The organism is Haemophilus sp. HMSC71H05, from assembly GCF_001838635.1.
Lineage (GTDB): Bacteria > Pseudomonadota > Gammaproteobacteria > Enterobacterales > Pasteurellaceae > Haemophilus_D > Haemophilus_D parainfluenzae_R.
In genome coordinates this window covers 122,425-180,095 of record NZ_KV838038.1, presented here as the reverse complement: position 1 = coordinate 180,095, position 57,671 = coordinate 122,425, and the positions used below count along the sequence as shown (strand labels likewise).

The 57,671-nt window shown below is 39.8% G+C and carries 55 protein-coding genes (1 of these 55 running past the window's edge); 23 read left to right on the top strand and 32 right to left on the bottom strand.

Going from position 1 to position 57,671, the window contains the following annotated elements:
* From HMPREF3279_RS09715 to HMPREF3279_RS09705, 3 genes are all read right to left on the bottom strand, one after another.
* Positions 1-422: the 5' end (the start) of a RodZ domain-containing protein gene (locus HMPREF3279_RS09715; protein ID WP_070869051.1), read on the bottom strand. It extends 610 nt beyond the left edge of the window; 422 of the gene's 1,032 nt are visible here — the first part of the coding sequence; the start codon lies at positions 420-422; the stop codon falls past the left edge of the window.
* A gap of 75 nt (positions 423-497) precedes the next feature.
* Positions 498-1,040, bottom strand: a complete 543-nt coding sequence (gene pilW, locus HMPREF3279_RS09710; RefSeq protein WP_070869012.1) for a type IV pilus biogenesis/stability protein PilW — start codon at positions 1,038-1,040, stop codon at positions 498-500.
* Between the two features lie 69 nt (positions 1,041-1,109).
* Positions 1,110-2,258, bottom strand: a complete 1,149-nt coding sequence (locus HMPREF3279_RS09705; protein ID WP_070869011.1) for a dual-specificity RNA methyltransferase RlmN — start codon at positions 2,256-2,258, stop codon at positions 1,110-1,112.
* Positions 2,259-2,560: 302 nt separating this feature from the next.
* On the opposite strand from HMPREF3279_RS09705, the gene HMPREF3279_RS09700 reads away from it, so the two are divergent.
* The 5 genes from HMPREF3279_RS09700 (at position 2,561) to HMPREF3279_RS09680 (ending at position 7,049) form a co-directional block, all read left to right on the top strand.
* Entirely contained in the window at positions 2,561-3,436 is an 876-nt protein-coding gene (locus tag HMPREF3279_RS09700; RefSeq protein ID WP_070776048.1) for a D-alanyl-D-alanine carboxypeptidase family protein, read from the top strand.
* Between the two features lie 154 nt (positions 3,437-3,590).
* Entirely contained in the window at positions 3,591-4,472 is an 882-nt protein-coding gene (locus HMPREF3279_RS09695; RefSeq protein WP_049364985.1) for a metal ABC transporter substrate-binding protein, read from the top strand.
* Positions 4,472-5,368: a manganese/iron ABC transporter ATP-binding protein gene (locus HMPREF3279_RS09690; protein ID WP_070869010.1), complete on the top strand. Its 897-nt coding sequence runs from the start codon at positions 4,472-4,474 to the stop codon at positions 5,366-5,368. The genes HMPREF3279_RS09695 and HMPREF3279_RS09690 overlap by 1 nt, the downstream gene beginning before the upstream one ends.
* Before the next feature lie 3 nt (positions 5,369-5,371).
* Complete coding sequence (locus tag HMPREF3279_RS09685) at positions 5,372-6,223, top strand: metal ABC transporter permease (protein WP_049367070.1); 852 nt, start codon at positions 5,372-5,374, stop codon at positions 6,221-6,223.
* The gene (locus HMPREF3279_RS09680) at positions 6,216-7,049 is read left to right on the top strand and encodes a metal ABC transporter permease (protein ID WP_070869009.1); all 834 of its coding nucleotides are present in this window, start codon (positions 6,216-6,218) and stop codon (positions 7,047-7,049) included. Before HMPREF3279_RS09685 ends, HMPREF3279_RS09680 begins: the two co-directional genes overlap by 8 nt.
* 21 nt (positions 7,050-7,070) lie before the next feature.
* Here the strand turns inward: HMPREF3279_RS09680 and HMPREF3279_RS09675 are convergent, their stop codons facing one another.
* The 12 genes from HMPREF3279_RS09675 to rpmH all read right to left on the bottom strand — a co-directional run bounded on the left by HMPREF3279_RS09675 (position 7,071) and on the right by rpmH (position 17,096).
* The gene (locus HMPREF3279_RS09675; protein WP_070869008.1) at positions 7,071-7,694 is read right to left on the bottom strand and encodes a HEAT repeat domain-containing protein; all 624 of its coding nucleotides are present in this window, start codon (positions 7,692-7,694) and stop codon (positions 7,071-7,073) included.
* A 26-nt stretch (positions 7,695-7,720) separates the two neighbouring features.
* Positions 7,721-8,893: a 23S rRNA (uracil(747)-C(5))-methyltransferase RlmC gene (gene rlmC, locus HMPREF3279_RS09670; protein WP_070869007.1), complete on the bottom strand. Its 1,173-nt coding sequence runs from the start codon at positions 8,891-8,893 to the stop codon at positions 7,721-7,723.
* Positions 8,890-9,933 carry a beta-N-acetylhexosaminidase gene (gene nagZ, locus HMPREF3279_RS09665; RefSeq protein ID WP_070869006.1) on the bottom strand — a complete coding sequence of 348 codons (1,044 nt, stop codon included), beginning with the start codon at positions 9,931-9,933 and terminating at the stop codon, positions 8,890-8,892. Before nagZ ends, rlmC begins: the two co-directional genes overlap by 4 nt.
* A gap of 4 nt (positions 9,934-9,937) precedes the next feature.
* Entirely contained in the window at positions 9,938-10,285 is a 348-nt protein-coding gene (locus HMPREF3279_RS09660) for a putative periplasmic lipoprotein (RefSeq protein ID WP_049363082.1), read from the bottom strand.
* The gene (gene hinT, locus HMPREF3279_RS09655) at positions 10,285-10,635 is read right to left on the bottom strand and encodes a purine nucleoside phosphoramidase (RefSeq protein ID WP_070869005.1); all 351 of its coding nucleotides are present in this window, start codon (positions 10,633-10,635) and stop codon (positions 10,285-10,287) included. Before hinT ends, HMPREF3279_RS09660 begins: the two co-directional genes overlap by 1 nt.
* 100 nt (positions 10,636-10,735) lie before the next feature.
* On the bottom strand, positions 10,736-12,613 hold the full coding sequence (gene ppiD, locus HMPREF3279_RS09650) for a peptidylprolyl isomerase (protein WP_070869004.1): 1,878 nt from the start codon (positions 12,611-12,613) through the stop codon (positions 10,736-10,738).
* A gap of 67 nt (positions 12,614-12,680) precedes the next feature.
* Complete coding sequence (locus HMPREF3279_RS09645; protein WP_070869003.1) at positions 12,681-13,238, bottom strand: manganese efflux pump MntP; 558 nt, start codon at positions 13,236-13,238, stop codon at positions 12,681-12,683.
* Positions 13,239-13,248: 10 nt separating this feature from the next.
* Complete coding sequence (mnmE, locus tag HMPREF3279_RS09640) at positions 13,249-14,607, bottom strand: tRNA uridine-5-carboxymethylaminomethyl(34) synthesis GTPase MnmE (protein ID WP_070869002.1); 1,359 nt, start codon at positions 14,605-14,607, stop codon at positions 13,249-13,251.
* 127 nt (positions 14,608-14,734) lie between these two features.
* Positions 14,735-16,363 carry a membrane protein insertase YidC gene (gene yidC, locus HMPREF3279_RS09635; protein ID WP_049367077.1) on the bottom strand — a complete coding sequence of 543 codons (1,629 nt, stop codon included), beginning with the start codon at positions 16,361-16,363 and terminating at the stop codon, positions 14,735-14,737.
* Positions 16,363-16,626 (bottom strand): membrane protein insertion efficiency factor YidD, encoded by a 264-nt coding sequence (gene yidD / locus HMPREF3279_RS09630; protein WP_005695569.1) that lies wholly within the window; start codon positions 16,624-16,626, stop codon positions 16,363-16,365. The genes yidC and yidD overlap by 1 nt, the downstream gene beginning before the upstream one ends.
* Positions 16,581-16,949: a ribonuclease P protein component gene (gene rnpA, locus HMPREF3279_RS09625; protein ID WP_049369437.1), complete on the bottom strand. Its 369-nt coding sequence runs from the start codon at positions 16,947-16,949 to the stop codon at positions 16,581-16,583. Before rnpA ends, yidD begins: the two co-directional genes overlap by 46 nt.
* 12 nt (positions 16,950-16,961) lie before the next feature.
* Entirely contained in the window at positions 16,962-17,096 is a 135-nt protein-coding gene (rpmH, locus tag HMPREF3279_RS09620; protein WP_005539760.1) for a 50S ribosomal protein L34, read from the bottom strand.
* A 318-nt stretch (positions 17,097-17,414) separates the two neighbouring features.
* On the opposite strand from rpmH, the gene dnaA reads away from it, so the two are divergent.
* From dnaA to recF, 3 genes are read left to right on the top strand one after another with little or no spacing between them, the layout of a single operon-like run.
* Positions 17,415-18,782: a chromosomal replication initiator protein DnaA gene (gene dnaA / locus HMPREF3279_RS09615; protein WP_070869001.1), complete on the top strand. Its 1,368-nt coding sequence runs from the start codon at positions 17,415-17,417 to the stop codon at positions 18,780-18,782.
* Positions 18,783-18,792: 10 nt separating this feature from the next.
* Entirely contained in the window at positions 18,793-19,893 is a 1,101-nt protein-coding gene (dnaN, locus tag HMPREF3279_RS09610; RefSeq protein ID WP_014064018.1) for a DNA polymerase III subunit beta, read from the top strand.
* Positions 19,894-19,898: 5 nt separating this feature from the next.
* Positions 19,899-20,981 (top strand): DNA replication/repair protein RecF, encoded by a 1,083-nt coding sequence (gene recF, locus HMPREF3279_RS09605; RefSeq protein WP_070869000.1) that lies wholly within the window; start codon positions 19,899-19,901, stop codon positions 20,979-20,981.
* A 63-nt stretch (positions 20,982-21,044) separates the two neighbouring features.
* Here recF and nagA read toward each other — a convergent pair whose 3' ends face one another.
* The 6 genes from nagA to HMPREF3279_RS09575 form a co-directional block, all read right to left on the bottom strand.
* Entirely contained in the window at positions 21,045-22,190 is a 1,146-nt protein-coding gene (nagA, locus tag HMPREF3279_RS09600; protein ID WP_070868999.1) for an N-acetylglucosamine-6-phosphate deacetylase, read from the bottom strand.
* A gap of 36 nt (positions 22,191-22,226) precedes the next feature.
* Positions 22,227-23,030 (bottom strand): glucosamine-6-phosphate deaminase, encoded by an 804-nt coding sequence (gene nagB / locus HMPREF3279_RS09595; RefSeq protein WP_014064021.1) that lies wholly within the window; start codon positions 23,028-23,030, stop codon positions 22,227-22,229.
* 88 nt (positions 23,031-23,118) lie between these two features.
* Entirely contained in the window at positions 23,119-23,997 is an 879-nt protein-coding gene (gene nanA, locus HMPREF3279_RS09590; protein ID WP_005695560.1) for an N-acetylneuraminate lyase, read from the bottom strand.
* A gap of 9 nt (positions 23,998-24,006) precedes the next feature.
* Positions 24,007-24,873 carry a MurR/RpiR family transcriptional regulator gene (locus HMPREF3279_RS09585; RefSeq protein ID WP_070868998.1) on the bottom strand — a complete coding sequence of 289 codons (867 nt, stop codon included), beginning with the start codon at positions 24,871-24,873 and terminating at the stop codon, positions 24,007-24,009.
* Positions 24,866-25,804 carry an N-acetylmannosamine kinase gene (locus HMPREF3279_RS09580; RefSeq protein WP_070868997.1) on the bottom strand — a complete coding sequence of 313 codons (939 nt, stop codon included), beginning with the start codon at positions 25,802-25,804 and terminating at the stop codon, positions 24,866-24,868. The genes HMPREF3279_RS09585 and HMPREF3279_RS09580 overlap by 8 nt, the downstream gene beginning before the upstream one ends.
* A gap of 11 nt (positions 25,805-25,815) precedes the next feature.
* Positions 25,816-26,505: an N-acetylmannosamine-6-phosphate 2-epimerase gene (locus tag HMPREF3279_RS09575; protein ID WP_070868996.1), complete on the bottom strand. Its 690-nt coding sequence runs from the start codon at positions 26,503-26,505 to the stop codon at positions 25,816-25,818.
* Between the two features lie 217 nt (positions 26,506-26,722).
* Here HMPREF3279_RS09575 and nagE point away from each other — a divergent pair, with 217 nt between their 5' ends.
* Entirely contained in the window at positions 26,723-28,189 is a 1,467-nt protein-coding gene (gene nagE / locus HMPREF3279_RS09570; RefSeq protein ID WP_070868995.1) for an N-acetylglucosamine-specific PTS transporter subunit IIBC, read from the top strand.
* A gap of 510 nt (positions 28,190-28,699) precedes the next feature.
* On the opposite strand, the gene crp is transcribed toward nagE, so the two are convergent.
* The 5 genes from crp to coaBC form a co-directional block, all read right to left on the bottom strand.
* Positions 28,700-29,368: a cAMP-activated global transcriptional regulator CRP gene (crp, locus tag HMPREF3279_RS09565; protein WP_049364966.1), complete on the bottom strand. Its 669-nt coding sequence runs from the start codon at positions 29,366-29,368 to the stop codon at positions 28,700-28,702.
* A gap of 16 nt (positions 29,369-29,384) precedes the next feature.
* Positions 29,385-29,603, bottom strand: a complete 219-nt coding sequence (locus tag HMPREF3279_RS09560) for a YheU family protein (RefSeq protein WP_005695554.1) — start codon at positions 29,601-29,603, stop codon at positions 29,385-29,387.
* A gap of 21 nt (positions 29,604-29,624) precedes the next feature.
* Positions 29,625-30,278, bottom strand: a complete 654-nt coding sequence (slmA, locus tag HMPREF3279_RS09555) for a nucleoid occlusion factor SlmA (RefSeq protein WP_070868994.1) — start codon at positions 30,276-30,278, stop codon at positions 29,625-29,627.
* 3 nt (positions 30,279-30,281) lie between these two features.
* Entirely contained in the window at positions 30,282-30,737 is a 456-nt protein-coding gene (gene dut, locus HMPREF3279_RS09550; protein WP_005698440.1) for a dUTP diphosphatase, read from the bottom strand.
* A gap of 73 nt (positions 30,738-30,810) precedes the next feature.
* Positions 30,811-32,013, bottom strand: a complete 1,203-nt coding sequence (gene coaBC / locus HMPREF3279_RS09545; RefSeq protein WP_070868993.1) for a bifunctional phosphopantothenoylcysteine decarboxylase/phosphopantothenate--cysteine ligase CoaBC — start codon at positions 32,011-32,013, stop codon at positions 30,811-30,813.
* Positions 32,014-32,214: 201 nt separating this feature from the next.
* Here coaBC and radC point away from each other — a divergent pair, with 201 nt between their 5' ends.
* From radC to mutM, 4 genes are all read left to right on the top strand, one after another.
* Entirely contained in the window at positions 32,215-32,880 is a 666-nt protein-coding gene (radC, locus tag HMPREF3279_RS09540; RefSeq protein WP_070869050.1) for a RadC family protein, read from the top strand.
* Positions 32,881-33,098: 218 nt separating this feature from the next.
* Positions 33,099-33,335 (top strand): 50S ribosomal protein L28, encoded by a 237-nt coding sequence (rpmB, locus tag HMPREF3279_RS09535; protein ID WP_005599762.1) that lies wholly within the window; start codon positions 33,099-33,101, stop codon positions 33,333-33,335.
* Positions 33,336-33,346: 11 nt separating this feature from the next.
* Positions 33,347-33,517: a 50S ribosomal protein L33 gene (gene rpmG / locus HMPREF3279_RS09530; RefSeq protein WP_005613503.1), complete on the top strand. Its 171-nt coding sequence runs from the start codon at positions 33,347-33,349 to the stop codon at positions 33,515-33,517.
* A gap of 73 nt (positions 33,518-33,590) precedes the next feature.
* A complete protein-coding gene (gene mutM, locus HMPREF3279_RS09525) occupies positions 33,591-34,406 on the top strand; it encodes a DNA-formamidopyrimidine glycosylase (RefSeq protein ID WP_070868992.1) in 816 nt (271 codons plus the stop codon).
* A gap of 20 nt (positions 34,407-34,426) precedes the next feature.
* Here the strand turns inward: mutM and HMPREF3279_RS09520 are convergent, their stop codons facing one another.
* Both HMPREF3279_RS09520 and HMPREF3279_RS10060 read right to left on the bottom strand, forming a co-directional pair.
* Positions 34,427-35,146, bottom strand: coding sequence for a DUF554 domain-containing protein (locus HMPREF3279_RS09520; RefSeq protein WP_070868991.1), 720 nt, complete (start codon positions 35,144-35,146; stop codon positions 34,427-34,429).
* 113 nt (positions 35,147-35,259) lie between these two features.
* Positions 35,260-40,527 carry a YadA-like family protein gene (locus HMPREF3279_RS10060; RefSeq protein WP_083327193.1) on the bottom strand — a complete coding sequence of 1,756 codons (5,268 nt, stop codon included), beginning with the start codon at positions 40,525-40,527 and terminating at the stop codon, positions 35,260-35,262.
* 507 nt (positions 40,528-41,034) lie between these two features.
* On the opposite strand from HMPREF3279_RS10060, the gene nrfA reads away from it, so the two are divergent.
* The 9 genes from nrfA to HMPREF3279_RS09470 all read left to right on the top strand — a co-directional run bounded on the left by nrfA (position 41,035) and on the right by HMPREF3279_RS09470 (position 50,977).
* Complete coding sequence (gene nrfA / locus HMPREF3279_RS09510) at positions 41,035-42,558, top strand: ammonia-forming nitrite reductase cytochrome c552 subunit (RefSeq protein ID WP_180365036.1); 1,524 nt, start codon at positions 41,035-41,037, stop codon at positions 42,556-42,558.
* A 72-nt stretch (positions 42,559-42,630) separates the two neighbouring features.
* Positions 42,631-43,296, top strand: coding sequence for a cytochrome c nitrite reductase pentaheme subunit (gene nrfB / locus HMPREF3279_RS09505; RefSeq protein ID WP_049384503.1), 666 nt, complete (start codon positions 42,631-42,633; stop codon positions 43,294-43,296).
* On the top strand, positions 43,296-43,973 hold the full coding sequence (nrfC, locus tag HMPREF3279_RS09500; RefSeq protein ID WP_070868990.1) for a cytochrome c nitrite reductase Fe-S protein: 678 nt from the start codon (positions 43,296-43,298) through the stop codon (positions 43,971-43,973). The genes nrfB and nrfC overlap by 1 nt, the downstream gene beginning before the upstream one ends.
* Complete coding sequence (gene nrfD / locus HMPREF3279_RS09495) at positions 43,970-44,935, top strand: cytochrome c nitrite reductase subunit NrfD (RefSeq protein ID WP_070868989.1); 966 nt, start codon at positions 43,970-43,972, stop codon at positions 44,933-44,935. Before nrfC ends, nrfD begins: the two co-directional genes overlap by 4 nt.
* A gap of 147 nt (positions 44,936-45,082) precedes the next feature.
* The gene (nrfE, locus tag HMPREF3279_RS09490) at positions 45,083-46,987 is read left to right on the top strand and encodes a heme lyase NrfEFG subunit NrfE (protein ID WP_070868988.1); all 1,905 of its coding nucleotides are present in this window, start codon (positions 45,083-45,085) and stop codon (positions 46,985-46,987) included.
* Positions 46,980-47,510: a DsbE family thiol:disulfide interchange protein gene (locus tag HMPREF3279_RS09485; RefSeq protein WP_049363042.1), complete on the top strand. Its 531-nt coding sequence runs from the start codon at positions 46,980-46,982 to the stop codon at positions 47,508-47,510. The genes nrfE and HMPREF3279_RS09485 overlap by 8 nt, the downstream gene beginning before the upstream one ends.
* A 1-nt stretch (position 47,511) precedes the next feature.
* On the top strand, positions 47,512-48,567 hold the full coding sequence (gene nrfF / locus HMPREF3279_RS09480) for a heme lyase NrfEFG subunit NrfF (RefSeq protein WP_070868987.1): 1,056 nt from the start codon (positions 47,512-47,514) through the stop codon (positions 48,565-48,567).
* A gap of 3 nt (positions 48,568-48,570) precedes the next feature.
* A complete protein-coding gene (locus HMPREF3279_RS09475) occupies positions 48,571-49,773 on the top strand; it encodes a BaiN/RdsA family NAD(P)/FAD-dependent oxidoreductase (protein ID WP_070868986.1) in 1,203 nt (400 codons plus the stop codon).
* 109 nt (positions 49,774-49,882) lie between these two features.
* Complete coding sequence (locus HMPREF3279_RS09470; protein WP_070868985.1) at positions 49,883-50,977, top strand: 5-methyltetrahydropteroyltriglutamate--homocysteine S-methyltransferase; 1,095 nt, start codon at positions 49,883-49,885, stop codon at positions 50,975-50,977.
* A 141-nt stretch (positions 50,978-51,118) separates the two neighbouring features.
* Here the strand turns inward: HMPREF3279_RS09470 and HMPREF3279_RS09465 are convergent, their stop codons facing one another.
* From HMPREF3279_RS09465 to HMPREF3279_RS09450, 4 genes are read right to left on the bottom strand one after another with little or no spacing between them, the layout of a single operon-like run.
* Positions 51,119-52,435 carry an MFS transporter gene (locus tag HMPREF3279_RS09465; RefSeq protein ID WP_049363035.1) on the bottom strand — a complete coding sequence of 439 codons (1,317 nt, stop codon included), beginning with the start codon at positions 52,433-52,435 and terminating at the stop codon, positions 51,119-51,121.
* Between the two features lie 53 nt (positions 52,436-52,488).
* Complete coding sequence (gene menH, locus HMPREF3279_RS09460) at positions 52,489-53,232, bottom strand: 2-succinyl-6-hydroxy-2,4-cyclohexadiene-1-carboxylate synthase (RefSeq protein WP_070868984.1); 744 nt, start codon at positions 53,230-53,232, stop codon at positions 52,489-52,491.
* A 45-nt stretch (positions 53,233-53,277) separates the two neighbouring features.
* Positions 53,278-54,984 carry a 2-succinyl-5-enolpyruvyl-6-hydroxy-3-cyclohexene-1-carboxylic-acid synthase gene (gene menD / locus HMPREF3279_RS09455; protein WP_070868983.1) on the bottom strand — a complete coding sequence of 569 codons (1,707 nt, stop codon included), beginning with the start codon at positions 54,982-54,984 and terminating at the stop codon, positions 53,278-53,280.
* A 5-nt stretch (positions 54,985-54,989) separates the two neighbouring features.
* Positions 54,990-56,270: an isochorismate synthase gene (locus HMPREF3279_RS09450; protein WP_053086265.1), complete on the bottom strand. Its 1,281-nt coding sequence runs from the start codon at positions 56,268-56,270 to the stop codon at positions 54,990-54,992.
* A gap of 154 nt (positions 56,271-56,424) precedes the next feature.
* On the opposite strand from HMPREF3279_RS09450, the gene HMPREF3279_RS09445 reads away from it, so the two are divergent.
* On the top strand, positions 56,425-57,639 hold the full coding sequence (locus HMPREF3279_RS09445) for a pyridoxal phosphate-dependent aminotransferase (protein ID WP_049369481.1): 1,215 nt from the start codon (positions 56,425-56,427) through the stop codon (positions 57,637-57,639).
* Positions 57,640-57,671 lie beyond the last annotated feature (32 nt).

Sequence of the window (57,671 nt, the reverse complement as noted above, 5' to 3'; positions counted from 1 at the left end):
TCGTTTGATTTTTGATAATTTTGCCACCACCATAAGCCAGTCATTCCCACAGCAGCGAGTAAAATAATAGTTGTGAGTGTGCCTACCCAACGGCTGTGAGATGAATATTGGTTAACTGAAAGAGTCGCACGTGCATTTTTACTTAAATCATTTTTGTGTGCTTCACCAAAAGTTAAATGAGCCCATTCAGCATCAGGAATACGTAAAAATTTCGCATAACTACGAACGTAACCTCTCAAAAAGGTTGAAGGGACATTTTTTTGGACAAATTCATTATTTTCTAATTTTGCCAAAATGCCTGGACGTAAAGAAATGGCCTTTGCCACATCTTCTAAAGAAAGATTTAATGCTTCGCGTGTTTGGCGAAGTTTATCCCCAAAGGAGATTTCAGTTGTTTCAGTTTGTTCGACGATTGTATTCATAGGAATAAAAATAGAGAAATAGAAATAAAAAACTAAATACCAAATTTTAAAGTCGAAAGGGGCTTTTGGCAATGATTATTTGAGCGCACGGAGCTTTTCCGCTCTGGAAGGATCAACTTGGCGCAATTTCTCCAATGCTTGGTGATAAACATCGGTTTGTTTTCCGGCAAAAGCACAAAGTGCCATATTTTCGTAAGTATCGGCTTGATGATAATAATTCGGTGCAGCGAGTGCAGCATTAAATTGTGAATAAGCTTGTTCAAACTCACCTTGCCCACATAAAAAAGCACCGAAGTTGTTATACACATCACCTTGCTTATCATCTAACTTAATCGCCTGTAAATAAGCTTGCTTCGCTTTTTCCGTATCGCCTTGTAATTGATAAAAATGCGCAAGTGCCGAGTGCACAAGATAATAGCGTTCATCATGTTCAAAAGCTTTATCTAAATTCAGTTTTGCTTGAACAAAATCCTCTTGTTGCAGATAGCCTAATGCCAATTCAACGCGCGCTTTTGCTGCTTGTTGTTTATTAAAATCAACAGAAGACTGAGAGACGCAAGCAGAAAAAACAAAAGGAAAAATGAGCGCACTTAGAATGTTAATTGGGATTAATTTCATCTTATCACTCCTCTATCTTATCACTCTTATCCAGGCCATTTTTCCTTTACAAGTATTGTTATATTTAGCTTAGTTAACAGCTTTTATGTCAATACCTTCGCCAAACTTACGCTTCATTGCTGTACGTTTGGTTCGGTCGATCACATCCCCCGCCAACTGACCACAAGCGGCATCAATATCATCACCACGAGTTTTGCGCACAATTACCGTAAAACCGTATTCCATTAATGTTTTTTGGAAACGATCGACACGGCTATTTGAGCTTTTACCATAAGGCGCTTCTGGGAACGGATTCCATGGGATCAAGTTAATTTTACACGGGGTATTTTTTAACACTTGAGCTAATTGATGCGCATGCTCTGTACCATCATTCACATGATCTAATAACACATATTCAATAGTCACTTTACCATGGTTAGCATTTGATACTTCTAAGTATCTGTGCACCGAATCCATCAACATTTTGATGTTATATTTTTTATTGATCGGCATAATTTCATCACGCAATTCATCGTTCGGTGCGTGAAGTGAAATGGCTAATGCTACATCAATCTTTTCGCGTAACATATCGAGTGCAGGCACGACTCCTGAAGTGGATAACGTCACGCGTCGTTTAGATAATCCATACGCGAAATCATCTAGCATAATTTCCATCGCGGGTACAACATTGGCTACATTTAACAATGGTTCACCCATACCCATCATTACCACATTGGTAATAGGACGTACACCCGTCACACCAAAATTACCGATAATTTTTGATGCACGCCAAACCTGACCGATAATTTCAGACACTGTTAAATTACGGTTAAAGCCTTGCTGTGCTGTTGAACAGAAGGTACAAGCTAACGCACAACCCACTTGAGAAGAGACGCAAAGCGTCGCACGATCTGCTTCAGGAATATAGACCGTTTCAACTTGCTGTTCACCTACCTGCATCGCCCATTTAATGGTACCATCCGCAGAGCGTTGCTCAACCGCCACTTCTGGCGCTTTAATTTCCGAGACCGCTTTTAATTTTTCTCGTAATTTTTTATTAATATTGGTCATATTGTCGAAGTTATCTTCGCCAAAATGATAAATCCATTTCACTAATTGATCCGCACGAAATGGTTTCTCGCCTAATTCAGCAAAAAACTCACGCATCTGCTGACGCGTTAAATCCATTAAGTTAATCTTTTTTGTATTCGTTTCGGATGAAAGGGGTTGTTCTAACATAAAGCCTCGTTATTACACATTACGGCGATGATGTTACTCATAATTGAGCAACAAAAAATTCGCATATTAAAAATGAGCCGAGATTTTACAGATTTACCGACAGATAAGCTAGCAGATTTAAAAAACAACGAAAATTTTGACCGCACTTATTTGCGATCCGCATCGCAAAAATCAAAAAAATGAAAGGGAAAAGTGCGGTTAAAAAAACTTCGAATTTTTTATCTTTCATACATCCCAAACCCCTACAAAAACTGATAGAATGTGCACTTCGTTTTATTCTCTGAGTTAGCTATATTGAAGATATGTTAAAAAAAGTTCTTTCTGTATTGTGTTTAGTACCCGCAGTCGCAACGGCACAATCTTATATCGTATATGATTTCACCCATGATAGAGTGCTCGAAAGTAGCTCACCTAATCATGTGCAACCTATCGCATCCGTCACCAAGTTAATGACAGCGAATGTGTTTCTTGAAAATAATCGAAACGCAAATTGTACTGCATCGATTACTGACGATGATTATGATTACATTAAAGGCACACATACAAAATTACCAAAATACACGCCAATTTCTTGTAATGAATTATTAAAAGCAATGCTTGTTCATTCTGATAACTATGCTGCCCATGCACTTTCTCGCTCTGCGGGCATGAGTCGTTTGCAATTTATCCAAAAAATGAATGAGAAAGCACGAGAATTAGGCATGCGCTCTACTCGCTTTTCAGACAGTTCAGGTTTATCTGATAGCAACATTTCAAGTGCAATGGATTTAGTTAAGCTAGCCAAATACTCGCTCAATAAAGCACAAATCAAAAATCTTTCTAATATGCCAAGTGCCTTCATTCAAGCTGGCGGACGCAGCGTTTTTGTTAAAAACACCAATAAATTAGTGCGTGAAGAAGTGTTTGATGCAGCAATTAATAAAACCGGCTATATTCGCGAATCTGGCTATAATTTAGTTTTCGTGAATAAAAATCCATGTAATCACTCTACCATCGGTGTGATCAGTTTAAATAACCATTCATCTGCGTTTCGTACTAACTTTACCAAAGGAAAATTAGAACAATACGGTTGTATCGCAGGGCGTAGCATGCACAACTTTACCGTTGATGAAGCCCAATATGAAGAAGGCTATGATGAAGCAGGTATGGATCGTCTAATCCAACAAGTTGGTGGTTAATTGTTTCAAAAAAGAGCGGTCAATTTTGCACAAAATTTTCCGCTTTTTAAGTTTAATCACCTATCGATTTGATAATTATTTTCATTTAAAAAGCTTGTAAAAAATGATATTATTATGCAGAATGCTAATTCATCATTATTTTTAAGGAGATCTCATGAAGCATTTATTTAAAAGCCTATCTGTTATCGCTCTAGGTTTAGCAGCTTTACAAGCCGAAGCGAAATTTAAAGTGGTGACCACATTTACGGTTATTCAGGATATCGCACAAAATGTTGCGGGCGATGCCGCGACGGTGGAATCTATCACCAAACCTGGTGCAGAAATTCACGAGTATGAACCGACCCCTAAAGATATTGTAAAAGCTCAATCTGCTGATTTAATTTTATGGAACGGATTAAATTTAGAGCGTTGGTTTGAGCGTTTCTTCCAAAATATCAAAGATAAACCAGCCGTTGTGGTAACCGAAGGCGTCACGCCACTTTCTATTTATGAAGGCCCTTATAAAGATGCCCCTAACCCACACGCTTGGATGTCGCCATCTAATGCGTTGATTTATGTCGAAAATATCAAAAATGCATTAGTTAAATACGATCCGCAAAATGCTGATACTTATCAAAAAAATGCAGCGGCGTATGCAGAAAAAATCAAACAGCTCGATAAACCTTTACGTGAAAAACTCTCACAGATTCCTGCCGACCAACGTTGGTTAGTGACCAGTGAAGGCGCCTTTAGTTATTTAGCGAAAGATTACGATCTCAAAGAAGGCTATTTATGGCCAATTAACGCTGAACAACAAGGTACACCTCAACAAGTACGTAAACTGATCGATTTAGTGAAAAAAAATCACATTCCAGTGGTATTTAGTGAAAGTACCGTGTCAGCCAAACCTGCTCAACAGGTAGCGAAAGAAAGCGGTGCTAAGTACGGCGGCGTACTTTATGTCGATTCCCTTTCTGCTGCTGATGGCCCTGTACCAACTTATATTGACTTACTGAATGTCACTGTATCCACCATAGTCAAAGGATTTGAAAAATAATGACTGAACTGTCCGCTTCTATTTCCGTTAATGACGTAACCGTGCGTTACAACAACGGGCACACTGCAATTTATGATGTTACCTTTGCATTACAAGGGGGAACCATCTGTGCTCTTGTCGGCGTAAATGGGAGCGGAAAATCAACGCTATTCAAAAGCATCATGGGCTTAATTAAACCACAACAAGGCAATATTTCGCTTTGTGGTTTGCCAATTAATCGAGCTTTGAAACAAAATTTGGTTGCCTATGTGCCGCAAGCGGAAGAAGTCGATTGGCAATTTCCAGTCTCCGTTTATGATGTTGTCATGATGGGACGCTACGGCTACATGAATTTCCTACGCATTCCAAAGGCTGAAGACAAACAAAAAGTGCTCGAAGCCATGCAACGAGTAAACATCGAACATTTGGCAGAACGACAAATCGGCGAGCTTTCTGGTGGACAGAAAAAACGCGTATTTTTAGCTCGCGCGTTAGCACAACAAAGTAAGATTATCTTACTCGATGAGCCTTTTACAGGTGTGGATGTTAAAACTGAAAATGCTATTGTGGAACTCCTTCGCCAATTACGTGCTGAAGGCCATTTAATTTTAGTTTCTACCCACAACTTGGGTTCTGTACCCGATTTCTGTGATCAAGTGGTGATGATTAACCGTACTGTGATTGCTGCCGGTAAAACAGAAGATACATTCAATCAGCATAATTTGGAAAAAGTCTTTGGTGGTGTATTACGACACGTCAAATTATTAGGTGAAGATCTGCATAATGATGAAGATAAACGTGCTGTCACCGTGCTTACGGATGATGAACGTCCCGTTGTCTTCTATGGTGAAACCAAAAATGATCCGCCCGCAACGGCTGTAAAATCCTGTCGTCTGCCTCCGTCTGACAAGGAATAAGTCATGCTTGAATATTTACTGGAACCTTTCTCCTATGAATATATGCAAAAAGCTATGTGGATAAGTGCCGCAGTCGGCGGCATTTGTGCCTTTCTTTCTGCCTATTTAATGTTGAAAGGTTGGTCATTAATTGGCGATGCGCTTTCTCATTCCGTGGTACCTGGTGTAGCGATTGCTTATGCCTTTTCACTCCCCTATGCTTTAGGTGCTTTTTTTGCAGGTATTTTGGCCGCACTTTCCATTTTGTGGATCAAATCCATTTCTAAACTCAAAGAAGATGCCGTTATCGGCTTTATTTTCAGTACCTTTTTTGCCTTGGGATTGCTGATTATTTCCCTTAATCCGACCTCAATAAACGTGCAAAATATTATTCTCGGTAATATCCTCGGGATTGCCGATGAAGATATTTATCAAGTAGCCATCATTATGTTGATTTGCTTGGTCTTATTGCTTATTTTTTGGAAGGATCTGTTACTGATTTTCTTTGATGAAACGCAAGCAATTACAGTTGGACTTTCACCACTGTTTTACAAAGTTCTCTTTTTTACACTCTTGAGTGCTTGTGTCGTTGCGGCATTACAAACTGTCGGGGCGATTTTAGTGATTGCGATGGTAATCACACCAGGCGCAACCGCCTATTTACTTACTGACAAGTTCAAAACTCTTATCAAAATTGCCGTAGCATTAGGCGCAATCACTGGTTTTGTCGGTGTCTATTTAAGCTATTATCTCGATGGAGCCACAGGTGGTGTCATCGTAACATTACAAACTTTGTTATTTTTATTAGCTTTTCTATTCTCGCCAAAATACGGATTAATGAGTCAAAAACGACGTAAGGCGGTGGTTCATGACTGAAATATTCACTATTTTCGCTGAGCCATTTCAGTTTGACTTTATGCAAAATGCGCTACTCACCGCATTAGTGGTTGCCGTTATCTGTGCGCTACTCTCTTGCTATTTGGTATTGAAAGGATGGTCATTGATGGGAGACGCTATTTCCCATGCCGTCCTCCCAGGTATTGTTTTAGCTTTTTTAGCTGGTATTCCATTAGTGATTGGTGCCTTTGTCTCAGGTATTGCCTGTGCCTTAGGAGTGGGTTATTTAAAAGAGAACAGCCGTATCAAAGAAGATACCGCGATGGGGATTGTATTTTCGGGGATGTTTGCCATTGGTTTGGTGCTGTTCACTAAAATCCAAACTTCACAACATCTCACACACATCTTATTCGGTAACGTATTAGGTGTAAGCCGACAAGAGGTGATTCAAACGGCTATCATCGCCTTGATCATTTTTATTTTGCTTGGATTAAAGCGTCGTGATTTCCTTCTTTACTGCTTTGACCCTAGCCATGCCCGTGTTGCAGGTCTTTCGCCTAAATTATTGCATTATGGACTACTCACCCTGCTTGCGCTCACCATTGTGAGTACGATGCAAGTCGTTGGGGTGATTTTGGTTGTAGCCATGCTAATTGCACCGGGCATCACCGCACTAACCCTAACAAATCGCTTCGATAAGATGCTTATTATCGCTATCACCAGTGCTGTAACTGCAAGCCTACTAGGCGTGCTACTTAGCTATCATTTTGATGCGTCCACTGGTGCATGCATTATTTTGTTACAAGCTTTATTTTTCTTAATTGCCCTGGTTTATAGCAAAATAAAAGTACGGTTAAATTTCTAAATAAAAAAGCTAACATTTCTGTTAGCTTTTTATTAAAAGTTTATTTGCAAGTTGATAAACCTGTTTAATCCCTTTGGTTTCTAGACTCCAAGTACTAAGCTCAACTCTGATTAATTCTGGATATTTCTTACTTATATCTCGTAAAGCATTACCAACCGATTTTCTAACATATTCACTAGGATCATCTCTTAACGCAGCTAATCTTCTAATAGCTTCATTTGGATTTGCCTTGAAATATGGTCTCCCAGTCCATATTCTCAAGCCCTCAGTAACTGCTCTTCTTGTATTATGATTACTATTCTTTAACCAATCATCTATAACAGGAAGAGCTTTTTCGTATCCAATTATTTTACAAAACTCATCAAATGATTTTGCCAATACTTCTTGAACTCGCCAGTTGCTGTCTTTAGATACCTCATCTCTTAAAAACATTAAGATGTTTTTATCCTCGGATAAGTATCCAAAAAGAAATACACTATACATTCTTACTTGATACACTTCAGACTGATATGACAAAAATGCCAATTTTTTGATGAATTCACTATCATTAGATTTATAATCAGTAAACGCTCTTTTTTCTTCCTCTTTGAAACCGTTTTCTATTGAAGAAAATTCTCTTTCTAGGCTTTCAATATATTCATTCAAATGAAGGTCACCTCGCTCATAAAAAATCAAATTTTAACAGATAAAAGTGTTAGAGTTTCATAATGCGCTGTATGCGGGAACATATCAAATAATTGAATTTGAGTAAGTTTATAATTGGTTAGATGCTGCAAATCTTTTCCCATGGAAATCGCGTTGCAACTAGAATAAAGAATAAAGTGCGGTTGCATTTCATTGAGAAATTCAGCGAGTTCCTTTCCGATGCCTCGACGAGGCGGGTTGACGATCACCAAATCCGGTTTATTTTCATCTTGTGCTAAAGCAAAATTAGCGGCATCCAAAGATTGAAATTTAACGTTACTTAGCCCTAATACCTGAGCGGATTGAGCCGCCGCTTGGATAGCGGATAGCGAAATTTCAATTCCCGTTAATTCTACTTCTTGTTGATGTTTATCCTGCAAAGCTTTAGCACAATGAAGTCCAAAGCCTCCAACGCCACAAAAGAGATCCCAAAGTTTAGTAATCGGCAAATCTTGTACCCAATCTTGTGCTGTTGCATATAATCCTTGCGCTACAAGTGGATTTGTTTGGAAGAAACCTTGAGGACGAATAAACAACGGAATACCATTAAAACTTTCCGATAAAGTATGTTGATCCGTCAAAAAGATTTCTTTCTCACCTTCTAAGATCGCAGCGTGTTGAGGTTGGATATTCACACTCACCACTTCAAGTTGTGGTAATTTTTCCAATAAGCCTGCAAATTCACGTTGAATTAACGGCAATTTAGTTTCTGAACGCAATACAAAACGCAGCATCAATTTTTTTGTATGTTGGCTTTCTGTAAGCAGAATATATTTCAGCTCACCTTTTTGCTTAGCTACGTTATAAGGGACTAAACCCGCGCGTCCAATAAAATCTTTTAGAATCGGAAAGAGTTCAGCAAAGCGTTGCGGATAAAGCGAGCAATCACATAAATCCACCGCACTTTGTGGATCATTCGGGTCTTGAAAAATACCTAGAATGGGACGTTCCACCGCGCCACTTATAACCATTTTCGCTTTATTACGAAAAGCTGACTCGGAGGAATAAAAAGGCGGATGCCAAATTAAATCATCACAATCTAATTTGGCAAGTTGTTGTTTAAGATGCTCTTCTTTCTTAGCAAGTTGCTGCGCATAAGGCATTTCAAGCCATTGACAAGAACGGCAATTGCCTTTTTGATAATGATGGCAATCAATCATTTAGAAGCAAGCCACTCTTGTTGAAGTGCGGTCAGTTTTTGATGATTTTCAATCCAACGTGAAGTTTTGGTGAGTTCTGACCAATCAAAGGATTTTTGTTTAAAGAGTGATTTCAAACGTTCTTGGCGTGCTACAAAATGCTCTGTGGTCTCCTCTAACTTCAGATTATCAAGCACTTGAATGACACCTTCTCGTTCATTACAAAGCAATAATAAGTCACAACCAGCCTTCAAGGCTTTTTCACTGCGAGCCACAAAATCGCCCATAAAGCCTGCGCCTTTCATGCCTAAATCATCAGAGAAAATCGCCCCTTGGAAGCCTAACTCTTTACGCAAAATCTCTTTTAACCAATAAGTCGAGCCGCTTGCTGGCTGGCTATCACATTGCGTATAAATCACGTGAGCCGGCATAATCGCATCAAGCTTACTCTGTTGAATTAATTGCTGGAATGGCAAAATATCATGATTAAAAATCGTCTCTTTTGCACGCTCATCATAAGGGGTTTCAAGATGAGAATCGGCTAAAACATGGCCGTGTCCCGGGAAGTGTTTTCCTGTTGTTGCCATGCCCGCTTGGTGCATACCATCTATAAAAGCAGCTGCCAAATTGACCGCACTTTTTACATCACAGCCAAAACTACGATCGCCAATCGCACGACATTCATGCCCCAAATCCAACACCGGAGCAAAACTCAAATCAATATCTAGCGCCACCATTTCAGCCGCCATTTGCCAACCCGCTTCTTTTGCTATTTGTTGTTGCTGAGTTGAATCCTTAACTAATGCCGCAAAAGCTTGCATCGCGGGGAGCTGAGTGAAACCTTCACGGAAACGTTGTACGCGACCACCTTCTTGATCGACCGTGATCAATAAAGGCTTTTTCACTCGTTGACGAATGGATTTAATTAGCGCTTGAACTTGCTGACGATCATAAAAATTGCGGGTAAATAAAATCAAACCGGCAACTAAAGGATGTTCCAGTAATTCAACTTCTTCTTGTTTGAGCTCATGACCTTCAAGGTCAATTAATAATGTGGACATAACCCTATTGTAAGTAAAGACGATAATTGCTACTTTCTGTGCTTGGTTTTGGTAGTTCAAACACTTTCTTTTCTTGAGGTTGCAATAAAATATTGCCTGATTGGCTTTCTTGCTGATTCGGCCAAACTTGCGTTACACCTTGTGTGTTATACCAATAAAGGTGGTAAAGCACATTGAGTTGTTGTGTAGTTTTATTTTTTAAGGCTGCGGTATTATCCGACAAATCGACGTCTAAAGCCGGTGCTAAATTTGCCGCCATATTTAAAATGGGTTTATTAGTTCCCACAATATTTGGCGCAGATGAACAAGCCGTTAAAAATAATACCGTCGCTGTAATGAGGATCTTTTTCATTATTTCGCCAACATTCTACCTAAAGGTTCACCACCAACAAGATGCATATGAATATGGAATACTTCTTGTCCACCATGTTTATTACAGTTCACAATTAAACGGTAACCGTCTTCGGCAATGCCTTCTTCTTTAGCAATTTTAGCCGCGACAGTAAACAAGCGACCTAAGGAAACTTCATCTTGTTCCGTCACATCATTAACCGTTGGAATCACTTTATTGGGGATAATCAAAATATGGGTTTTCGCTTGTGGTGAAATATCACGGAATGCGGTCACTAATTCATCTTGATAAACAATATTGGCAGGAATTTCTTTGCGAATAATTTTACTGAAAATGGTTTCTTGAGCCATGGTCTTCTCCTTGTTTTATATAAAAAAGTGCGGTCAAAATTTACCGCACTTTGCTTTTATTTTCCATCAGAAATTGATGATGAATGACATTTCAATCAACTTAGTGAGATGCACCTTCTTCTGAATCATCTTGATTAATAAAGGTGTTATTAATCTCAATTTGTGCTTTTTCACGTAATGCTTGCATTAACTGTCCTTGCAATTCACCTTGACGAGCAAGAACAAGTTGAGTGCTAAATTTCGCTAATTCTTGCTCACTTAAAGTAGGTTCTTCTACACGTTCAAGAGCAACCACAACTACATCACCTTTGCTGTTGCGAGCAACTTGATAAGCTACTTTACCATCTTGTGGTTTAGCAATAGCAAATACCCCCTCATAAAGCATTGGATCTTTATTATCCATTAACGTAAAGGTTTGTGGTTCACTAAAACTAATGCCTGCTGGTAATTTTGTAGGATCAGTAGATAGTGCTTTAACCGCTTGCTCTGCTTTTTCAGCTAATACTTTATCGGCTTTTTCACGTTTTAAGAATTGCTCAATCGTTGATTTTGCTTCATCAAGGCTTTGTAAACCTTCATCTTTGTGATCCACGACACGTACCACTACAAATTCATTTTCACCTACAGTTAATGGCTCAGAATTTGCACCGCCGTTTGCAATATCAGATTCAAAAATAGCAGAAGTCACATTTGGGAAATTTAATGCCGCAGGGACGTTATTTTTACCAAAGTAATCCGTTTCTTCCACTTTCACGCCTGCCGCTTCAGCTACCGCAGCTAATGAATCACTACTTTCTGCTGCTTTTTCACGAACCGCTTTTTCTACTGCTTGGAAACGGCTTTCTGCTAAGTTCTTACGTACAGTCTCTGCGATTTGTTCTTTCACTTCTTCTAAAGTACGTTCTTTACGATCTTGCACTAAAATAATATGGTAAGCCCCATCCACATTAACCGGTGTACTGTATTGACCAACATTTAACAATAATGCTGCATCTTCAAAGTTTTTCGGTAATTCGTTGTCTTTTACCCAACCTAATTCACCGCCTTGAGCACCAGAAAGTTTATCTAGGGATTTTGTTTTTGCTAACTCAGCAAAATCAGCACCTTTTTGCAGTTCTTGATAAACAGCATCTGCTTCTTTCTCAGTTGATAATTGAATATGTGCTAATTTTTGGCTAATGAATTGTGCTTTATTTTCTTGATAATATTGTGCAATTTGTGTTTCAGTGACAGGTTGTAATTTACCTAATGCATTTGCCGAAACACTAATATATTGCACTTTCGCTTGTTCAGGTTGAACAAGTGACTTCGCATTCGCATCGTAATACGCTTTAATTTCTTCGTCCGTTACTTTTTGTTTTGCAATTTCATCGGCTAATGGAAGAGTTGCAAGACGAGCGATACGTTTTTGGAAAAAGACTTGTGCGTTATCTTTTACTTGGGCTGGTACAACAAACTCACTGTCAGCCAAACCATTTTGCATTTGTTCAAGTGTTAATGCATTACGTAAAATAGCCGCATAAGTATCGGATGTTAAACCATTTTGAGTCAATAATTGTTGATAACGCGCGTTATCAAATTTACCGTTAGATTGTAAGTTAGGATCGCTCACAATCGCACGTTTGATCATCTCATCACTTACACCTAATTTTAATTCTTTGGCATATTGACGGATTAATTCTTGATCCACCAAACGTTGAATTAAATTTTGACGAAGTGCAGTTACAAATTCCACTGAGTCAGTTTTCGCTAGGAAGCTCTCGCCTTCTTGTTGAGCTCTAGCCTCAAACTCTTGGTTATAACGATTTAAGAAATCTTGTTGAGAGATAGTCTCGCCATTTACTTTTGCCGCAAAACTATCATTGCTGCTATACAGATAACCTGACATCCCACCAATCAAAAATGAAACTGGAATTAAAGCAAAGATCGCTTTTCCGATAAAGCTATGGGCGATGCCATGCATTTTTTCAATTAACATTCAATTATTACCCTTTTAAAAAAGACAAAGTTCGTAAGATTATAATCTAAAAGGCGAAAATTCGCACTTAAAAAACACCATGTTCGTGTAGGATTTTCACAGCCATGACTAATAACACTAAACCGCCAAAAATCTCTGCTTTGCTTTTGAATTTTTTCCCTAAAAAATGACCGCTCTTTACACCAATAAAAGAGATGACAAAGGTGATTAAACCAATGATGAAGACAGCCAACAAAATGTCCACAGAAAGAAAAGCAAAAGAGACACCAACAGCTAACGCATCAATACCCGTTGCCACACCAAGTGTTAGTAAGTGTTTTAAACTAATCAATGAGGGAGCAGGTTCATCATCTGAGCTCAGCCCTTCTCGAATCATATTCACACCGATAATCGCAAGTAAAGCAAAGGCAATCCAATGATCCCAATTTTGAATCATCTGACTAAATTGTAGCCCGACAACATAGCCGATTGCCGGCATAATGCCTTGAAATAGTCCAAAACAGCATGCAATGGCAAGCGCTTGTTTCCACCGAAAAGCGCGCATTGCCAAACCTTTGGAAATGGATACTGCAAACGCATCCATCGAAAGACCAAGCGCAATGACCCACAACATATGAAAAGTCATAACCTAAAACCTATTTTCCGATACAAAAAGAGCTGAAAATATTACCGAGTAAATCATCCGAGGTAAATTGCCCCGTAATTTCACTGAGATTAGCTTGTACTAAACGAAGTTCCTCTGCTAACAATTCACCCGCATGAAACTCGGTTAACTGGACTAACCCAATTTGTAAATGTTCGGCCGCTTTTTCTAAAGCATCGAGATGACGACGACGTGCTAAGAAGCCACCTTCCATGCCGGTTTGGAAACCCATCGCCTGTTTTAAATGCTCACGTAATAAATCTACGCCTTGATGCGTTTGAGCCGATAAACAAATGGTCGTTGTTCCATTTTCTTCTTTTATCCCAACTGCCTCACCGCTTAAATCTACTTTATTACGAACAATGGTTACCGGCATGTTATTCGGCAATTTTGATAAAAATTCTGACCGCACTTTTTCAATATTTTGGCTGTCAGGATCGCTGCTGTCTAACATTAAGATAATACGATCGGCTTGCTCAATTTCAGTCCACGCACGCGAGATTCCGATACGTTCAACTTCATCTGTCGCTTCACGAAGCCCTGCGGTATCAATAATATGTAAAGGCATGCCATCAATATGAATATGCTCACGCAACACATCACGCGTCGTTCCCGCAATATCTGTCACAATAGCCGCTTCTCTGCCCGCTAAAGCATTCAGTAAGCTTGATTTACCTGCATTCGGACGACCGGCAATCACCACTTTCATCCCTTCACGTAAAATCGAGCCTTGTTTCGCTTCGCTACGGACTAAATCAAGTTGATTGATAATTTCTCGTAATTTTGCTTCGATTTTACCGTCTGCCAAAAAGTCAATTTCTTCATCGGGAAAATCAATCGAGGCTTCCACATAAGTACGAAGATAAATGACGGAATCCACCAACTGATTCACTTTATTGGAAAATTCACCTTGCAATGATTTTAATGCTGAACGAGCGGCTTGCTCCGAAGTCGCATCAATCAAATCTGCAATGGCTTCTGCTTGAGCTAAATCTAATTTATCATTTAAAAAAGCTTGTTCAGAAAACTCACCTGGACGCGCAAGACGAATACCATCAAGTTGTAAAATTCGTTTTAGCAACAAATCTAATACCACCTGTCCACCATGGCCTTGTAATTCCAGTACGTCTTCACCAGTAAAGGAATTAGGTGATTTAAAATAAAGCGCAATGCCTTGATCTAAAACTGAGCCATCAGCATCTTTAAAAGGTAAATAATCTGCCATTCTTGGTTTAGGACATTTACCTAGTACCGCTTGTGCCACTTCAACCGCTTTTGGGCCGGATACACGCAAAATACCAATACCGCCACGTCCTGGTGCTGTCGCTTGTGCGACGATTGTTTCTTTCATAAAAACTCACTAAAAATTGACCGCACTTTTATCTGCGATAAAAAAATGAGAGGGCGCATTAATACGCCCATGTGATTATATATCAATCAATGATAGAAAAAAGGCATCTTTCGATGCCTTCTATTTGTTATTTTTTACGGGTATGTAACCCTTTTTTCTCTAAACCACGGTAGATCATTTGTTGTTGTACGATAGTGATTAAGTTAGATACTAACCAGTAAAGTACTAGACCTGCCGGGAACCAGAGGAAGAAGAACATGAAGATCAACGGCATGAAATTCATCACTTTTTGTTGCATTGGATCGGCAACTGGTGTCGGTGACATTTTTTGTAACAAGAACATTGATCCACCCATTAAGATTGGGAGAATGTAGTAAGGGTCTTGTGCCGATAAATCTTGAATCCAACCAAAGAATGGCGCATGGCGAAGTTCAACCGCTTCCATAAACGTCCAGTATAATGCGATGAAAATTGGCATTTGAAGGATTAATGGTAAGCAACCGCCAAGTGGATTTACTTTTTCTTCTTTGTAAAGTTTCATCATTTCTTGGCTCATACGTTGGCGATCATCACCAAAACGTTCCCGCATTTCTTGCATTTTTGGTTGCAACATACGCATTTTCGCCATAGAAGTGTATTGTGCTTTTGTAAGCGGATATAAAATCGCTTTCACCACTAAGGTTACACAAATAATTGCCACACCCCAGTTAGATACAATACTTTGAATGAACGTTAATAACCAGAATAATGGTTTTGCGATGAACCATGCCCAACCGTAATCAACGGTTAAGTCTAAGTGGTTAGCCACTTCAGCCATTTTGTTTTGTAATTTTGGACCAGTCCATAATGAGCTGGTAATTGTTTCTGTTGCACCCGCTGGAACAGATACCACTGGACCACGATAACCAATAGACGCAACGTTATTTTTGCTGTCTGTAATACTATAAAGTTGGTTATTTACATCTTGATTTGGGATCCAAGCTGATACGAAATAGTGTTGTAAAATAGCAACCCAACCTGCTTTGGTATCGATAGAAAGATTTTTATCTTTCATATCGCTGAAGCTGTATTTTTTGTAATTGGTTTCTGAAGAAGAATACGCACCACCGGTATAAGTAGGCATTGCCACGTTACCGCTGCTTTCAACTAATGTGTGTTTTAATTGGCCGTAAGGTTCAACTTCAATTGCACTACCACTTTGGTTCACAATTTCAAAGTTAACACCTACATCGTAACTATCACGTTTTAACACAAAGGTTTTACGATAAGTCACACCATCTTTTTCAAATGTTAATGGCACTGAAAGTTCATTTTGACCTTCTGCTAATTTGAAATTGTCGCCAGTAACTTGATATTGCGCGCGACCTGCTTTTGTATCGATCCCGTTTTTACCAATTAAACCGCTTTGTGCAATGTAAACATGCTCCTTTGTATCTTTTAACAAGACGAAAGGTTCTTTTGAACCTAATTCTGCATCATATTTTAATAGTTCAGAACTGATTACATCACCACCTAATGTATCCACTTTCAAACGGAGTACATCATTTTCTAATGTGATAATTTGACCTTTTGTTTGTGAATCTGCCACTACTTCAGCAGATGAAGAAGAACTTGCCGGGACATCAGAAGAGGCGGCTGTTGTTTGTTCCGTGGTCTGTTGTTGAACAGGTGGATTTTTATCAAGTTGCCATTGCTGATAAACAAGGAAAGAAATAAAGAGTAGTGCAAGCACTAATAGGCTACGTCTTGAGTCCATTATTTTTTCTCATCGTTATTATTAATCTTTTTCGGCGGAACAGGATCGAATCCACCGGCGCTTAAGGGGTGACATTTTAATACACGTTTTAGCGTAAGCCAACTACCTTTTAACAATCCATGTGTTTTTAACGCCTCAATACCATAGCAAGAACAAGTTGGCACAAAACGACAACGGGGCCCGATTAAAGGGCTAATCGCTACTTGATAAAACTTAATTAAAGCGATGAGGATTTTTGTGCCAAACGAATGTGACGTGCCCATAATTTATCCAAAGTTTGTAAAAACGTTTTATTATCAAGCTGACCAATGCCACGTTTCGCCACAAAGACAAAGTCACAAGAAGGCAAATTATGTTGAGATAAACGAAAACTTTCACGAACTAAACGTTTAATACGATTACGATCATGTGCTCGTTTAAGATGTTTTTTAGCCACAGTTAAACCTAAGCGTGGATGCTCAAGATTATTTTTGCGTGCGAGAATGGTAATTTCAGGGGTGCTTGCTCGAAACGGTTGTTCGAAGACATTTTTGAATTGAGTGGGAGTTAGCAATCGTAACTCCCGAGAGAAGTTTAGCTTAATCACTAAAAACGGTGATTATGCAGATAAACTCTTACGACCTTTAGCACGACGACGAGCTAAAACTTGACGGCCGTTTTTAGTTGCCATACGAGCACGGAAACCGTGAGTACGGCTACGTTTTAATACAGAAGGTTGAAATGTACGTTTCATTGTAATCTACCTAAATCAAAATGGTTTACTGTTTTGATATTCAAAACACAACAAGGGTTATAAAAAATAGACCGCAATTTTAATCATAAATTGGGCTTTCGTCAAATAAGAAAAGAGAAAATTCCGAAATAATCTTCCGTTTCTTCTAAAATCGTGGGGATTATACGGATTTTGCACAAAATCTCAAGCAACCTTTTTGTCTTTTTTTGACGACCAACAGAAGATCTTTTGCCTAAATTATTGTAAAATTCTCTTCGATTTTTAACCGCACTTTTGCGGCTTTTATTTTATACGCATATAACATAAGGATAATTTATCGTGAGCCTTTCTACCCTATGGCAAGATTGCTTATCTCAACTACAAGATCAGGTTTCCCCGATGGATCTCAGTACTTGGTTACGCCCACTACAAGCGGATGTAATCTCGCAAGATCAAGTGGTGTTATATGCGTCCAATATGTTTGTGAAAAGCTGGGTGGAAAATCACTACTTGGCTCAAATTCATCAAATTTGCCAAGCCCTTGCTAAAAATCCAAATTTACAAATTATCGTAAAAGAAGGGGTAAAACCAGCTCCCAAAGCTGTTGAATCATCCTCAACTCAAACAACTAATCATCAAGAAAGTGCGGTAAATTTTCAGCAAGAATCTGATGCGCCGACTAAATTTGAATCACACCTAAATCGTAAACATTTATTTGAAAACTTTGTTGAAGGTAAATCAAACCAACTCGCCCGTGCAGTAGGTCAAAAACTCGCTCTTGCGCCTGGTGAACCAACAGCAAACCCATTCTTTTTATATGGTGGTACAGGTTTAGGTAAAACTCACTTATTACACGCAATCGGTAATGGCATTTTAGCGAATAAACCGAATGCCAGAGTGCTTTATATCCATGCTAATAATTTTATGCAGCACATGGTAAAAGCGATGCGTGATAATAAAATGGAGCAATTCAAAAAATTCTATCGTTCTCTTGATGCATTGTTAGTGGATGATATTCAATTCTTCGCAGAAAAAGAAAAAACACAAGAAGAATTTTTCCATATTTTCAATAGTTTATTTGAAACTGGCCGTCAAATCATTTTGACTTCTGACCGCTATCCAAAAGAAATTGAAAAAATTGAAGAACGCCTAAAATCTCGTTTCGGTTGGGGTTTAACGACTGCGATTGAACCACCAGATTTAGAAACCCGTGTTGCGATTTTGCTGAAAAAAGCAGAAGAACATAATATGGAACTGTCAGAAGAAGTAGCATTCTTTATTGCACAACGTTTACGCACCAATGTTCGTGAATTAGAAGGCGCATTAAACCGTGTGAAAGCGATGCAAGACTTCAAAGGTGGTCACATTGATATTGATTTTGTTCGTGACACATTAAAAGATATTCTTGCCTTACAAGAACGTTTGGTAACCATTGAAAATATTCAGAAAGTCGTGGCAGAATACTATCGAATTAAAGTGGCTGATTTAAAATCAAAAAGCAGAGCAAGATCAGTCACTCGCCCACGCCAAGTTGCGATGGCGTTAGCAAAAGAATTAACCAATAAAAGCTTACCGGAAATTGGCCGTGCCTTTGAACGCGATCACACGACAGTCTTAAATGCCTGCCGTGAAGTGCCAAAATTCCGTGAAAAAGACAGCAGTATTCAAGAAGATTGGGCGAATTTAATTCGCACATTATCTGCATAAGGAGCCAATGATGCAATTTAGCATTTCAAGAGAAAATCTATTAAAACCCTTACAGCAAGTTTGTGGCGTATTAAGCAATCGTCCGAATATTCCTGTATTAAATAACGTGTTATTACAAATTGAAGATAACCGTTTAACGATTACAGGTACAGACCTTGAAGTTGAGCTTTCTAGTTATACTCAACTTTCCTCTTCAACCGCTGATGGCGCGTTCACCATTCCGGCTAAAAAATTCTTGGATATTTGCCGCACGCTATCAGATGAATTTGAAATTACAGTTACCTTTGAAGAAGATCGCGCCATTGTAGAATCAGGTCGCAGTAAGTTTAATCTCACTACTCTGCCTGCTGAAGAATACCCAAATCTGACGGATTGGCAATCTGAAGTGGATTTTGCCTTACCGCAAAGCACCTTGCGTCGCTTAATTGAAGCCACCCAATTTTCAATGGCAAACCAGGATGCCCGCTATTTCTTAAATGGCATGAAATTTGAAACGGAAGGTAATTTATTACGTACTGTTGCAACTGACGGTCATCGTCTTGCGGTTTGTACGATCGAATTAGATCAAGATCTGCAAACTCATTCGGTTATTCTGCCACGCAAAGGCGTATTAGAACTGAATCGCCTATTAGAAAGCAGTGATGAACTTGCTCGTTTGCAAATTGGTACTAATAATCTTCGTATTCACTTAAACCACATTGTGTTTACCTCAAAACTCATTGATGGTCGTTTCCCTGATTACCGTCGTGTATTACCACGTAATGCAACGCGTATCGTAGAAGGAAACTGGGAAACCTTAAAACAAGCTTTTGTACGCGCTTCGATTCTTTCAAATGAACGTGTACGTAGCGTGCGTTTAAACTTAAGTGAAAACCAACTTAAAATTACCGCATCTAACCCAGAACACGAGGTGGCAGAAGAAATCGTGGATGTGAATTATCAAGGTGAAGAAATGGAAGTGGGCTTTAATGTGACTTACATTTTAGATGTATTAAACGCCTTAAAATGCCAACAAGTACGTATCCGCCTCACAGATGCATCATCAAGCTGCTTAATTGAAAACAGCGAAGACGCAAGCGCAGAATACGTCATTATGCCAATGCGCCTCTAGAAATAATGGCCATTTCCCGCTTAATTGTTGAAAAATTTAGAAATTTAAATGCCGTGGATCTTGAATTTGATCACGGCTTTAACTTTTTAGTCGGCAATAACGGCAGCGGAAAAACGAGCTTATTAGAAGCAATTTTTTATCTCGGGCATGGGCGCTCTTTCAAAAGTGCGGTCGCAAATCGCATTATTTCTTACGACGAACCTCATTTCACGCTTTTTGGCCAAATTCAAGAAAGTCAGCATCAATGGTCTGTTGGATTACAAAAACTTCGTCAAGGTAATACCATTGCGAAAATAAATGGTGAAGACGGCAATAAAATTGCCGATCTCGCTCACCTTTTACCCATGCAATTAATTACGCCTGAAGGACTTACCCTATTAAACGGTGGGCCAAGTTTTCGACGTGCATTTTTAGATTGGGGTTTATTCCACCACCATAATAGCTTTCATTCCTCTTGGGTTGCCTTAAACCGTTTATTAAAACAACGAAATGCCGCTCTCTGTCAAAATCAGCCTTATTCTGCAATAAAAATATGGGACATTGAATTAGCTAAATTAGCCCATCAAGTGAGTGATTGGCGCGCTGAATATGCAGAAGCCTTACGTCCTGAGATCGAAAAAACCTGCCAGTTATTTTTACCCGAATTAGAGATTACTGTGAGTTTTCATCAAGGGTGGGAAAAAGAGACTGAATATGGTGAATTATTGGCGCAAAACTTTGAGAGAGATAAAGCCATTGGCTATACGGTTTCAGGTCCACAAAAAGCCGATTTCCGCTTTAAAGCCAATGGACTCCCCGTGGAAGATGTGCTCTCTCGTGGTCAATTAAAATTATTGATGTGTGCGCTACGTTTAGCCCAAGGTGAGCATTTAATGATTCAAAAACAGCGTCATTGTATCTTTCTGATTGATGACTTTGCCTCAGAGTTGGATCAACATAAACGTGCTCTTCTAGCTGAACGCTTGCAACAAAGTGGATCTCAAGTCTTTGTTACTGCCATCACTCAAGGTCAACTCAAAGAGATGCAAGTAGGAAAAGGAAAATTGTTCCAAGTGGATACCGGTAAGATCACCGAATTACAACCATAAAAAATAATCCGATCGGTTTAAGGAGCGGATTACGTTTAAAACAATGCTATTTTTGACCGCACTTTAGTTTGGTTTCCATTCACCATTCAATACGGTACCTATCACATCATAATCTTTTGTGAATACCGCTAAGTTTGCGACTTTACCTGCTTCAACAGAACCTAAACGATCATCTACGCCAATCGCTCTTGCTGGGTAAAGGTTACTCATGCGAATTGCTTCCGCTAATGGAATTTCTACATACTCTACAGCATTCTTAATCGATTCCATCATGGTAATCGATGCACCCGCAATCGTACCATTTGCATCGTAGCAACGACCCTCTTTCACATAAATCGGTTTTCCTACAAAAGTGAAAGTTTCCAATTCAGGTGGTGCACCTGCAGCAGCAAGAGAATCTGTCACGATACAAAGTTTGTCACCTTTCACTTTTTTATCTAAGCGAACGTTACCAAAATTCACATGCACGCCATCTACAATAATCCCCGTGTAAGCATCGGAATCTAACACTGCGCCAACTACGCCCATCGCACGTCCTGAACTGATCGGTGACATCGCATTATGCAAGTGTGTCGCAAAGGTTGCCCCTTTATGAAAGGCGGCTTTTGCTACTTCATAAGTCGCATTAGAATGACCAATAGACACGATAATACCCGCTTTTACAAAGTCAGGAATATATTGCACCGTTGGGTTTTCAGCGGCAATGGTCAGTTTGGTGATAACATCCGCGTTATCACATAAGAAATCTTTCATCTCTGGCGTCGCTTCACGGATATATTCCGGGCGGTGTACGCCTTTTTTCTCAAGACTTAAATAAGGTCCTTCGATATGTAATCCAAGCGCTTGGTTTTTATGCTTATTCAAATATTCACGCATGATACTTACTGCGCGTTTAATATCTTCATCTGGTGCAGTAATAAACGTTGGCAAGAAACTGGTACAGCCTGATTTTAAGTTCGTGGCTTGCATAATTTCTAATGTTTCCACGCTTGTTTGATCGTTAAACATCACGCCGCCACAACCATTTAATTGCAAATCAATAAAACCTGCAGTGAGATTATGACCTTTTAAATCAATGGTTTTAATCCCGCTTTCTAATTCACTTTGTGGAATAACAGATTGAATATATTCCCCTTCAATAACCACTGTATAATCTCTTAACACTTCATTTTTCGTGTAGATTACGCTGTTAATTAATGCATACTTCATCATACCTTCCTAAAATCCAATTAAAATTAACCACACTTATAATACACTATGAATCGCGCGTCCTTCCAATTCAGTAAAATATTTCACTGTTTTGACTTTCAATTCTTGTAATGCTGGCTCATCACAGACCAAAACGAAATGACGATGAAGCTGTAAAGCACTCACTGTCCAAAGGTGATTAATACTGCCCTCTACGGCTGCTTGTACAGCTAAGGCCTTATTATGACCCGTTGCTAAAATCATCACTTCTTCTGCATCAAGTAATGTCCCTACACCGATTGTTAAGGCATATTTGGGTACTTGATTTACGTCATTATTAAAGAAACGAGAATTCGCGATAATAGTATCTGGCGTTAACGTTTTAATACGGGTACGAGAACTTAAAGAAGACGCAGGTTCATTAAAGGCAATATGTCCGTCAACACCTACTCCGCCCATAAATAAATGAATTTTGCCATAAGATTTAATTTTTTCTTCATAACGTCGGCATTCTTCATCATGGTCATTGGTATTACCATTTAAAATATTGATATTTTGCGGTTGAATATCAATATGGTTGAAGAAATTATTATGCATAAAACTGTGATAGCTTTCTGGATGTTCTTTTGGTAAACCCACATATTCATCCATATTAAAGGTCACCACATGTTTAAAACTCACTTCTCCCGCTTGATTTAATTTAATCAATTCTTGATAGGTCTTAAGTGGCGTACCACCTGTTGGTAAACCTAATACAAAAGGACGTTCTGCAGTAGGTTTAAAATGATTAATTCGATCAGCAATATGACGCGCCGCCCAACGGCTGACTTGTTGTTCATTGTTCAGAGGAATGAGACGCATAATAACCTTCCTTATCAGTACCACACCGACATTCTTTCCTCCCCGCTATAGAGAGGAAAGAAGTAAGTGCGGTCACTTTTCCATTAATTTATAAATATTTTGCTTTTAACTCTTTCGCTTTCGCTAATTGCTCTGGTGTTGCTTTCGCTGTCATTGGCTCACGGCAATAACCTGCATCCACGCCATCTAGTTTCAATAACTCTTTGATAGTGAGATATAAGCCATTCGCTAAAATGCCTTCGATGAGGTCATTGGTCACGTGTTGAACTTGAAGTGCATCAGCCAATTTACCTTGTTTGGTTAATTCAAAGATTTGTCTTGCGCGTACACCGTTTACGTTGAATGTACTACCAATTGCACCATCTACACCTAGAGAGACTGCAGGTACCATCATTTCATCAAAACCAGCCCAAATGAGGTGATTTGGATAAGCTTTTTTCAAGCGTTCTAATAGATAGAAATCCCCAGCGGTAAATTTCACACCAAGCACTTTCGGGTTCTTATAAAGTTCGCCGAATTGCTCAATACCCATGTTCACACCTGTTAAGAACGGAATTGAGTACACGATCATGTTATTGCCTGTTTCCGCAATAATGGTGTCGTAGTAATGTTTGATTTCAGGGAAGCTGAATTTATAGTAGAAAGGCGTTACCGCAGAAAGGCTGTCATAGCCTAATTCGGTTGCATATTTACCTAATTCCACTGCTTCATGTAAGTTCACGCTACCCACTTGTGCGATTAACGCGACTTGGTCTTTTGCTTCATCTTTCGCAATACGGAAAATTTGTTTTTTCTCTTCCGTAGAAAGCATAAAGTTTTCACCTGTTGAGCCGCCTACATATAAACCATCAATTTTCATCTTATCAATGTTATAGCGAATAATTTCACGCAAACCTTTTTCATTGATAGAGCCATCTTCATTGAATGATACTAATAACGCACTAAAAATACCTTTTAAGTTACGCATTTTTCTCTCCTATTTGATACGTTGTTCTAAAATGACATTTAATGTTTTTTGCTTTATTTTGACCGCACTTTCCTGTGATGCCTGTACCAATAAAGCGTAAATTAAATCTAATACAAATAATTGAGCAATCTTCGTGCCGATAGAGTCGCCTTGTAACTTGCCTTGCTTATTGCCATTCACTAAAACCAGATCGGCATATTCAGTGATTGGAGAACGCAAGCTGTGTGTAATCGCAATGGTTTTGGCGCCATTTTCTTTGGCGATTTTCATGGTATGAGTGGTTTCTTGAGAATAACCGGAATGGCTCAAACCAATTGCCACATCTTTTTTCGTCAATAAAGATGCCTGCATATACATAAAATGGTTGTTACCTGTCGCATCCACTTGCACACCGATACGCATCAATTTATTTTTGGCATCCTCTGCTGTAATACCCGATGTGCCCACACCAAATAAAAAGACACGATTCGCTTGCTGAATGGCTTTTACGGCGTCTTCCAACTGCTCAAAATCTAATAAATTAATGGTTTCATCCATCACGTTATTAATGGCAGATTTGAGCTTATGCGCAATATTCAATGAGTTGTCAGAATCGGTAATATCTGAATCTAATACGGTATTATCTTTGCCATCTTTTGTCGCAAGCTCAATGGATAATTCCAATTTAAAATCGCTGAATCCTTTAAAGCCTAGAGTACGACAAAAACGCACAAAGGTCGCCTCTCCCACTTCTAAATGGGCGGCAATTTCAGCTAAAGGAGCTTGCACTGCAAGATCAGGATTCAATAAAATTGCATCCGCAATTTTCTTTTCAGTTTTCGTTAAACTACGATATAACGAGCTGATGGTATTTAAAATATTGCCGTTTTTAGCCATAAACCACCCCTGTATTTTTTGCTTGTAATAAGCAATCTTTTACCCAGTACGCCGCACCAATCAAGCCTGCATCTTGCCCGAATTTAGCACTTTCTAATTCACAATGATAAACAGCAGGAAGTTCACTTAATAAAGATTGAACCAACGGTAAATAACCGTCTGCCAACCCTACGCTACCGCCCACCACGACCTTTTGCATGTCTAATCCAATCTTCAAATCCGCAATCAAATTCGCAATGGCTTGGGCTGAACGAGTCACAAGTGCGGTCGCTTTTTCATCATTTTGACGAAAACGTGCAAAAACTTCTTTCGGATCACAAGGATCATCCCATTGAGAAGAAACCGCTTCAATGGCACGACCTGATGCAATGGCTTCAACACAACCACGGCGACCACAACCACAAATTGGCCCATTAGGATCGGCCAAAGTATGACCTATATGCCCTGCAATGCCGTTTGGCTCAGTGAGCAAACGATGATTTAAAATTAAACCGCCACCCACACCTGTGGAAACCGTAATAAAGGTAAAGTTTTGCACATCATCAGGATTTTGTAGTTGATACTCTGCATAGGCTGCAGCTTGCACGTCATTAAGCAACCCAATCGGTTTATCAGTATGCTGCGCAATGCTGTCTTTTAGCGGAAATTGGGCTAATCCACCCAAGTTTTTAGGGTTAAGTGCAGTCAGAATGCCTTGATTAATAATGCCCGTTGAAGCAACGGCAACATAATCAAACTGTCCTTCATATTCTTTTAGCAACTGAGCAAGAGTTTGATGCATGGCTTGCGCGGCATCATCTTGTGGCGTGGAAATCTGTTTTCGTTGCTCAATTTCGCCATTTTTCACAATAGCAGAAGCAATTTTCGTGCCACCAATATCTAATGCCAAACAACGCTGTAATGCTTGACCACTATCCACTGTTAATGACATCTCTTCTTCCTTTATTTTTTTGCTGAATGAATGGCTTTAGCAAACCAGCTTACAATATGCTCTAAACGCGTTAATGCAGAACCAACTGTCACGCAATAAGCACCAATTTCAATTGCTGTTTTCGCCAACTCAGGGGTGTTATAACGTCCTTCCGCCATGACACGACAGCCTGCGGCTTTCAAATCTTTGACTAATTGATAATCAGGCTCTTCAGGTACAGCACCACCTGTGTAGCCAGACATCGTACTACCCACGATATCAAAACCGAGTTTTTGACAATACAAACCTTCTTCTAAATTCGAACAATCTGCCATGGCTAAACAGCCTAATTCGTGGATTTTTTTGACCGCACTTTCAATATCTACCGATCTAGGACGATTTGTCCCATCCACGGCAATAATATCTGCACCCGCTTTCGCTAAATCTTCAATATCATGCAAAAATGGGGTAATTCGCACTGGGCTGTCAGGTAAATCTCGTTTCACAATACCAATAATCGGCACATTCACGGTAGGGCGTGTTGCTTTGAGATTTTCTACGCCCTCAATACGCAATCCTGCTGCGCCACCAATAACAGAAGCCTGTGCCATCGCCGCCACGATTTCTGGTTTATCCATCGGGCCGTCATCGACAGGCTGACAAGAAGCAATAAGACCAAATTTGATTTTATCTAAGACTTCATTATGTGATAATTTCGACATATAAACTCCTATATTAGACAGTTACACTTGGTGTCCTTTTGGCTCTTTTGTCATTATAGTAAAACTCACACCATAAAAAAATATTTTTTGAAGTTTAATTTCAAAATTTGTGATCGGCTTCTCAAATTTAAGATAAAGTGACAACATCTATACAAAATATTTTTTTTTACTTTAAAATATGAAGTAATACTTCATTACTTATAAATAGGAGAAAAAAATGAATGTGTTAGGTTATGCGCAAAAAATTGGGCAGGCCTTGATGGTACCTGTCGCTGTCTTACCAGCAGCTGCTGTACTGATGGGTATCGGTTATTGGCTTGACCCTGATGGCTGGGGTGCAAACAGTCAACTTGCTGCATTTTTAATTAAATCAGGCGGTGCTATCATCGATAACATGGGCCTGCTTTTTGCCGTTGGCGTTACTTTCGGTTTATCTAAGGACAAACATGGTTCCGCTGCGCTTTCAGGTTTAGTAGGTTACTATGTGGTAACCACTCTACTTTCACCTGGCAGTGTGGCTCAACTACAACATATCGATGTAAGTGAAGTGCCCGCCGCTTTCGGGAAAATCAATAACCAATTTATTGGGATTTTAATCGGGGTGATTTCGGCTGAACTTTATAACCGCTTCTATCAAGTAGAATTGCCAAAAGCGCTTTCCTTCTTTAGCGGAAAACGTCTCGTGCCGATTGTTGTGTCTTTTGTCATGATGCTTCTCAGCTTCGTATTACTTTACATCTGGCCATATATTTTCGGCGGTTTAGTATCATTCGGTGAAAGCATTAAAGATTTAGGTGCAGTTGGTGCGGGTCTTTATGGTTTCTTCAACCGTTTACTCATTCCGGTTGGCTTACACCACGCATTAAACTCTGTATTCTGGTTTGACGTGGCCGGTATCAACGATATTCCAAACTTCTTAGGTGGTGCTAAATCACTTGCTGAAGGTACGGCAACAGTTGGTGTAACGGGTATGTATCAAGCCGGTTTCTTCGCTGTCATGATGTTCGGTTTACCGGGTGCGGCATTAGCGATTTATCTCAGTGCTAAACCAAACCAAAAAACAAAAGTTGCATCCATTATGCTTGCGGGTGCATTTGCCTCATTCTTTACGGGTATCACTGAACCGTTAGAATTCTCTTTCATGTTTGTTGCGCCAGTGCTTTACTTCATCCACGCGGTATTAACCGGTATTTCCGTCTTTATCGCGGCGACAATGCATTGGATCGCAGGCTTCGGTTTCAGTGCAGGTCTCGTGGATATGGTGCTTTCATCACGCAACCCGTTAGCAGTTGAATGGTATATGCTAATCGTACAAGGCTTAGTATTCTTCGTGATTTACTATGCCGTATTCCGTTTTGCAATTAAAGCGTTCAACTTAAAAACATTAGGTCGCACAGAAGAAACGGAAGAAACGACTGCAGCACAACCAGCAGCGAGCCAATCTCGCGAAGAAAGAGCGGTCAAATTTATTGATGCTTTAGGTGGTGCAGATAACCTCAAAAATATTGATGCTTGTATCACTCGCTTACGTTTAAGCTTAGTCGATCAACACAAAATTAATGAAGAACAGCTTAAGTCTCTTGGTGCAAAAGGTATCGTGAAAATTGGTAACGATGGCTTACAAGTGGTTCTCGGCCCTGAAGCTGAACTTGTGGCAGAAGCCATGAAACAAAAAGTAAAATAACACACACTAAATGAAATACCGACTCAGAAATGTGTCGGTATTTTTTTGCCAAAAATAAAGTAAAAAATGACCGCACTTTAGCTAAGAATTTCTTGTCTGGAGAGAGTTAAATGAATGTTTGAAAATGAAGATTGTTTTGAAAGGGTGGTGGAACTAAGCAGAATTGGTCTTAACAGCAAGTGGCTTACTGCATCGCATCCCTGCGGGATTTCTACCTAGCCCACCATAGATTTAAAGCATCTCTGGGGTTCCAGTCTGCGATATAAAATTAAAAGATTAAGTATCTTTTAAAAGCCACTTATTATATTCAGGAGACCAATCCTGACTTCCAAACAAACCACGTTGGAAGGCAGTGTTATGATAGAAGTCTTCCGCAATTTTGTCAATTAAGATATTGCACTAAAAGAAGTATTTTTTCGCTTTTCGTATAAAAATTAACAAAGACATTTCAACTATCACATCAATGTAACAAAAACAAAATAACCGTCTGATTAGAGACGGTTATTTTTGCTATCTTGTGCCATAAACTACAATGGTTTTGCCGTGTGCATGAATGAGATTTTGATCTTCCAGCATCTTAATGATTCGCCCTACGGTTTCACGCGAACAGCCTACCATTTGACCGATTTCCTGACGTGTAATTTTAATCTGCATACCATCTGGATGCGTCATCGCTTCAGGTTGTTTTGCTAAATGCATAAGCGCCTGAGCAATACGGCCTGCCACATCTAAAAAGGCCAAGTTTGTCACTTGTCGAGATGTATTTTGCAAACGTTTTGATAACTGAGCAGTAAGGAACATTAAAATCTCAGGATTAATTTGAATCAGCTGACGATATTTTTTATAGGAAATTTCCGCAATTTCACAAGGCGTTTTCGTTTTCACCCAAGCAGAACGTTTCGAGCCTTCATCAAATAAACCCGCTTCACCAAAAAATTGTCCGGCGCCTAAATAAGATAAAATCATCTCTTTGCCTTCATCATCTTTCGATGAAACCATCACCGTTCCTTTAATTAAGAAATATAAAATATTGGCATCTTCCCCTGCATGGATTAAGGTCGATTTTGCCGGATATTTATGTAAATGACAGTGAGTAAGGAACCAATCCAGAGCAGGATCACGTTGCTGATCATCGTCCTGCGGCTTTTGTTCTTCTAATAATTCTACATTTTCTGACATATAAGCTCCTATTGATTTATTTTAGAAATTCCATTTTATCTTTTATATCAATGGATTCATGTAACTCAGACCAAACAATCACTGCACTTCCATTGTGAATCTTGTTCAGTAGGTGTTGTTTTTTTTGTTCTAAAGAAAATTCGTGTGAACCATAATCAGTACCTTCTCTAAGTACCACACTTTCCACAATATTTTCTAATGTTTCGGTTGGCAATTCTTGCCACGGAATAATCATATATTTATCAACTAAAGTCAATTAAGCAAAAAGCGGTTCAAGAAAACGCCACTGCTGTTCAAAACTTTGATTTGCACCTAAACGGAAGTTTGTGCGGACATAACGCATAAACTGCCCTTCACAAAGGGTTACTAAATGCCCTGCAATAATGCGTTCATCGACGTTAAAACCACGCCCTTCGCGTAATTTCCGCATTTGTAAAATATTCACAAATTGCATTTCAAGACGATCGAAAAATTGAGCGACACGAGCCTGTAAAAGCGGCTCTTCAAACATCAATGCATGTCCGGTCAAAATACGTGTCAAACCAGGGTTTTTACGCGCAAAGTCAAGGATCATCTGCATAATGTCACGCACACGATTCATGGTGTTTGTTTCATTACGAATCGATGTGGTAATACGGCTAAATAAATTCGCTTCGATATTATCGATCAACGCTTCAAACATTTTGGTTTTACTAGGGAAGTAACGATAAAGTGCCGCTTCTGACACCCCTACTTCTTCCGCCAAACGCGCCGTCGTCATCCGCTCCATTCCCCGTTCAGAATGCAGCATATGGGTAAGCACCGTCAACACTTGTTGACGACGTTCTTTCACCGTGCGTTTTTCGATTTTTGGCGGTTTGATTTCCGCGCCAATCTCATCAACTTCAACGAGAGATAATTGTTCTACCATAGTTTATTTTTTACCTGAATGACCAAAACCGCCCTCACCGCGTTCAGTTTCGGTAAATTCACTAACAATATTGAATTCAGCTTGTACTACTGGCACAAACACTAATTGCGCAATACGATCACCAACTTCAATTTTGAACGGTTCATGACCACGATTCCATACAGATACCATTAATGGACCTTGGTAATCTGAATCAATTAAGCCCACTAAGTTACCTAATACGATACCGTGTTTATGACCTAAACCAGAACGAGGCAGAATTACCGCTGCAAGGTTCGGATCGGCAATATAAATTGAAAGGCCAGTTGGGATAAGTTTGGTTTCGCCTGGTTGAATTTCAATGCCCTCTTCAAGCAATGCACGTAAATCCAAACCTGCTGAACCTTCGGTTGCATAGGTTGGTAAAGGAAATTCATTGCCAATACGGCTATCTAAAATTTTTACATCAATTTTTTTCATGCTTATTTATCCTTTAAAAGAAATCTGTCATACAAAAGTGCGGTCACAAAATCTAACGAATTTTGAGCCTATTTTATTTGTGATAATGCTCAACAATTTCTGTGACTAACACTTCTGCCAATTTATTTTTGTCAGCCAACGGCAACGATTTTTCGCCTGTTTTCCAAAAGATCTGCAAGGCATTTTGATCTTGTCCGAATACTTGTCCACCCGATACATCATTGGCACAAATCATATCTAAATTTTTTCGTTGAAGTTTGCTCTTCGCATATTCAGCGACATTTTGCGTTTCAGCTGCAAAGCCTACAACAAACGGACGATCTTTTTCTAAACTTGCCACACTTGCGATAATGTCTGGATTTTTCACCAATTTAAGAGAAAGCTCATCGTTATCATTGGTTTTCTTAATTTTTTGATCGGCGACTTCCGCGACTCGATAATCGGCCACTGCGGCACAGCCAATAAAGATACGATTTTTGACCGCACTTTCAAGAGAGGCTTGCCACATTTCATGGGCAGTTGTCACATCAATACGATGAACATTCTTTGGCGTAGCAAGATTAACAGGCCCCGCAATTAAAGTGACATTAGCCCCACGTTTAGCAAAGGCCTCGGCAATCGCAAAGCCCATTTTGCCTGAGCTGTGATTAGAAATATAACGAACAGGATCGATAGCCTCACGAGTCGGACCTGCTGTAATAGTGACACTTAAATCAGCTAAATCTTGTTGAACAGCAAACAGTGATTGAAGCGACTCAAAAATTTCAGCGGGTTCTGACATTCTGCCTGCCCCCACATCGCCACAAGCTTGAAAGCCACTATTTGGCCCCACAAAGTAAATACCTCGCGCAGAAAGGGCGGTTAAATTTTGTTGTGTAATCGCCTGATGGTACATCTGTTGATTCATAGCCGGTGCGAGCAAAATAGGCGCACTTGTCGCAAGACAAATCGTACTTAGTAAATCATTTGCCATTCCAACGGTTAAACGCGCAATAAAATCGGCACTGGCTGGCGCAATCACAATCGCATCAGCCCATTTGGCTAGCTCAATATGCCCCATGGCTAATTCGGCTTGAGGATCAAGTAAAGATTGAGAAACCGCATTGCCTGAAATGGCTTGTAACGTTAAAGGGGTAACAAATTCAGCGGCAGCAGGCGTTAAAGCTACTCGAACTTCTGCGTTAGATTTGCGTAATAAACGAATAAACTCAATGGTTTTATAGGCGGCTATGCCCCCTGTAATCCCGACAACAATACGCTTTCCGCTCAAGCTCATTTGCTACTCCGCTACGACTTAATAGAATGGATATGTTTTGTGTGTTAGTACTTAACAACTTAAGGTCGCCTATTTTACTTCAAATTTCACCAATAAAAAATTTTATTTTTGCGATCGCTATACCAAAGACAAAACTGATTTCTCGCAAAGATTGAAAACATCATGAAAATTGACCGCACTTTTTTCTTTTCATTAATTAATATGCAAACAAACTCTCCTTTAATGCCTCGCGAAAAATTGTTGAAATATGGCGTTGAAGCCCTCGAAGATCACGAATTACTTGCTATTTTTCTACGAACAGGTATTAAAGGTTGCCCTGTCATGGAATTATCACATAGCGTGCTTCAACATTTTGGCTCTCTTCGAGCCTTATTAAGTGCTGATAAAGAAGCCTTTTGCAAAGTAAAAGGATTAGGCATTACGCAGTTTATCCAACTACAAGCCACCACAGAAATGACCAAACGCTATCTCAAGCAAGAATTACTGATAGAGCATGTATTTAGCGACACATCCACGGTAAAACTTTATCTTCAAGCAGAGCTTCATCACGAAGAACGTGAAATTTTTATGGTGTTATTTTTAGATAATCAACATCGTTTGATTAAAAAAGAGCGGTTATTTTTAGGCACAATTAATGTGACGAATGTTTATCCACGTGAAATCATTAAAGAAAGCCTTTACTGCAATGCTGCCGCCTTAATTCTGGCTCATAATCATCCTTCGGGTATCGCTGAACCTAGTTATTCCGACAAACTGATTACACAAAAAATTATTGAAGCAGCTGAGTTAATGGATATTCGTATTTTGGATCATTTTATTGTCGGCAAAGGGACTTGTTATTCTTTTGCAGAACATAATCTGCTATAGTTTTAGGGAATTTGATGATTTTTTTATCGTTCATTTCCATTTAAAGACGGAAAAATCGCTTTTGGACTTGAGAAATGAAAATAAAGTCAGTATAATTTGCGACCTTTAATATAGTAAGTGGGTCGGATACTGCGACCTGACGAGGAAGCAAGCTTAGTTTTAAGCTTCATTATCCGAACCATAAGCTCGAGCTTATATTTAAATTATTGGAGATTATTATGTCTAGAGTTTGTCAAGTAACAGGCAAGCGTCCAGCTGTGGGTAACAACCGCTCACACGCGTTGAATGCGACACGTCGTCGTTTTCTTCCAAACCTTCACACTCACCGTTTCTGGGTTGAAAGTGAAAACCGTTTCGTAACCTTACGTTTAACTGCGAAAGGTATGCGTATTATCGATAAAAAAGGCATTGATGCAGTGTTAGCTGAAATCCGTGCTCGTGGCGAAAAAATCTAAGGAGCTAAAACATGGCAGCTAAAGGCGCTCGTGAGAAAATCCGTTTAGTTTCTACAGCAGAGACTGGTCACTTCTACACAACTGATAAAAACAAACGTAATATGCCTGAAAAAATGGAAATCAAAAAATTTGATCCAGTAGTGCGTAAACACGTTATCTATAAAGAAGCAAAAATCAAATAATTTTGCTGATTTTAAAAAAAGCCCGACATTGTTCGGGTTTTTTTATACCATAAATTCATTACTGAGATTATCTATGCCTGAACTTCCTGAAGTCGAAACTGCCCTACGCGGTGTCAGTCCCTATTTGAAAGGTTTTACCATTGAAAAAATTGTAGTGCGCCAACCACAATTACGCTGGGTTGTTTCTCCAGAATTAACAACGCTCAAAAACGTCAAAATTTTGGATACTTCTCGTCGTGCGAAATATCTAATTATTCACACAGAAAAAGGTTACATCATTGGCCATTTAGGGATGTCTGGCTCCGTTCGAATTGTGCCTCATAACAGTCCTATTGATAAACACGATCACCTTGATATTGTGATGAATAATGGCAAATTACTGCGTTATAACGACCCTAGACGCTTTGGTGCATGGCTATGGACGGAAAACTTAGACGACTTTCATCTTTTCCTAAAACTTGGCCCTGAACCGCTTTCTGATGAATTTAACGCAGAATACCTTTTTAAAAAATCACGTAAAAAATCGACCGCACTTAAATCCTTTTTAATGGATAATGCTGTCGTCGTGGGTGTAGGAAATATTTATGCCAATGAAACGCTCTTTTTATGTGGTTTGCACCCAATGAAATTAGCCGAAAATCTTACTCGAAACCAATGTACCTTACTCGTTGAAACAATTAAAAACGTATTAGCGAAAGCCATTACACAAGGTGGAACAACATTAAAAGATTTCTTACAACCTGATGGTCGCCCCGGTTATTTTGCGCAAGAATTGTTAGTTTACGGAAACAAAGACAAACCTTGTCCAAAATGTGGCACTAAGATTGAAAGTATGATTATTGGGCAACGCAATAGCTTTTATTGCCCACATTGTCAGAAAAAGAAATAGGCGCTATACACGCCTATTTTTTAGAAAAAGGTGCTCCAGAAATGAGAAATCGGCATGGCGAGAAAAAGAGCCGGCAACATATTCGCTACATGGAACATTTGGATATTACAAATGCGAAAGCCTGCCGCAATCATTAACATACCGCCTACTGCCGCAAAATCCCCCCGCATTTCAGGTGTTACGAAAGGAATAATAAACACTGCAGAATAAGCTAAAATCACTTGAACCAATGTTTGTGGTACAAAAATACTTGCTACAGAAATGCCAAGCGATGTAGCAAAAATCATCGCGGTGAAAAAATCTAGAAAGGATTTCACAATAAGAATATCAAAATCACCTGTCATCCCTTCATTCATCGCCCCAAAAATACCCGTTCCACTAAATGAAAATAAAACCACAATCGCAACAAATTTAGATAAGAACTCTTCTTGGCTATGCATGCTACTTGGTGTATCAGGGAACATCTTTTCAACAAGACCTTTCGCTGATGAGGCAAGCTTATTAATTCCGTGTTCTAATAAAAGCAACTCGCCAATAATCGTACCCAATAACACCGATAAAATCATTGCGGGCATATTGGTGGTTTTCGCGACCATCACAATGCCCATGCCCATAGAACACAAACCAAAAATTAAGGTTAAATTAGTGCGTAAACGTTCTGGAATGCGTCCACCGAGCGCCGAGCCAATGACTGCGCCACTAATAATCGCCAGAGCATTAATATAAGGTCCGATAATCATATTCTTCTCCGAGTTAACACATCCTATTATACGAAAAACGCGATGAAAATCGACCGCACTTTTAGCAACAAAAAAGGCATGGTTCCCCATGCCTTTTGTTTATTAACGATAAATTACCAGTGGTAACCTGCACCAACTGCTACACCCACTTTACCTTGTGTATCGCTAGTACCCGCTAAACGAATAATGATTTTACCGTTGTCTGAAATACGTGACATACCTAATGCCACTGCATTTTGACCTTGGTAATTACCCGCTGCCACAGATACCATGCTCTTACCTGGAATGTAAGCCTGTGGTAATTGAGAAGCCGCTAACGCGCTTGCAGTACCTGCATTTACACGTTTACCTAACTTGTTCACTTGACCATTTAAGTGGTTGATCTTGTTATTCATGTCAGCTTTTACTTCGTGTAATTGGCTACCGTTTACCGCATCAGTACTGTCTGCTGCAATGCGTCCTGGGGCAACATTGGTAATTTGTTTATTACCTGCATCAATACCATTTTTAGTCATACTTGGACCATTTTTAATGGTTACACCATTATTATCAATCACAGTATCACCCGCAGTGAATTTGTTTGCCGTTACACTTTCCACTTTAAGGTTTTTCTTGATACCTACACGAACATTACCGCTCTTATCAATGTTTGTCATCACATTATCGCCACCATCAAACTCACTCCAGTTTGTGTTGCTATCAGCGCCTTTCACATTGATTTGACTATTTAATTTCGCACCGTAAACATCGCCTACGTTTGCGCCAAATTTTAAGCCATCACTTAATGTTGCGATAGTTTCACCACCAAAGTTCATACGATTTGGTGTTTTACCATCAAGATTTGGTGCTGCATCTTTACCACTTACTACTGTAATTGGGGTTGAGTTATCACCTTCGCCAAGATTGATGGTAGTAGTGTTAACCGTTGTTGCAGTAACATTTTCAGCTTTCAAGTCTTTTGTGGTTGAAATGGTAAAATTCATACCATCTTGCTTAATTTTGATATTTTGTCCTGCGATATAAGTCACGGTACTACCTGGACTTACCTTTTGAACAGTTTCACCCTCAGCTTCACCACCATCTTTATTCACAGTGACATTCCAACCAGAATTATTGATTGCATTTGCAACAGTAGTTGCATTCACCAATTTAGAGCCGTCTACAGGTGTATCAATTTTTCCTGTTGTATTAGGTGTTAAATTAGTAGTCGCTACAGCATTATAAAGTTGGCTACCGTTTATTGCATCTTTGCTATCTGCATTCACATCACCATCTGCAACATTAGTGACTTTGTTTCCACCTGCATTCACGCCAGTATTAGAGATTGATACAGTTTTATTTGGATCTTTAACTGAACCATCTGCATTCAAATTATCCGCTTTATTAACTGCAACACCTGCTGGAGTGATTTTTGTCACATCACCTGATGCATCTTTAAATTCAGCACTATTTAACCCTTTTAAGTCTTTAGCTAACTGAACTTCTAATGTATCAGTGCCATCTGCTTTAACATTGATATTACCTGCTGCTGATTTAAAGTTTGTTGACTCTGCTTCAGCTACACCTTCACCTTTAATTTTCACTAAGGTATTCAGTTTATGTTTGTTTACCGTACTTTCATTATTACCTGTAAACTTCAAGCCATCATTTAAAGTTGCAACACTTTCACCGTTTATATCTAGGCGAGGTTTCTTAGTTGTATCATCACCATCTACACCAGCAGGGCCCTCTGCGGTCTTAATTGTAAGTGGATTTGCACCATCTTTACCCGCTAAACCGATTGAACCATCTTTTCCGTTAATTGAAACAGCAGAACCATCTTTACCTTTAACATCTAACGATCCATCAGTACCTGGTTTTCCATCTTCTGCTTTTTCGCCTAGTGTCATATTATCTGATGTCGCAATTTCATAACCATTTGTAATTTGGGTAACCTTAATATTTTTACCTTGATTAATTGCAAATGTTTCATTGCTCGTAATACGTTTATCTGCGTCAGAAAGAGCCGGTGTCTCAGTACCATTCGTTGTTAAATTGAAGCCCATACCATCAATTTTCTTATTGATTGTATCGCCTAATGAATATAATTGACTACCGTTCACAGCTTCTTTGCTATCCGGTGCTACATTACCGTCTGCCACGTTGCTAATTTTGTTACCTGCAGCATCAATACCTGATTTAGTCACACTTGGGCCACCAGTAATCGTCAAACCATCGTTATTAATGGTTGTATCACCTGCTGTTACATTACCTGTAGCATTAACATTAGTCACATTAATCGTGTCATTTAACTTAAATGTTACATTATTGCCATCTTTAGTGATTTGAATGTTGTCATTGGCACTTCTTAAATCGACTGTCGCATCTGGTGCGATATTAGATTTATTTTCACCGGTATTTACTGATAGATTCCAACCTTTGTTAGCAATCTCTTTCACTTCTTTCAATTGCGAAACATTCACTGCATCAGTGTCATCGGTACCTGCTGCAACACCTGTGATTTTTTTGTCACCTGCATTAATACCTGATTTGGTTACACTTGGTCCACCGTTAACAGTTAAACCATCGTTATTAATGGTTGTATCACCTGCCTTGACGCTATCAACTTTAAGATCTTTGTTTAACTTAACTTGAACACCATTAGGATTCGCTTCAGTGGTAATATTATCATCACCAGTAATTGCGACTTTATCACCTAATTTCTTAACATCAGACTCTTTAGTATCACCTGTAAACGTTAAACCTTTAGTGTTAACGGTAGTATTCGCATCAACACCTTTTTGAATATCATCTTTTGTTGTTTGAGAAAGATCGACAGCATAATCTGTTACGTCTACGCCATCAGCATTTTTAGTCGTGCCGTTAGCTGTAACAGAAACTGCAGCTGAACCATTTGAAACAGAGGCCGAAACTTCTCTATCAATTTTCTGACGAGTTGCATCATCAATTTTAACTTCAATACCATTGCCAGTTGCGACTGTCGTTAAACCATTTGAACCTGTGATATTTAAAGATTGTGCTGCTAGATTAACCGAACCAGCCCCTGTATTACCTGCTGTAGTCAAGTTGATGGCTTTAATGGCGGTATCAACTGCACCACTGGTTACAGCCTTATTGTCCCCTGCTGTAACAGCAGTTGATTTATTTAACGTAAATGTCACATTGTTTGCATCAGCTGTACTTGTAATATCGGTACCATCACCTACAATGCCTAAAGATTCACCTAATTTTTTGACCGCACTTCCGGTATTACCCGTGAAAGTAATTGGCATGTTACGAACATTATTAATGGCGTCAGTGACATCACCTGCCGTAGCAATATTATTAGGATTTGTAGCTGTTGCATTACCAGTTGTCGTATTAGTCGTGATATTTGTTGTATTCACATCAAATTTCACAATAGTGCCATTTTCAGCATCAGTTACATTTACTGTGGTTAAATTACCATCTTTAAAGTTCACAAAACCATTGTTATTGATACGTGATTTAGAAGTACCATTTTGTTGTACGTTAAAGCCACTATAAGTTAATACGGTATAAAGCTGTGAACCGTTAATTGCATCAGTAGAGTCTGCAGTAACACGGCCCGCACCAACATTTTGAATTTGACGTTCAAAACCCTCTTTGCCAACAGAAACAGCACCAAGCGAATTATTAGCTAGACCTGCTTTAAACTGTTTATTTTCACTCACGCCATTATCATTTTTGAAAGCGGCTTCATAGGCAGTTCCACCGAAAACATTGCCACCTGCAACACTGTCTTTACCTAATGCAACCGAATTTTGCACCGTTGCATTAGCTGATGAACCAATCGCTACAGCATCAGCTGCTGTACCCATAGCACCTTTACCGATAGCAATAGATGCTTGTTCTGAAGCATTAGCATTATTACCTATTGCGATACCATAAATGCCACTAACATTTGCATTTGCCCCCGTAGCAACGCCTGCATAAGCAGAAGAGGCAGTATGGCCAATGGCCACGCCTAACTCTTTAGCATCTGTATTAGAACCTAGTGCTGTCGAGTTAGTAACGGCTTTAGCATTTGTACCCACTGCTGTAGCATTACCACCATTAGCATGGGTCGCAAAACCAATCGCTGTAGAATTTGAAAAATTACTGGTTGCATTATTACCTAATGAAACGCCATTAACTGCACTTGATTTCGCATCTGGGCCAATTGCAATAGAATTAACTGCCGTTGCACCATTATTATTTTTATTTCCCTCAACAGTCGAATTAACCGAGAAATAACGAATTTTTTCAATTTCTGCCATCGCAGCATAAAGCTGAGAACCATTGATTGCATCAGTCGAGTTTGCAGAAATATCACCTGGTGATAAGTTGATGAGTTGACGTTCATAGCCTTTTTTACCAATGGAAACAACGTCCCCCGCGATAGTATCAGCACCACCAGCCCAAGTATAAGTTGTCCCTAAAATAGTACGAGTAGTATAGGCAACCCCCGCTTTATCCGTCGCAGAACCGCCACCAATCGCAACAGAGTTTGCAAAAGTTGCATTAGCTCCTGTACCAACAGCGACAGCATTCGTTTTTTGAGCTGCAGCCAATGAACCTAATGCTAATGAAAGATCCCCAGATTTTGTTTTTGTTCCTAATGATACAGCAGCCTCACCAGCAATCGTATTCATCCAACGGGGAGTTTGAAGATCCCCTCCAGTTAAATCTTTAAATGCTTGTTGAACCGTTCCCGTTTTATCTTGGCCATTAGTATTGATATAAGTCGTTTGTGTAGCCGCTGCTTTATCAGTATCATCCCCGCCAATCGCAACCGATGCATTACCATAAGAAATAACATTACCGCCAATCGCAATTGATTGATCGCCTCGAGCCCATGCACCCTCAGTAATAGAATTACCACCAAATGTAGCCGCTTTATCAGCTCTAATGCCAGCTCCAATAGCAATAGACTGGTTTACTCGTACAACAGAAGTGCTATCGCCAACTTGAGCATTTTGACCGATGAGAATATTACGACTACCCGTTGTTCCACCATAATTTCCTGTGCCATCACCAATCAGCACACTATTGTCATAACGACCATTTACGCCATAACCAATAGCGGTAGTACTTCCACCGCTTGCTGATGTGGCACTGTTCCCAACCGCAATACTAAAAGGATGTACATTTGTAGGCGCATTGCTTCCATCCCCCACAATCACGTTCGCTTGCGCCGGCATCATCACTGCAGATAAAGAAAGTGCAAATGCAGAAAGTTTGAAAAGAGAAGATAAACGTGTTTCGCTTGATACACGTTGTTCGGAGTTAGAAGAAGCTTTTACGGCTCCTTTCGCTAATTCTGATGTCACGACGAAAGATTGTGTCGTTTTATTCCAAATAATCTTAAATACTTTGTTCATAAAAAGGTTCTCCCAAACAAATAGGTCAAGTTTCTAACACGCTCAAATAATACAAACTAAGCGAATAAATCATTAAGTTTCGGGAGTATAACTGACCCAAGTATAAGATCAAGGAAATGTTTGCTTTTTACACTGATTTTTACAAAAAATTTACATTTTAACGTTTGCGTAACAATGGTATTAGAAAAAGCCATCTAGAGTGGCTAATCACAAGGGTTTAATCTCTCTCAAACAAGTAAAAAAACACGATAAAACTCAACCGCACTTTTTCCTCTTTCAAGGTATTCTCCTCTTACCACTTTCCTATACCTGATATACCCCTTTATGAGTATTTTGATTTTAAAGTTTGATCAACCTCAAAGTTTTGAAAAAAAACCTTAGGAAAACTACTGCTTTTTGGTATCTTATGCTTGCGTTGAGCTATTTTTATGAGTGAATTCAAAAGCTTAATAGGAATTGTTCGCATTTAAAATTGTTTTTTTATTCTTTCCTAATGGAGTGATTATCGTGAACGCATTGAGAAAAAGCCTTATCCTGGCGACTTCTTTCGCAGCTTTAGGTGTATATAATTCAGCGATGGCTGAAATGGTATACAAGCCTGTTGAACAACCTGTGGAAGCACCAAACCCTAATTTAAAAATTGACGCAGTGAATGAAAAATTCGCTGAGAAATATCCTAGCCAATTCAATTCGTGGAAAGCGACTGAAAAAGGCGACAAAATCATCTATGCAGATGAACAAGATCCTCGTTTAATCGTGTTATGGGGCGGCTATTCTTTTGCAAAAGAATATAACGCACCTCGTGGTCACGTTTATGCAGTAGAAGATGTACGTAATATTTTACGTACTGGTGCGCCCAAAAATGCAAATGATGGCCCACAACCAATGGCATGTTGGACTTGTAAAGGTCCAGACGTTCCTCGTTTAATTGCAGAATGGGGTGAAGATGGTTACTTTGGTGCCAAATGGGCTAAAGGTGGACCAGAAATTGTCAACTCGATCGGTTGTGCTGACTGTCACGATACGACCTCTAAAGACTTTGCTGAAGGCAAACCTGCATTACGTATTGCTCGTCCACACGTTCTTCGTGCATTAGATCACTTAAATAATGCACTTCAAGCAAAAGCAAAAGCTGAAGGTAAAGAACAAGCTAACTTAAGCTTTAACACAGCTGCTCGCACTGAAAAACGTGCTGAAATCTGTGCAAACTGTCACGTTGAATACTACTTCGCAGGCGACTTAAAACAAGTAACCTTCCCGTGGAACAACGGTCAAACTGTTGATGACATCGAAAAATACTACGATGATATCGGCTTCAGTGACTGGACTCACTCGCTTTCTAAAGCACCAATGTTAAAAGCGCAACACCCTGACTTTGAAATTTGGTCTTTAGGTATGCACGGTAAAAACGGCGTAACTTGTATCGACTGTCACATGCCTAAAGTACAAGGTAAAGACGGTAAAGTTTACACCGACCACCAAATCCAAAACCCATTCGATGCATTTGATACCACATGTGCAAACTGTCACGATCAAAGCAAAGAAAAACTTAAAGACATCGTTGCTTCACGTAAAAAAGAAGTGAAAGATGTAATGGGTCGTTTAGAAGATCAAGTTGTTCGTGCTCACTTTGAAGCGAAAGCAGCATGGGATGCTGGTGCAACTAAAGAAGAAATGGAACCTGCTTTAATGGATATCCGTCACGCTCAATGGCGTTGGGACTACGCAGCAGCAAGTCACGGTGGTCACATGCACGCACCTGATGTAATGCTTCGTGTATTAGGTTCTGGTATCGACAAAGCAGCGGATGCACGTGCTAAACTTGCAGCAATCTTAACTAAACATGGCGTGAAAACTCCGGTTGAAGTACCAGATATTTCTACAGCTGATAAAGCATGGAAAGTAATGGGTATTGATATCGAGAAAGAACGTCAAGCGAAAAAAGAATTCTTAGAAACTGTTGTACCTCAATGGGTAAAAGAAGCGAAAGCCAATGGCAAATTAGCTGAAGATACCGCAACAAAACAATAAAAAAAGAACCGCACTTTGTAACTAAAGTGTCGAAGTGCGGTCATTTTTAACCATATATTTGAGGTAATCAGAATGAATTTAACTTCTTTAATCAGCAAATCGGCAAAATCCCTCGCATTGCTTGCAATGCTTGCGGCAATGCCAATGGCTGCAAGTGCGGAAGAGATGGCAAAAACACCTGCCTCTCAACTCACTTATGAGCCACAATTGGATAACCAACGTGACCCAAACCAATATTGTGCGAAATGTCACAAATTTGACCAAGTTGATAAAAACCAAACTTTAGATCAATCTGGTGGTGAATTACACTTTGGTAAATTCCACGGCGCACACTTAAATCAAAAAAGCCCTAACACAGGTAAACCGATTAACTGTGTAAACTGTCACGGTAATATTTCGGAAGATCACCGTCGTGGTGCAAAAGATGTGATGCGTTTTGATGGCGATATCTTTGGTGATAAAAAACCAATGTATACCGCGCAAGAACAAAACCAAGTTTGTTTTGCTTGTCACCAACCTGCAAAACTTCGTGAAAAACTTTGGGCGCACGATGTTCACGCAATGAAATTGCCTTGTGCAAGCTGCCACACATTACACCCGAAAGATGATGCGATGAAAGGCATTCAACCGAAAAATCGTGTGAAACTTTGTGTAGATTGCCACGGCGAACAACAAAAACGCAAAGCGGCAAAAGACACACAATCACAAACGCAATCAACCGAACAAAAGGATAAATAATGACAGCTTGTTCACGCCGAAACTTTGTTTCCGGCATGGGGGCATTAATCCTTATGACGGGGACATCAGTTACCTCTTTAGCGAAAGAGGAAAAGGCGGATAAACCGAAACGCTATGCAATGGTACACGACGAAACAGCTTGTATCGGCTGTACCGCTTGTATGGATGCTTGTCGTGAAACAAACCACGTTCCTGAAGGCGTTTCACGTTTGGAAATTCTCCGTAGTGAACCTTACGGCGAATTCCCAAATCAAGAATACGAGTTTTTCCGTCAATCTTGCCAACACTGTACAAACGCCCCTTGCGTGGCAGTTTGTCCGACCGGTGCATCATTTATTGATCCTGAAACAGGTATCGTAGATGTGCATAAAGATCTTTGTGTAGGTTGCCAATACTGTGTTGCAGTTTGTCCTTACCGCGTACGTTTCATTCACCCAGTACACCGTACTGCGGATAAATGTAACTTCTGTCGCGATACAAACTTAGCAGCTGGCAAACAACCTGCTTGTGTAGAAGCTTGTCCAACCAAAGCATTAACCTTTGGTGATATGAATGACCCAAGCAGCGAAGTGTCCCGCAAAGTGAAAGAAAAACCGGTTTATCGCACGAAAGTGGAATTAGGTACTCAACCAAATCTCTACCATATTCCATTCCAACACGGGGAGCCAAGAAGATGACATTAGATTATCCTGTTCCGTTTCACACACCTAACCTGGTGTGGGATTCAACAATCGCTATCTATTTGTTCTTACTTGGTATTTCTTCCGGTGCGGTACAATTAGCGATTGCTTATAAACGCAGTAACAAATTAGAAAATCCAAGCAAAAACTGGATTATCCGAGCAGCCGCCGTTTTAGGTTCTGTGCCAACATTAATTGGTTTAACCCTATTAATTTTCCACTTGGCACGTCCTTGGACATTCTGGAAATTGATGTTTAACTATCAATTCAACTCTGTAATGTCTATGGGGGTAATGTTATTCCAAGTTTATATGCTGTTCTTGGTATGTTGGTGTGCGGTTATCTTCAAAGAAGATATCATGGCGTTTATCCAACGTTTTATGCCAAAACTTGGCTTTGTCGGTAAAATTATCAATGTATTAGAACGTTTAACTGGTCCTGTAGAAGTCATTCTCTTCATCTTAGCCGCTGTGCTAGGGGCTTATACCGGTTTCTTACTATCAGCATTGATCAGTTACCCAATGTTAAATAACCCTGTTCTACCAGCGTTATTCTTGGCTTCAGGTACCTCTTCAGGTATCGCTGCAACCTTCTTATTTATCCTCATTGCAGGTAAATTAAAAGGTGATAGCCATGAATCACACTTCATTCACAAATTTGAAGTGCCAATTATGGTGACTGAACTTGGTTTATTAATCTGTTTCTTTGTTGGTCTACACTTCGGTGGTGGTCAGAAAGTGGTTGCGTTACACAATGCTCTTTCCGGCTTCTGGGGTGCAGTGTTCTGGATTGGGGTATTCTTAATTGGTATCTTAATTCCACTATTTGCCAACCTTGCCGTAAAAGACAACTTAAAATACAACAAGAACTTTATTATCCTTGTGTCAATCTTCGACTTAATCGGGGTTCTCTGCTTACGTTACTTCATCTTGTATGCAGGACAACTTACCGTTGCGTAAGGATAAATTTCTTATTTAATCAAAAGGCGTATACAATACGCCTTTTGTTTATTTAGAAGACTAAAGTGCGGTTAATTTTACGTATGTTTTTCATGCTTAAAATCAACCTTATTTTGTAAAATACAACCTTTAATACTGAAGAATACTATGCTTCCCGAACTCGGATTTCTCTCATTACTCTTTGCCACCACCGCGGCGCTCTTACTTTCCATCGTGCCACAAATTGGTATTTGGCGAAATAAACCCACTCTCACCAATACAGCTTGGGGATTAAGTTATTGCTTCAGTATTTTTACAAGCGTTTCCATCGGCATTCTCGCCTACTCTTTTGCGACAGATGATTTCACATTGGAATACGTCGCGGCGCATTCTAATTCTCAACTACCGACATTTTTCAAAGTGGCCGCCACTTGGGGCGGGCATGAAGGCTCCATTTTATTTTGGCTTTTCACATTAAGTCTTTGGTTGGTGGCTTTTGCTTTTTTCTCTCGCAAAAATGACCGCTCTTTTTCTGCTCAAACCCTCTCTTTACTCGGCTTAATTTGTCTTGGGTTTGCTATTTTCATTTTGTTCTACTCCAATCCATTTGGACGTGCATTCCCTGCCCCAGCAGAAGGGCGAGATCTCAACCCAATGCTGCAAGATATCGGCTTAATTTTCCACCCGCCGCTTTTATATGTGGGTTATGTGGGCTTTGCCGTTAACTTTGCCATGTCCATTTCAGCTTTAATCTTTAATCGTTCTGCACAAGCAATTGCGCGTGCAATGCGAGCTTGGGTTCTCGTTTCTTGGTTATTCTTAACATTAGGGATCGTGCTCGGTGCATGGTGGGCATATTACGAATTAGGCTGGGGCGGCTGGTGGTTCTGGGACCCAGTAGAAAATGCTTCACTTATGCCATGGTTATTGGGACTCGCACTTTTACACAGTTTGATGGTGACTGAAAAGCAAGGCATGTTTAGCTACTGGACAACACTCTTTTCCCTACTCGCTTTTGCATTCAGTGTATTAGGCACATTTATTGTCCGTTCAGGCGCATTAACTTCCGTGCACGCCTTTGCTTTAGATAGTTCCCGTGGTTATGTGTTATTGCTCATTTTCTTCTTACTGACTGTCGGCTCGCTCAGCTTATTTGCGCTACGCACAAATACCAACGAAAGTGCGGTCAAATTTCCACTCATTTCTAAAACTGGGGCGATTTTAGGTTTAAACATCGTATTGACCGTGGCCACCGTCAGCACATTCTTAGGCACTTTCTATCCAATGCTATTCCAAGCCATGAATTGGGGCAGTATTTCCGTAGGAGCCCCTTACTTTAATAGTATTTTCTTACCCTTGCTTACGTTAGTGCTTTTTGCCATGGCGGGCACTCTTTGCTTAGGCTGGTTTAAAGCCGATAAGAAACACTTTTTCAAACGCTTGTTATTACTCATTCCTGCAGCAGTGATGGCTTATGGCATGATTTGGAATGCGTTGCAAAATGACAGTGCGTTACGTTTCCATTTCTTCGCTTATGTGTTGCTCACCCTCGCTATTTGGGTATTATTCGTCACCTTATGGCAAAATTGGGCAAAAGTCAGACTTGCCTATTTCGGGATGATTCTCGCACACTGTGGAGTGGCTATTGCCACAATGGGCGCCGTGATGAGTAGTTACTTTGGCAGTGAATTAGGTATTAGACTTGCACCACAACAAAGCCAGCAATTAGGTCAATTTGAATTCCACTACGATCGTTTTTCCAATGAAATTGGACCAAACTTTACCGCTGAAGTTGCTTTCTTTAGCGTATCAAAACAAGACAAACCTTATGCTGAAATTGTACCTGAACGCCGCTATTACGACGTTCGTACCATGACCATGAGTGAAGTGGGTTTAGATGCTGGTCTTTGGGGCGATTTATATATTGTGATGGGTGATAACTTGGGCAAAGGTGAATTCACGTTCCGCTTGCATTACAAACCACTTATTCGCTGGTTATGGCTCGGAGGCATTTTAATGGCACTTGGCGCATTATGTTCTGCCATCAATTTGAAGAGAAAACGCGATGAATAAAAAGTTTATTTTGTTTTTACCACTGATTTTATTATTGAGCGTTTGCTTACTGCTTTTTGTTGGTTTGCATAAAGATCCAAAACAAATTGCCTCTGCACTCATTAATAAGCCTGTGCCGGAATTCTATCAAGCAAATCTACTTGAACCGAGTCAAATCGTCAGCCCAAGAGATTTCCCAAAGAAACCTTTCCTGCTTAATGTTTGGGGAAGTTGGTGTGGCTATTGCCAACAAGAACACCCTCTCTTGATGGAAATTTCAAAAGACGTGCCCATTGTGGGCATCGACTATCGTGACAAACCACAAAACGGTATTGCGATGCTCGAACGCATGGGCAACCCATTTATACTCACTATTGACGATAGCCGTGGTGAATTTGCGATGCAATTAGGCGTAGATGGTGCACCAGAGACCTATATTGTCGATGAACACGGCATGATCCGTTATCGTCATTCTGGCTATATGGATCGTGAAACGTGGCTTACCGAAATCAAACCAAAACTTGATGAATTAACAAAAAAGTAAAATGAAAAAATTAACCCGATTTCTGACCGCACTTTTACTGACGTTTGCCCTTTTTGCTCACGCAGAAATGGTGGACACCTATGCGTTTAAAAACCAAGCCGATCGTACTCGTGCTGTTGAACTGGCAAAATCCTTACGTTGCCCACAATGTCAGAATCAGAACTTAGTTGAGTCCAACTCCCCTATCGCTTATGACTTACGTATTGAAGTCTATAAAATGGTGGATGAAGGAAAAACGAATCAGCAAATTATCGATACGATGACTGCTCGTTTCGGTAATTTCGTGAACTATAAGCCCCCTTTCCAATGGAATACCGCACTACTCTGGCTATTGCCTATTTTGCTATTAATTGGTGCTTTTGCATTGATTTTGTTTTCCACTAAAAAATCAGAAGAGGCCCCTAAGCCACTTGAAAATCAACCTCATACAGCGCCTAAAGAAGAAAAAAGTGCGGTCAAATTTGAAACCAAATCCGCCATTTGGGTCTTTGCTATTTTGTTGGTTCTTCCTTTAAGTTATTACTTCTCCCTTGATCGTTTTGAGCGTGTTCAGCAAGGTGAAAAAGAGATGGTTGAGCTTACTAATAAAAAAGCCGATACATCAATGGTGCATCAAAAAGAAGATATGGTGCTCAAAATTCAAAATAAAATTCGAGAAGATGTGAATAACCCTGAGCTTTGGGCTCAGCTAGGTGATGCTTATATGCAAAATGATGAATTTGATCATGCACTCATCGCCTATAGCAATGCAGAAAAAATTTCAGGCACAACACCGGCTATTTTAGGTCTCAAAGCAACCGCACTTTATTATCAAGCAGGTCAAAATATCACACCACAAATCCAGCAAATAATGGATGAGGCGTTAAAACAAGATAAACATGAAATCTCGGTAATCACATTATTGGCGACTGAAGCCTTTAAAAATCATGAAGCTGAAAAAGCCAAAGCTTATTGGCAACAATTATTAGATTCAGGTAATGCTGCCGTGGATCGCCGTACTGTCATCCAACGAATCAAAATGATAGACTATTTTGAAAAAGGGCAAGTATCACAATAAATTATGAGTCGCTATTCAGAAAATATCATCATTGGAGCCGGTGCTGCCGGCTTATTTTGTGCCGCACAGTTAGGAAAGCTGGGCAAACAAGCCACCATTTTTGATAATGGTAAGAAAATTGGCCGAAAAATTTTAATGTCTGGCGGTGGATTCTGTAATTTTACCAATATGGAAATCACATCTGGCCGTTATATCAGTCAAAACAAACACTTCGTCAAATCTGCCTTAAAACGTTATACACAATGGGATTTTATTGCTTTAGTCGCTGAATACGGCATTCCTTACCACGAAAAAGAATTAGGTCAGTTATTTTGTGATAACGGCGCAGAAGATATCGTGAAGATGCTCGGAACGGAATGTAACAAATATGGTGTTAGCATTCAATTACGTAGCGAAGTCAGTGATGTTGAAGTCGTTGAAAACAATCCTAAAGTGCGGTTCAAATTAAAGGTAAATGCAGTTGAATGGCAATGTCGAAATTTGATTATTGCCACAGGTGGGCTATCTATGCCAGGCTTGGGCGCTTCGCCTTTTGGCTATCAAATTGCAGAACAATTTGGATTAAATGTGATTCCTCCGCGAGCAAGTCTTGTGCCATTCACGTGGCGAGAAAGTGAAAAATTCTACGCGGCACTATCCGGCATTTCATTAGACGTAGCGGCAACAAATCAAAACAAAACCTTTACTCACCAAATGCTATTTACCCATCGTGGTTTATCAGGCCCTGCTATTTTACAGATCTCCAATTATTGGCAACCGGGTGAAAGCATTCATTTAGATTTATTGCCCTATAACAACATTCGTCATCATTTGGATGAAATGCGTCAATCTTCACCTAAATTACAATTAAAGACCGTATTAAGTCGATTATTACCAAAAAAATTAGTCGAACTTTGGTTAGAACAAGGCTTGATTCAAGACGAAGTGATTGCAAATTTAAGTAAAGTGCGGTTAGAAAATCTAGAGAATTTAATCCACAACTGGCAATTTATACCTAATGGCACTGAGGGCTACCGAACGGCTGAAGTCACGATGGGCGGAGTTGATACCCATGAGATTTCATCCAAAACCATGGAAGCGACAAAGATTAAAGGTCTCTATTTTATCGGTGAAGTGCTCGATGTTGTCGGCTGGTTAGGCGGCTACAATTTTCAATGGGCATGGAGTTCGGCTGCCGTTTGTGCAATGGGAATTGCTGAAAGCTAATCTTTCTCTGCATTAATTATTTTCATCATAAATGAAAAAATCATTACTTTGATCGTGAAATATCCTTACGTTAAAATCAGCATACGAAAATAAAAAGAAGGATATAAACATGACATCAAAAACACTTCCCTTCCACGCTGATACAGTCGGTTCATACTTACGTTCTCAACCTTTAAAAGAAGCCCGTGCAAAATTTGCAGCAGGCGAACTTTCTCGTGAACAATTAACGGAAGTTGAAGATCAAGAAATTGCAAAATTAGTACAAGCTCAGTTAGATGCTGGTATTCAAGTCATCACAGATGGGGAATATCGCCGTGCGTTTTGGCACATCGATTTCTTAGAAAACCTTAATGGCATCGAAGGTTATCACCCTGAACACGGTTATAAATTTAATGGTGTGGAAACCAAACCTTACAATACTCGCTGCTGCGGTAAAGTATCTTGGAATCCAAACCATCCATTTATCGAACATTTCAAAAAATTAAAAGATATTGTTGGGGATCGTGGCGTCGTAAAATATACCATTCCAAGCCCAAATCAATTAATGTATCCAATTCAATGGGATACGGGCGTTTATACGACACGTGCAGAATTTGCCAAAGATGTTCAACAAGCTTATAAAGATGCAATCAAAGCCTTCTATGATGCAGGTTGCCGTTATTTACAATTTGATGACGTGTATTGGGGGTCGCTCTGTAACAATCACCTAAAACCAGAATTTGAAGCAGATAAAGCACAAGCGCTTGAAAATATTCAAGTTGTATTAGCCGCTAAACCAGCAGATATGGTTATCACAACACACGTTTGCCGTGGCAATTTCCGTTCAACCTATTTATTAACCGGCGCATACGATCCTATTGCGGATGCGTTATTCGGTCAAACCCAATACGATGGCTATTTCCTTGAATATGATGACGAACGTTCTGGTGGGTTTGAGCCATTAAAACACTTTGCCAATAATCCACACAAAGGCCGTGTTGTATTAGGCTTAATCAGTTCAAAATTCCCTGAATTAGAAGATAAAGCAGCTATTAAAGCTCGCATTAAAGAAGCGACGCAATATGTTCCACTTGAACAGCTTTGCTTAAGCCCACAATGTGGTTTTGCGTCAACAGAAGAAGGGAATATCATGACGGAAGCACAGCAATGGGCAAAAGTTCGTTACGTTGAAGAAATTGCTAAAGAAGTATGGGGTGAAGATTAATTCTTTTCATAAAAATACGCTGTTTTTAACCGCACTTTTATAGACTGAGAACGTAGCAATACGCTCTTTTTTACTGCTTCCTTTCAACAAATAAAAAAAGCTGATGTTATTTACATCAGCTTTTTCATTATCAATTTGTCACTAGATCTGTGTTAAATCGACGTTTTTCGTTTCTTTTGAGGCTAATAACGCTAACAAGGTTAAGAATGCATTAATGGCTAAATAAATCCCTACGCCCATTAAGCCATAAAGTGCATTGATTTTTAATGAAATCATTGCCGCAATGGTTGCCCCGATAATGGATGCAATATTGTAGGCTAAAGAAGCGCCAGAATAACGTACTTCCGTTGGGAATAATTCAGGTAATAACGCCGCCATTGGGCCAAATGTCATGCCCATTAATGCCATACCAATTACTAAGAAAGCAAATACAGAAGCCGGTGTACCATTTCCAAGGAATAATGGCATACATAATGCAAAAATTAAAATGCTGACCGTTGTCCAAATTAACCATTTGCGACGACCAATTTTATCTGCATAAAGACCTGAAATACTGATAAAAATCGCAAAAACGATCGCACTCATTAAAAGTAATCCCGTGAAGGTATTGGCAGGAATGCCTAACCCCATAGGATAGCCCGCTTCTGAAAGGGTTGCCGGTGTACGAGAATACGCTTGAGCAAAGGCAGTCATAATATAGAACAAGGAATAAGTCGCCACCATAATAAAGGTACCAATCACCATCGGTTTAAAGTGTTTAGTAAATACCACACTCACCGGTGCTTTTAATTTTTTCCCTTTTTCTTCCGCTTCAACGAAGACATGGCTCTCATGTAAAGTTAAACGAACATACAACCCAACTAAAACTAAGGCTAAAGAAGAAACAAACGGGATACGCCATGCCCACTCAACAAGGGCTTGTTGCCCCCAGAAATAGCTCACTAAGAAGAAGGTTGCATTAGCCACAAATAAACCAATTGGTGCACCTAATTGAGGGAATGTGCCATACCAAGCACGTTTTCCTTCTGGCGCATTTTCTGTTGCCACTAAAGCGGCACCACCCCATTCACCACCAAGACCAATACCTTGACCGACACGGCAAATACATAACAAAATCGGTGCCCAAATACCAATTTGAGAATAAGTCGGCAATAAACCGATAACGACCGTAGATCCGCCCATTAAAACCAAAGAGGCGACCAAGGTTTTCTTACGACCAATCTTATCACCAAAGTGCCCAAATAAAGCTGAGCCAATTGGACGAGCAAAGAACGCTAAGGCTAATGTTGAAAGAGAAAGCAAATCATCTGAAAGCGGATCACCACTATGGAAGAATTGCGTGTTAAAAACTAATACTGCCGCAGCGGCATAGATATAATAATCGAAGAATTCAATTGCGGTACCCACCATAGAGGCTAAAGCAACCTTCAGTGGATCATTACGAAGTTGTGAGGACATTTTGCTTCCTTAAGAGTCAAATAAAATGAAAGGGCTAAATCCTAGCATTTCCCTTAAGGTTGAGCAATTTTTAATACGATATTTTTGATTTTTTCAGCAAAATATGTCGGGTTTTCTAAATGTGCATTATGACCTGCATCAGGAATAATCGTTAAATCAAGTTGATTATCCTCTGCCATTTGGCGAAACTTCTGATCTCGTTCACCACAAAAATAAAAAAATGGCAGCAAACTTGACCGCACTTTCTCTCGAAAATCAGGCTGTTTGGCAAGACTAGTGGCTAACAATATATGACCAATATTTGCACCACAATTGGCTTTTCGCTTTTCAATTAATGCCTTACGTTGCTGTTCATTTAAATGAGAAAAAACAGGTTGTTGATACCAATCTTCGAGCACGATTTCAGGCTTTTCATGGAAAAAACGCTCAGCCCACATTTTGTCATTGACCAAACGACTTTGCTTTTCTTGCTCAGACTGTAAACCTAAATTCGCTCCTTCTAAAATGACTGCCTTTAAATGCCCTATTTTCACTCTAGCTTGCAGTGCATAATATTGTGCGATTCGTCCACCAAGTGAATAACCGATTAAGATATAAGGCTCATTTTTTATGAGATGTTGAATTTGTTCTTCAAGGCACTGAGCGGTTTGCTCAAAATCTTCAACGGCAACAGCTTTATTCTCACCATGAAACGGTAAATCGAGAGAGAAACAACGAAAGTGCGGTAGATTTTCGATGACTTTTTGCCAATCTGATTTCGTACCTAATAAGCCATGAAGAAAAACAAGATTCATCATAATAATGCCATATAAAGAAATCCCCTCTATATAAGAGGGGAAAAATTATTCACCAATCACCGCGTGGCTGATTTGTTCAATCAAGCGCTTATAGGTTGCGCTGCCATCACTTGGGTTTGTTTTGATTTCAATTAATGTCGCACGGCGGCGAGTATAAGCTTGTTTTAACACGGAGCTTAAATCTGCCCAGGTGTAAGGCAAGGCATATTTTAAGCCAAACATTGCCGCGACTTGAGAGAAATCACCATTATGTGGCAAGCGATAGAACTGCTCTTTCACCTCTTCTTCCACTGGCAACATATCAAAGATTGCGCCACCATTATTGTTAATAACAAAAATAATAGTCGGTTGAGTGACATTCTTAAATAAGGCTAAAGAGTTTAAATCATAAAGCGTGGACGTATCACCAATCATGGCCACCACAGGTTGATCGGCACCGATACCAATACCTGCAGCCGTTGCTAATAAGCCATCAATTCCGCTTGCACCACGGTTAGTATAAATCGGATACCCTTCAGGTAATTTGGTTAACGCATCAACCAAACGCACAAAAAGACTGTTTCCTAAGAACAAAATACCGTTGTAAGGTAAAACACGCTCAATATGATGTGCTAATGAGGCTTCATTAAGATTGCCACCGACTTGTTGTTCGATAAAGGTTGCACAGAATTTTGAAAGTGCCAGAGGTTCGAGCAACCAAGGCTTTTGACGCAATGGCGGGTGTGCACGCAACCAATGATGCGCTTTGGCGTTAAAGCGAGTTTGCGTATGGTGGTTTGGATCAACTGCATTTTGACTTTGCTCCACCACCCAAAATTCACCTTGAAATTCCGCTAAGAATTGGTTAATACGTTTACTGATAAAACGAGAACCAAATTGAATCACGATATCAGCTTGAAGTAGTTTTTGTTTTACCGTTTGGTTTGCTAGCCAAATATCCGCATAAGGCATGAGAGGCTCAACACCTGATTGAATATCCGTAAGCAAAATCCACCCCATGGTATTTGCCCATGAGTTAATACCCATTGCTTGTTCAGGCGTTAATTGTCCTGCCACAATCACACCACGTTTTGTACGCCAAGTATCCCAATTCTCGTGCATTAACACTTCTTGCTGTAATGGTTGATGATCAACCCAATTTTTAGGCTGGCTTAACCAACGTTGAATTGGCATTAACCATGGATGACCGTCAATTTCTTGCTCTTGGGCATTATAAAGTGGCTCTGCAAAAGGCACATTGATATGTACCACACCTGGTTGTTGTTTTTGTTTATAGCACGCTTGTTCCAACGTAGAAATTAACCATTTTGCCGCATAATCGGCTTGAGGTTTCGGTAGATTGACACTTGCCACAGGGTAATCGGCAAACATATTTTGTTGCACGATAGCTTGATTCGCCCCACATTCCCATAATTCAGGTGGGCGATCAGCGGTAAGAATAATTAAATTCACGCCTGTTTGACGAGCTTCGATAATTGCTGGATATAAATTTGCTGCTGCGGTGCCCGAGGTGACAATCACGGCAACAGGTGCTTGAGTAGATTTTGCAATCCCTAACGCAAAAAAGCCTAAACCACGTTCATCAAAGTGACTATGGCACGTTGCACGAGAAGCATTTTGTAAACGCACAGCTTCTAGCGTTAAAGGTGTTGAGCGTGAACCAGGCGCAATACAAAAGTGACTCACGCCTTGGCGAACCAAGGTTTCTAAGATCACCTTTGACCAACAACGATTAAATACGCTTACAGACATTCTTCTTATTCTCCGTTATTCTCTGCAAACAGGGAAATCAGCCCTGCCGCTTTACGTTCAATTTCTAACCACTCTTCTAGGGGTTGTGAGCCTTCCACAATACCGGCACCAGCAAATACACGCACTTGGTTTTCTTCAATAAAAGCCGAACGAATAGTAACACAAAATTCTGAGAGATTTTGGCTCATCACGCCTAATGTTCCGGCATACCAACGACGATCAAAGGTTTCTATTTCAGCTAAAGCTTTCTTCGCTTGTTGCTGTGGTAAACCTGATACCGCTGCCGTTGGATGAATTGCCTTCAGTAAATCGGCATCCGTACAAAGTGCGGTCAATTTTGCGTGCATTTTTCGAATCAAATGCTGCACTTTGCGTAATGACTTTAATGCGACATCATCAACGGTAATTTGTTCCACTAAGTGACTGATATTTTGTGAAATATCTTCAACCACCAACCAGTTTTCATTGAGGTTTTTTTCATCATTTAACAGCCAATTCGCACGTTCATCATTTTCACTCGGATTATCACTAACAGGTGCAGTACCCGCAAGCGCCTCCGTAAATAACTGACGATCATCTCGTGCAAATAAGCGTTCAGGCGTCGAACCTACAAAACAGTGTTCAGCATTATCTGCCCATAAAAAATGGTAACAACCACTATTTTTGGCTTGGCTTGCTGCAAGAAAATCTTTTCCGTTTAACTTACTATGAAGACCAAACACGGTTTCATTTGCCAAAACAAGCTTGGTTAATTCCCCTTGTCGAATACGAGCGAGTGCTTGATTGACCCAGTCACACCACGTTTCTTGGTTTGCTTTTGGCACCATGCTTTCGATGGTTAATTGATTAAGTGGTAAAAGTGCGGTTGTTTTTTCGAATGAATTCAACACCGCTTTTGCTGAATCAAGCTCATTTGTTTCAACAAACACAGAAACTACTGTCTCACCATGTTGTTGTTCAATTAAAACTTGAGGCAAAATAAACTGGCTTTCACCTTGAAACTGTAAACCGCCCACTAACGGGAAATCGTACTCTTGAATAAATTGCTGTGCCAAATTCACATCTGAAAATGACCGCACTTTCCCCACCGCTGCGACGGTTTTAGCTTCATCACGAAAACGTAAATAAAATTGTGGATAAACAAGTTGCCCCTTCATCCATGCCAAAAGATCAACACCCAATTTCATCTTCGTCTGAAGACGTGCAATAGCGGGTTGCTGATCAGTTGTCACCAAGGTTTCAAACTGGCGAATTAGCTCAGATTTAGCTTGTTCTAAAGGGCCCATGAAAAATAATAAAACACACAAAAAATTAGCCCATATTCTACCGCACTTTAATACATTCAAAAAATTTTTTTATTAAATCTTTTCAAGATAAGAATTTAAGCGTAAATTAGACGTAATTTTTGAATGAAAATCTAATTATCATAGGATGTTACTAATGAGATCTTTTCCTAAATCAGACAAATTAGAACACGTTTGCTACGATATTCGTGGACCGGTTCACAAAGAAGCTTTACGCCTAGAAGAAGAAGGCAACAAAATCTTAAAACTTAATATCGGCAACCCTGCCCCATTTGGTTTTGAAGCGCCTGATGAAATTTTAGTTGATGTTATCCGCAACCTACCATCTGCACAAGGTTATTGTGATTCCAAAGGGTTATATTCGGCACGTAAAGCTATCGTGCAATACTATCAATCTAAAGGTATTCATGATGCGACAGTAAACGATGTATACATCGGGAATGGTGTATCTGAATTAATTACCATGTCCATGCAAGCTCTTCTCAATGATGGTGATGAAGTCTTAGTTCCAATGCCAGACTATCCATTATGGACAGCGGCTGTGACATTAGCGGGCGGAAATGCAGTACATTATTTATGTGATGAAGAAGCGGGTTGGTTCCCTGCTATTGATGATATTCGCGCGAAAGTCAATGCCAAAACCAAAGCTATCGTCGTGATCAACCCGAACAACCCGACAGGTGCGGTTTATAGCAAAGAGTTACTCGAAGAAATTATCCAAGTTGCACGTGAAAATAATCTGATTATTTTTGCTGATGAAATTTATGACAAAATTCTCTACGATGGTGCTATCCACCATCATATTGCTGCCCTTGCACCAGATGTATTAACCATTACATTCAATGGCTTATCAAAAGCGTATCGTGTTGCGGGCTTCCGTCAAGGTTGGATGATTTTAAATGGGCCAAAACAACATGCTAAAGGCTATATTGAAGGCTTGGATATGCTGGCGTCTATGCGTTTATGCGCAAATGTACCAATGCAACACGCCATTCAAACCGCATTAGGTGGCTATCAAAGTATTAATGAATTTGTTCAACCGGGTGGTCGTTTACTGGAACAACGCAATAAAGCCTATGATTTAATTACTCAAATCCCGGGTATTAGTTGCGTAAAACCAATGGGGGCAATGTATATGTTCCCGAAACTCGATATCCAAAAATTCAACATTCATAGTGATGAAAAATTTGTGCTCGATTTATTACGTAAAGAGAAAGTGCTTCTTGTTCATGGTAAAGGCTTTAACTGGCATTCACCGGATCACTTCCGTGTGGTAACACTTCCTTATACCGGTCAATTAGAAGAAGCCATTGGCAAATTGGCTCGTTTCTTAGAAACCTATCGTCAATAATAAAAAAAGAGCGGTTAATTAACCGCTCTTTT

Excerpts from the sequence above, each read along its gene's own strand:
- pilW (WP_070869012.1), bottom strand. The coding sequence starts at position 1,040 with ATGAAATTAATCCCAATTAACATTCTAAGTGCGCTCATTTTTCCTTTT.
- HMPREF3279_RS09705 (WP_070869011.1), bottom strand. The coding sequence starts at position 2,258 with ATGTTAGAACAACCCCTTTCATCCGAAACGAATACAAAAAAGATTAAC.
- HMPREF3279_RS09700 (WP_070776048.1), top strand. The coding sequence starts at position 2,561 with ATGTTAAAAAAAGTTCTTTCTGTATTGTGTTTAGTACCCGCAGTCGCA.
- HMPREF3279_RS09695 (WP_049364985.1), top strand. The coding sequence starts at position 3,591 with ATGAAGCATTTATTTAAAAGCCTATCTGTTATCGCTCTAGGTTTAGCA.
- HMPREF3279_RS09690 (WP_070869010.1), top strand. The coding sequence starts at position 4,472 with ATGACTGAACTGTCCGCTTCTATTTCCGTTAATGACGTAACCGTGCGT.
- HMPREF3279_RS09685 (WP_049367070.1), top strand. The coding sequence starts at position 5,372 with ATGCTTGAATATTTACTGGAACCTTTCTCCTATGAATATATGCAAAAA.
- HMPREF3279_RS09680 (WP_070869009.1), top strand. The coding sequence starts at position 6,216 with ATGACTGAAATATTCACTATTTTCGCTGAGCCATTTCAGTTTGACTTT.
- rlmC (WP_070869007.1), bottom strand. The coding sequence starts at position 8,893 with ATGATTGATTGCCATCATTATCAAAAAGGCAATTGCCGTTCTTGTCAA.
- nagZ (WP_070869006.1), bottom strand. The coding sequence starts at position 9,933 with ATGTCCACATTATTAATTGACCTTGAAGGTCATGAGCTCAAACAAGAA.
- HMPREF3279_RS09660 (WP_049363082.1), bottom strand. The coding sequence starts at position 10,285 with ATGAAAAAGATCCTCATTACAGCGACGGTATTATTTTTAACGGCTTGT.
- hinT (WP_070869005.1), bottom strand. The coding sequence starts at position 10,635 with ATGGCTCAAGAAACCATTTTCAGTAAAATTATTCGCAAAGAAATTCCT.
- ppiD (WP_070869004.1), bottom strand. The coding sequence starts at position 12,613 with ATGTTAATTGAAAAAATGCATGGCATCGCCCATAGCTTTATCGGAAAA.
- HMPREF3279_RS09645 (WP_070869003.1), bottom strand. The coding sequence starts at position 13,238 with ATGACTTTTCATATGTTGTGGGTCATTGCGCTTGGTCTTTCGATGGAT.
- mnmE (WP_070869002.1), bottom strand. The coding sequence starts at position 14,607 with ATGAAAGAAACAATCGTCGCACAAGCGACAGCACCAGGACGTGGCGGT.
- yidC (WP_049367077.1), bottom strand. The coding sequence starts at position 16,363 with ATGGACTCAAGACGTAGCCTATTAGTGCTTGCACTACTCTTTATTTCT.
- yidD (WP_005695569.1), bottom strand. The coding sequence starts at position 16,626 with ATGGGCACGTCACATTCGTTTGGCACAAAAATCCTCATCGCTTTAATT.
- rpmH (WP_005539760.1), bottom strand. The coding sequence starts at position 17,096 with ATGAAACGTACATTTCAACCTTCTGTATTAAAACGTAGCCGTACTCAC.
- dnaN (WP_014064018.1), top strand. The coding sequence starts at position 18,793 with ATGCAATTTAGCATTTCAAGAGAAAATCTATTAAAACCCTTACAGCAA.
- recF (WP_070869000.1), top strand. The coding sequence starts at position 19,899 with ATGGCCATTTCCCGCTTAATTGTTGAAAAATTTAGAAATTTAAATGCC.
- nagA (WP_070868999.1), bottom strand. The coding sequence starts at position 22,190 with ATGAAGTATGCATTAATTAACAGCGTAATCTACACGAAAAATGAAGTG.
- nagB (WP_014064021.1), bottom strand. The coding sequence starts at position 23,030 with ATGCGTCTCATTCCTCTGAACAATGAACAACAAGTCAGCCGTTGGGCG.
- nanA (WP_005695560.1), bottom strand. The coding sequence starts at position 23,997 with ATGCGTAACTTAAAAGGTATTTTTAGTGCGTTATTAGTATCATTCAAT.
- HMPREF3279_RS09585 (WP_070868998.1), bottom strand. The coding sequence starts at position 24,873 with ATGGCTAAAAACGGCAATATTTTAAATACCATCAGCTCGTTATATCGT.
- HMPREF3279_RS09580 (WP_070868997.1), bottom strand. The coding sequence starts at position 25,804 with ATGTCATTAACAGTGGATAGTGGTCAAGCATTACAGCGTTGTTTGGCA.
- HMPREF3279_RS09575 (WP_070868996.1), bottom strand. The coding sequence starts at position 26,505 with ATGTCGAAATTATCACATAATGAAGTCTTAGATAAAATCAAATTTGGT.
- nagE (WP_070868995.1), top strand. The coding sequence starts at position 26,723 with ATGAATGTGTTAGGTTATGCGCAAAAAATTGGGCAGGCCTTGATGGTA.
- crp (WP_049364966.1), bottom strand. The coding sequence starts at position 29,368 with ATGTCAGAAAATGTAGAATTATTAGAAGAACAAAAGCCGCAGGACGAT.
- HMPREF3279_RS09560 (WP_005695554.1), bottom strand. The coding sequence starts at position 29,603 with ATGATTATTCCGTGGCAAGAATTGCCAACCGAAACATTAGAAAATATT.
- slmA (WP_070868994.1), bottom strand. The coding sequence starts at position 30,278 with ATGGTAGAACAATTATCTCTCGTTGAAGTTGATGAGATTGGCGCGGAA.
- dut (WP_005698440.1), bottom strand. The coding sequence starts at position 30,737 with ATGAAAAAAATTGATGTAAAAATTTTAGATAGCCGTATTGGCAATGAA.
- coaBC (WP_070868993.1), bottom strand. The coding sequence starts at position 32,013 with ATGAGCTTGAGCGGAAAGCGTATTGTTGTCGGGATTACAGGGGGCATA.
- radC (WP_070869050.1), top strand. The coding sequence starts at position 32,215 with ATGCAAACAAACTCTCCTTTAATGCCTCGCGAAAAATTGTTGAAATAT.
- rpmB (WP_005599762.1), top strand. The coding sequence starts at position 33,099 with ATGTCTAGAGTTTGTCAAGTAACAGGCAAGCGTCCAGCTGTGGGTAAC.
- rpmG (WP_005613503.1), top strand. The coding sequence starts at position 33,347 with ATGGCAGCTAAAGGCGCTCGTGAGAAAATCCGTTTAGTTTCTACAGCA.
- mutM (WP_070868992.1), top strand. The coding sequence starts at position 33,591 with ATGCCTGAACTTCCTGAAGTCGAAACTGCCCTACGCGGTGTCAGTCCC.
- HMPREF3279_RS09520 (WP_070868991.1), bottom strand. The coding sequence starts at position 35,146 with ATGATTATCGGACCTTATATTAATGCTCTGGCGATTATTAGTGGCGCA.
- HMPREF3279_RS10060 (WP_083327193.1), bottom strand. The coding sequence starts at position 40,527 with ATGAACAAAGTATTTAAGATTATTTGGAATAAAACGACACAATCTTTC.
- nrfB (WP_049384503.1), top strand. The coding sequence starts at position 42,631 with ATGAATTTAACTTCTTTAATCAGCAAATCGGCAAAATCCCTCGCATTG.
- nrfC (WP_070868990.1), top strand. The coding sequence starts at position 43,296 with ATGACAGCTTGTTCACGCCGAAACTTTGTTTCCGGCATGGGGGCATTA.
- nrfD (WP_070868989.1), top strand. The coding sequence starts at position 43,970 with ATGACATTAGATTATCCTGTTCCGTTTCACACACCTAACCTGGTGTGG.
- nrfE (WP_070868988.1), top strand. The coding sequence starts at position 45,083 with ATGCTTCCCGAACTCGGATTTCTCTCATTACTCTTTGCCACCACCGCG.
- HMPREF3279_RS09485 (WP_049363042.1), top strand. The coding sequence starts at position 46,980 with ATGAATAAAAAGTTTATTTTGTTTTTACCACTGATTTTATTATTGAGC.
- nrfF (WP_070868987.1), top strand. The coding sequence starts at position 47,512 with ATGAAAAAATTAACCCGATTTCTGACCGCACTTTTACTGACGTTTGCC.
- HMPREF3279_RS09475 (WP_070868986.1), top strand. The coding sequence starts at position 48,571 with ATGAGTCGCTATTCAGAAAATATCATCATTGGAGCCGGTGCTGCCGGC.
- HMPREF3279_RS09470 (WP_070868985.1), top strand. The coding sequence starts at position 49,883 with ATGACATCAAAAACACTTCCCTTCCACGCTGATACAGTCGGTTCATAC.
- HMPREF3279_RS09465 (WP_049363035.1), bottom strand. The coding sequence starts at position 52,435 with ATGTCCTCACAACTTCGTAATGATCCACTGAAGGTTGCTTTAGCCTCT.
- menH (WP_070868984.1), bottom strand. The coding sequence starts at position 53,232 with ATGATGAATCTTGTTTTTCTTCATGGCTTATTAGGTACGAAATCAGAT.
- menD (WP_070868983.1), bottom strand. The coding sequence starts at position 54,984 with ATGTCTGTAAGCGTATTTAATCGTTGTTGGTCAAAGGTGATCTTAGAA.
- HMPREF3279_RS09450 (WP_053086265.1), bottom strand. The coding sequence starts at position 56,270 with ATGGGCCCTTTAGAACAAGCTAAATCTGAGCTAATTCGCCAGTTTGAA.
- HMPREF3279_RS09445 (WP_049369481.1), top strand. The coding sequence starts at position 56,425 with ATGAGATCTTTTCCTAAATCAGACAAATTAGAACACGTTTGCTACGAT.